Genomic DNA, 57,125 nt, shown 5'->3' with positions numbered 1-57,125 from the left:
CCGGCACGGTTAGCCCGATCGTCGACAATACCGAACCAAGAAAGATGTTGACGGCGCGCTGAAGATTGTTGGCGACGGACGCGCGCACGGCGCTGATTGCCTCGGGTGTCGCGACAAGGATGGCCATGACGACACCGCCAAATGCGGTTGGGGCATGCAGGGTTTCGATAATGTAATCGATCGGCCGCGCAAGCTGTTCGACCAGAAAGACGACGGGACCCATATAGGCGAAAAGCAGAATGGCATGAGGCCAGACCGGCCCGCGGGGAGGAGCATGTTCACTATGATGCTCGTGGCGATTGCTGTCGTCGGCGAAATAATCCTGATGGCGGCCGGCCTGAAGAAACAGAAAGGTGGCGTAAAGGCCGACCGAGATAATGCCCAGGATCAGTTGCCGCGGTGCCGATGGATGTTGTCCGTCCGGGCCTGCAAGAAATGTCGGCATCACCAGGCTCAGGGTCGCCAGCGGCACGATGACGCCGAGATAGGCGTTGGCGCCCTGCAGGTTATGCTGTTGTTCCGGTCGCCGCCACGCACCCAGCAGTAATGACAGGCCGACCATGCCGTTCAGGATGATCATGACGACCGCAAACAGCGTGTCGCGCGCAAGCGTGGGATTGTTCTCGCCATGGATCATGACGGCCGATATCGCCATCACCTCGATCGAGGTGATGGCGAGCGTCAGTATGAGCGTACCGTAAGGCTCCTTCAGCCGCTCCGCCAGATGATCCGCATGCCGCACGACCGACAGAGCGGAGCCTAGGACGACGGCAAATAGCCAGATGAAAACGACAGTGAACCAAAGCGGATCGGCAAGCCGGCCGAAGAGCTGCTCCTGGAAGGCAAGAAACGTCAGGCTGGTCACGACGCTGACGCCGAGGAACCATTCCTCGCGCACCAGGCTGGTTGCGCCGACGGCGCGCAATGCCGGACCCTCCGTCATCGAAACCATCCGCCTTCTGGCAAATGCCGCTGCAATGCGATCATCAACACCATTGTCTCCGCCCGCTGTTCCCCTGCCCGTCCCATGAGCAGGCGCAGACGAGGCTGCCTCAAGGCGAACCGAAGCTCAAGCCAGATCGTAGATCACTGATTAAAACTTGCAGGGTTCTGTCGTTCATCACCCACGGATCTAGACAAAGGAGCAGTCGCCGACGGTCGATCGCGCCGCGCCTTGCGTTATTCGCGGCCGGTCGCCGGGATTGCAGCACCGGTGACAACGGCTGCGGCCGGCGAAATCAGGAAGGCAATGAGGCGGGCGATCGATTGCGGCGATACCCAGCCGTCCGTCTTCGCATCGGGCATGGCCGCGTGGTTCTCGGGCGTGTCGATCGTCCCGGGCAGGATGCAGTTGGCGGTGATGCGATCGTCGCGGCATTCGGCAGCGATCGCCTCGGTCAGCCGGATGACGGCGGCTTTAGAGGCGGCGTAAGCGGCCTGCTTGGCGCCAGCCTTCAGGCCGGGCGCGGCGGCGACATGAACGATGCGGCCGTAGCCGGCGGCCTTCATGGTCGGGAGAACCGCGGCACTGATTGTCAGGGCAGTGCGGGCGTTTGCGGTCATCATCGTCTCCCACTGCGCGGGTGCCTCCGGCCCGACCAGCCCCATCTGGAAGCCACCGACGGTGTTGACCAATGCGCTGACGCCGCCAAAGCGCTTGACGGCCCGAGCGACGGCGGCGGCGCAGGTAGCATAATCGGTGAGATCCGTTCCGGCGATCGACAGAAACTCCGTGGAGGCAGGAAGATCGCCGGCCAAGGCTTCCAGCTCATGGCTCGAACGGTTCATGCAGACGAGTTTCGCGCCGGCGCCGGCAAGCTCGCGGACAACGGCGCTGCCGAGGTTGCCGCCGGCTCCGGTGACGATCACGGCTTTCTGGTCTTTCATGGCAATCGATCTCCTGACGGTGCCCGCGCTGGACGGTGCCGCGCATTGTTGATCCAGGCTGTGCGGCAGCGCAAGCCCGCCGCCCAGATGTTTGCAAAACGGCCAGCGAAGCTATCCGCAGGCCGTTCGTCTTTGATCGCCTGTCGGACCAGCTTTCAATGATATTTCGCCCGTTCGCGGTCGAGGATGACAGGCGCGTCGAGGCCGGCGATGGGACGGGTGACATCGGCCGGGATGTCGCCGGTGAGCTGCAGGTCGAGATAGCGGGCACAGCAGACCCGCAGGAAAGACGTGAAGTTGCCGAGATCGTGGCCGGCATCGATCGATTCATGATGCAGCCGGGTGATCAGCTGGACGACATTCATGCCGTCGCGGCGGGCGATTTCCTCCAGCTTCGCCCAGAAGAAGTTCTCCAGCCTGACGCTGGTGACCATGCCGTCGATGCGCAGCGATCGGGTGGCGCTTTCCCAGAGCCGAGCATCCGCCTTGATAAACAGTTCACACATATCGTCCTCCCCGGTGCCGCCCTTCTCAGGCGGCGTTGGTTTCGAGCAGTGCTGCGGCATCGAGCACGGCCATGAACTGGCGCAGCCACGACGGATGCGCCGGCCAAGCGGGCGCCGTGACCAGATTGCCGTCCGAGACTGCATCGCTGATAGCGATGTCGGCATAAATGCCGCCGGCAAGTTCGACCTCCGGCCGGCAGGCGGGATAGGCCGAGCAGGTGCGGCCCTTCAGCACGCCAGCGGCGGCGAGCAGTTGCGCGCCATGGCAGATGGCGGCGACGGGTTTTCCTGCGTCGAAGAAGTGCCGGACGAATTTGAGGACATCGGCATTGAGGCGAAGATATTCTGGCGCGCGGCCGCCGGGGATGACGAGGGCATCGTAATCTTCGGCCCGCACACTGTCGAAAGTGGCGTTCAGCGCAAAATTATGGCCGCGCTTTTCGGAATAGGTCTGGTCGCCTTCGAAATCGTGGATGGCGGTGGCGACGGTCTCGCCAGCGTTCTTGCCGGGGCAGACGGCATGGACCGTATAGCCGCAGGCGAGCAGTGTCTGGAACGGCACCATCGTTTCGTAATCTTCGGTGAAATCACCTGTTATCATCAGGATCTTTGAGGCTGGCATCGTTTCCTCCCTTTGAAACCAACTGGCGGAGCTTAGCAAAGAGCTGTGGAGAGCAGGTACTATGGGAATACTACAGGCGAAATTCCCACCGGTCGAACGACAGCCTCAGACCGCCCTGACCTTCACATCAGGCACTGCGCAGGCCTCGCCGCCGCCGAAGAGGCGGGAGCGGGTGAGGAAGCGCTTCTCGCGGCCATTGTCGAGCGAGAACATGCCGCCGCGGCCGGGCACGACGTCGATGATCAGCTGCGTATGCTTCCACGCCTCGAACTGGCCGGCGCTGATATAAACAGGTACGCCGCCGATCTCGCCGAGCTTGACGTCACTGTCGCCGATCATGAATTCGTTGGCCGGATAACACATCGGCGAGGAGCCGTCGCAGCAGCCGCCGGACTGGTGGAAGAGGATATCGGGATGATCGCGCTTGATTTCTGCGATCAGATCGAGAGCTGCGTCGGTTGCGAGAACACGCGGTTCGCCGTTGACGGTGGTTTCCATCACTCTTCCTCCAAAGTTTCGGGAGGAGAATTCCCCTCCCCAACCCCTCCCCACAAGGGGGAGGGACTTATAATGCCGCTCCGACAGCTCACCACGCCGAAGTTTCGGCAAGAAGATATGTCTTTTTAGAACGAGGCAGTTCAACGGGTTAAGCCCCTCCCCCTTGTGGGGAGGGGTTGGGGAGGGGGTTGAGACCCTCCCACCATGCCGAAGCATCTCAGAAGAAGCCGAGTGCCTTCGGGCTGTAGCTCACCAGCATGTTCTTGGTCTGCTGGTAGTGGTCGAGCATCATCTTATGGGTTTCACGGCCGATGCCCGACTGCTTGTAGCCGCCGAAGGCGGCATGGGCCGGGTAGGCGTGGTAGCAGTTGGTCCAGACGCGGCCGGCCTGGATCTCGCGGCCGAAACGGTAGCAGCGATTGGCATCGCGGCTCCAGACGCCGGCGCCGAGGCCGTAGAGCGTGTCGTTAGCGATTTCGAGCGCTTCCTTCTCGTTCTTGAAGGTCGTCACCGAAACCACCGGCCCGAAGATTTCCTCCTGGAACACGCGCATCTTGTTGTGACCCTTGAAGATCGTCGGCTTGACATAGTAGCCGTTCGCCAGCTCGCCGCCGAGATCGTTGCGCGAGCCGCCGGTCAGCACTTCCGCGCCTTCCTGCTTGCCGATGTCGAGATAGGCGAGGATCTTTTCCAGCTGCTCGGTCGAGGCCTGGGCGCCGATCATCGTTGCGCTATCGAGCGGGTTGCCCTGCTTGATCGCCTCAACGCGTTTGACGGCCTTTTCCATGAAACGGTCGTAGATCGATTCCTGGACGAGGGCGCGGCTCGGGCAGGTGCAGACTTCGCCCTGGTTCAAGGCAAACATCGCAAAGCCTTCGAGCGCCTTGTCGAGGAAGTCGTCGTCTTCCGCCATCACGTCGGCGAAGAAGATGTTCGGCGATTTGCCGCCGAGCTCCAGCGTCACCGGAATGAGGTTCTGGCTGGCATATTGCATGATAAGCCGGCCTGTCGTCGTCTCGCCGGTGAAGGCGATCTTAGCGACGCGCGGGCTGGTCGCCAGCGGCTTGCCGGCTTCGAGGCCGAAACCGTTGACGATGTTGAGGACCCCTGCCGGCAGGAGATCGCCGACGAGTTCAGCCCAGACCAGGATCGAGGCCGGGGTCTGCTCGGCGGGTTTCAGTACGACGCAATTGCCGGCGGCAAGTGCGGGCGCCAGCTTCCAGGTGGCCATCAGGATCGGGAAGTTCCACGGAATGATCTGGCCGACGACGCCGAGCGGCTCATGGAAGTGATAGGCGACAGTGTCGTGGTCAATCTCGCCGATCGAACCTTCCTGGGCGCGAATGCAGGAGGCGAAATAACGGAAATGGTCGATCGCCAGCGGAATGTCGGCCGCCATGGTTTCACGGATCGGCTTGCCATTGTCCCAGGTCTCAGCCTGGGCGAGCAATTCAAGCTTGTCTTCCATGCGCTGGGCGATCTTCATGAGGATATTGGAGCGCTCGGCAACCGAGGTGCGACCCCATTTTTCCTTTGCCGCATGAGCGGCGTCGAGTGCGAGGTTAATGTCCTTTTCATTGGAGCGGGGAATGTCGCAGAGCTTGCCGCCGGTGACGGGCGTGAGGTTTTCGAAGTATTTTCCCTCGACCGGCTCGCGCCATTCGCCGCCGATATAGTTGCCGTATTTCAGCTTGAACGGCGACTCGACGATTTTCTGATGAAGCATGTCATCCTCCCTTGATGATCCAGGTTCCCAAGCGAACCAGTGGGAGGAAAATGAGCATGTTTTGGCGGAGGGACTAGGGCGGGTCTTCCATACCGCAGTGCACAGTGTCGCAGACCTGCGACAGCATCGGGTCACGATTCCTCCAGGAGCGGGACCTTTACACCGATCAGTGGAGATCGAGCTTTTTCATCTTCCTGTGCAGCGTGGCACGGCTGATGCCGAGTGCGATCGCTGCCTGCGAGACATTGCCGCCGGCGCGCGACAACGCCCGCAAGAGTGCCGCCTTCTCCGCCTCGACGATCTCATCCTGCTGGGAGACGCCAGCCTCGTGCAGGGCATCGGCCGCCGGAATGCCGGCGGCGATGCGCTTGTCGTCCAGCTGCAACGCGATGCGGGCGGCGCGCGTTGCGCCGAGCACCAGATCGTGCCTGTCGACGGCGAGCAGGGCGGCAGCGGAATTGGCTCCGGCCGGGACCATCAGGAAACGCGCGCCGGCAAAGGCCGAGCGGAAAAGGTTGAGTTCGATGCGCATCGCCGCATCGCGCACGGTCTGCGTCAGGATCGCCAGCGTCATCTCGTTGACGTCTTCGCGGCATGCGGAGATGTCGAGGGCTGCTGCCACCTGCCCACGATGATCGCGGATCGGCGCGGTCGTGCAGCTGAGGCTGGTGTTCGAGCTGAAAAAATGCTGATCGCGGAAGATGGCGACGGCACGCTCGTCGGCAAGTGCGGTGCCGATGCCGTTGGTGCCGATGCTGGCCTCGGTCCAGACCGAGCCGGTCCAGAGGCCGAGTTCGCGGAATTCCTTGTCGTCTCCGGCAGCGCCCCGGCGTTCCAGCGCGATGCCGTTCTTGTCGGTCAGAAGCAGGCAGCAGCCGGCCCTGCCAACGGTGGTAAAGAGACGATCGAGCTCTTCCGTGGCGCTGGCAATCAGCTGTTCGGACTGCTCGCGCGCGCGGCGGAATTCCTGGTCGGTCAGGCGCAGTGGAGCCCGCTGGTCCTCGGGGGCGAGCTGGTGCATGGTCATGCACCGCCGCCATGAGGCGACGACAGGGGAACTCGCCGCCGCAGAATCGCGCTGGGCAGATGTGTAGACGTGCTCGGCGTGCGCTGAGTGTTCGTGCATCGGCTCCTCCCATCGAATTTCAGCACATTCTGATAGAAAAATGGCTGGTTTGCAATCGGCCGGCGCTGGCGGGCGTCAGCGTGCGGCGCTTCCTGACGAAAGTGACGGAAATCACATTTCGGTGTTTGGGTGGCCATGGTGTAACAAAAGACCCTCTTTCTCGTAGTTCTTTGCAGAAGCAAGGTTTGCCAGACGAGGAGATCCGACCATGCTGAACAGACGATTGTTGCTGACGGGCGCCGCTTTTGGGGCGCTCGCGGTTCACTTGGACTTAGCCGGCAAGGCGATCGCCGCCGAGACGTTTGCGGTGACCCACACCGACGAGGAATGGCGCAAGCTGCTGACGCCGGATCAATATGTCATCCTGCGCCAGGCGGGGACGGAACAGCCCTTCACCAGTGCCTTGCTGCATGAGGAGCGAAAGGGCAATTTCGTCTGCGCTGGCTGCGATCAGGACCTCTTTTCCTCGACCACCAAATTCGACAGCGGCACCGGCTGGCCGAGCTTCTGGGCGCCGCTCGAAAAAGCCGTCGGCACCACGAACGACACGACTTACGGCATGGTGCGCAACGCCGTGCACTGCAGCCGCTGCGGTGGGCATCTCGGCCATGTCTTCGATGATGGCCCGAAGCCAACCGGGCTTCGCTACTGCATGAATGGGCTCGCCATGACATTCCGTCCGGCCTCGGCCTGACTGAGGGATGATCTCACGCGGTGCTGATGACTGCCTGCGTTTAGAACAGGATGATTTTAGGCCGGGTCGGCCTAAAATCTGAATCCTGTTCTAAATTAAGAGTTGGAGCATGATGTCGTCCGAAAACCGATCACACTTTTCGGCATCATGCTCTGCGCTGCAACCAGGCTTCGATGCCGCGGGCTGCCGTCCGGCCGGTCGCCAGGCAGGCGGTGAGGAGATAGCCGCCGGTCGGCGCTTCCCAGTCGAGCATCTCACCGGCGACGAAGGTGCCGGGCAGTGCCTTCAACATGTAGCTGTCGTTGATGCTGCTCCAGCGGATGCCGCCGGCCGAGGAGATCGCTTCGGCGATCGGGCGGGTTTCGATCACCGGCACCGGCAGGGCCTTGATCATGCCGGCGAGACGCTCCGGAACGGTTCGGTCGCGCTCGGGAGCGAGTTCGCGCAGCAGCGCCGCCTTGACGCCGTCGAGGCCGGCGCCCTTGCGCAGGCGGTTCGAAAAACTTGATTTGGCGTCCTGCCGTGCAAGGTCGCGGCTCAGCCTGTCGATGGTGCGGCCGGGTGCGAGGTCGAGCGTCAGGGCGGCGCTGCCGTGGATCAGCAGCCGATCGCGGAGGCTGGCGGTGTGGGCATAGATCAGGCTGCCCTCGATGCCGCTCTCGGTGATGACGAATTCGCCGGGAAACGTGCCGGCCTCGGATGTTGCGGTGACCGATTTTACCGGCTCGCCGGCGAAACGCTCGCTGAAGTTCCCGCTCCATCCGACGACGAAGCCGCAATTGGCGGGTTGAAAACTGTGAATTTCCACACCCCTGCCGACCAGCCAAGGCACCCAGGCAGCATCGGAGCCGAGGCGCGGCCAGCTTGCGCCGCCGAGCGCGAGCAGGGCCGCGTCGCAATGGACGATGCTGCGCCCTTCGGGCGTTTCGAAAACATAGCCGTCTTCGGCAAAACCGGTCCAGCGGTGGCGGGTGCGCAGCGTGGCGCCCTGTGCCTCCAGCCGCCTGAGCCAGGCGCGCAGCAAAGGCGAGGCCTTCATCACCTTCGGAAAAACCCGGCCGGACGAGCCGATGAAGGTTTCCGTCCCGAGCTCGCTTGCCCAATTCCTGATATCATCAGGGGTAAACGCATCAAGAGCGGGGCGCAGGCGGGCGGAAGCCGCGGCGAAGCGCGTGGTGAAACGGGCATAATCCTCGGAATGGGTAATGTTGAGACCGGACTTGCCGGCCAGCAGGAATTTGCGGGCAAAGGTCGGCATGGCGTCGTAGACCGTCACCGCATGACCGGAACGGGAAAGCAGTTCGGCAGCCGCGAGACCCGCCGGGCCGCCGCCGATGATCGCAATCCGCTTCTGGTTCATTGATGTCTTCGCCCGATTGTATCTGCGTTCAGTTTTGGCGCGGGCGCGGATCGCCTGCAAGGGCAGAGATCAGTGGTGCGGATGCGTGCACTGGCCGTGATCGGCGAGCACTTCGATGACGCGGCATTGGTCGACGCGGCCGTGGCCGCAGCCTTCCACCATGGTTTCCAGCTCGGCCTTCAGCGCCATCAGGCTGCGGATGCGCTGCTCGACCTCAATGAGGCGGGCCTTGGCGATGGCGTCGGCCGAGGCGCAGGACTGGTGCGGATCGTCCTGCAGGGTGAGCAGCGTGCGGATCGCGTCGATCTCGAAACCGAGTTCGCGGGCGTGGCGGATGAAAGCGAGACGGCTGATATCGGCGGGCTCGAAGGAGCGCTGGTTGCCCTCGCTGCGGCTCGGGGCGGCGAGCAGGCCAATGCTTTCATAATAGCGCACCGTCGGCACCTTGACGCCGCTTTGGCGCGCGGCTTCGCCAATGGTGATCTTTTTCATGATTTTCCTCTTGCACCTCTAGTCGCTATAGGATGTAGGAGAGATGCTTCTGTTTGACAAGGAAGCGGATGATGGCTGAGAGCGAGACACGATACCGGGTTGGCGGCATGGATTGCGCCGCCTGCGCAACCAAGATCGATACGGCGGTCAGACGCGTGGCGGGTGTCGCCGATGTTTCCGTCTCGGTGATGGCGGGCACGATGACCGTTCGGCACGATGGCAGCAGCGATCTCAAGATGATCGAGAAGAAGGTGACGGGGCTCGGCTATTCCGTCGCGCCGCTTGCCGGAAACGCTGCGCCTGCGCATACTCAGGGCTCACAGCATTGTCACGATCATGGACATGGCTGCGGCGATCACGCGGGCCATGACGACGATCATGCGGTACATGATCATGAAGGTCATAGCCATGACCATCCCCACGATCATGGCGAGAAGGAAATCGAGGGGTTGCACGGGCACGATCATGCGCCGATGGCCGGTCCCTGGTGGCAGAGCAGGAAGGGCCGGCTGACCATCCTTTCGGGTGGAGCACTCGTTGCCGCCTACACCGTCGGCCATCTCGTGCCGGCGATCGCGTCCTACGCCTTCATCGTCGCCATGCTGATCGGGCTGGTGCCGATCGCGCGGCGCGCCATCATGGCCGCCTTCTCAGGCACACCGTTTTCGATCGAGATGCTGATGACGATCGCCGCCGTCGGCGCCGTTATCATCAATGCCGGCGAAGAGGCGGCGACCGTTGTGTTCCTGTTCCTCGTTGGCGAGCTGCTGGAAGGGGTGGCAGCGGGCAAGGCGCGCGAAAGCATCCAGTCGCTGACGGCGCTGGTGCCGAAGACCTCGCTGCTCGAAGACAATGGGCAGACACGGGAGGTGCCGGCGGAAAGCCTTTCGGTCGGGGCCATCATCATGGTTCGTCCTGGCGATCGGATCTCGGCGGACGGCATCATCCTCTCAGGCGAGAGCGCGATCGACGAGGCGCCGGTGACGGGCGAGAGCACGCCAGTGCGTAAGGGCGTCGATGCCGTCGTTTTTGCCGGCACGGTGAATGGCGATGCGGTGCTTAGGGTTCGCGTTACGGCGGCCGCGGCCGACAATACCATCGCCCGCGTCGTCAAGCTGGTGGAGGAGGCGCAGGAATCGAAGGCGCCGACCGAGCGCTTCATCGATCGGTTCTCGCGCTATTACACGCCCGGCGTGGTCGTGGTCGCAGCGCTGGTTGCGGTCGTTCCGCCGCTGCTGTTCGCAGGGCCATGGGGCGAATGGGTCTATAAGGGCCTTGCGATCCTTTTGATCGGCTGCCCCTGCGCGCTCGTCATCTCAACGCCGGCGGCGATCGCTGCCTCGCTTTCATCCGGTGCGCAGCGCGGGCTGCTGATGAAGGGCGGCGCGGTGCTGGAGACGCTCGGCAAGGTGACGATGGTCGCCTTCGACAAAACAGGCACGCTGACGGAAGGCAAGCCTCAGGTGACTGACATCATTTCCTTTGGTCTGACCGAGGCGCAGGTGCTGTCGCGCGCGGCGGTGCTGGAACAGGGTTCCAGCCATCCGCTGGCGCTGGCGATCCTCAACCGCGCCAAGGCGGACGGCGTTCCCGTGCCGCCGGCCTTCGAGCTGGAAGCGCTGCCGGGCAAGGGCGTCAGCGGCAAAGTCGGTGGTGAGACGCTGGACCTCTTGTCGCCGCCCGCCGCCCGCGAGCGCGGGACGCTCAGTGCTGAACAGGATGCACGCATCTCGGCGTTGAACGACGAGGGCAAGAGCGTGTCGGTGCTGCTCGTCAACGGTGTTGTGGCCGGCCTTATCGCCATGCGCGACGAGCCGCGTCAGGATGCCGAGGCCGGGCTCGCTGCCCTCAAATCAGCAGGCGTCAAGGCTATCATGCTGACCGGCGACAACAAGCGGACGGCAGCAGCCGTTGCCGGCATGCTCGGCATCGACTGGCGCGGCGAGATGATGCCGGAGGACAAGCAGCGGGTCGTCGGCGAATTGAAGCGCCAAGGCTTCATCGTCGCCAAGATCGGCGACGGCATCAACGATGCTCCGGCGCTGGCCGCTGCCGATATCGGTATCGCTATGGGCGGCGGCACCGATGTGGCGCTGGAGACGGCGGATGCCGCCGTGCTGCACGGACGCGTTGGCGACGTGGCGCGGATGATCGAACTTTCCAAACGCACGATGCGCAACATCCTGCAGAATATCACCATCGCACTCGGGCTAAAGGCGGTGTTTCTGGTGACGACGATCGCCGGCATTACCGGGCTCTGGCCAGCGATCCTCGCCGATACCGGCGCCACCGTGCTGGTGACGATCAACGCGCTCAGGCTGCTTCGAATAAAAATATGAATGTCGTTTCGGGGAGCCGGCTTCTGCCGGCTCTTTTCTGACGGGTTCTCCACAGCGCTTTTCCGTTAACGCTTCGTTATCCACATCATACACAGTCACGGCGATTCGCTGCCGCCATTGCTGCGCTGCCACAACAACTTGTTGACGTCATCAGCGATTCGCGTACCATATCTAGTGTTCGAGGTTCCGTCGATTCGTGAGGATCGGCGGCTAAGACGGGAATACGGTGCGTTTCGCCATCATGGCGCGGCAATGCCGGAGCTGCCCCCGCAACTGTAAGCGGCGAGCAACTGTCCGATTTCAGGTCACTGGAGCATGATGCTCCGGGAAGGCTGGGGCAGGGTGCTTTGACCCGTGAGCCAGGAGACCTGCCTCGAACGAAACGTCCACGGGCGGGGTGTCCGGAAGGTCGCGTTGCATGGCTGCGGGGAATCTCCGCATCGCGTTTCGCAGGCCCGAGCCTCCGCCCCCGAAACCTTCGCATTGAGCCACTTCGGGGTGAAGTCATGTCAGTATCTCAGTTCAGGCCGCCACCCGCTAGAGGTAGAGGGCGGGTCACGCCCAGCGGCTGAACGAGCCGCATCGCTGCAAAATACAGAGTGTTTTCGACGGATATCGCGAGATTTCCGATCGATGTCCTGCGTCCCAATCGCGTCGTCACGAGGAATATCATGACCATCACCGTCTACAGCAAGCCTGCCTGCGTCCAATGCACTGCCACCTACCGCGCCCTCGACCGGTTGGGGGTCGATTATGACATCGTCGATATTTCGCAGAATGCCGAAGCGCTCGATCGGGTCCGCAGCCTCGGCTACATGCAGGCGCCCGTCGTCATCGCCGGCGAGCAGCATTGGGCCGGCTTCCGTCCCGACATGATCAGCGCACTTTCCTGAGGAAAGGCGATGGCTCTGATCGTCTATTATTCCAGCCGGTCCGAGAACACCCATCGGTTCGTCGCCAAGCTCGGACTGCGCGCGGCGCGCATTCCGCCAAATGGCGCAGACTCGTTCCATATCCGCGAACCCTTCGTGCTGATCGTGCCGACCTATAGCGGCGACGGCGGCAAGGGCGCCGTTCCCAAGCAGGTGATCCGTTTCCTCAACGATACGGAAAACCGAGGACACATCCGCGGCGTGATTGCCGCGGGCAACAGCAATTTCGGCGAAACATACGGGCTCGCCGGCGACGTGATCTCAAAGAAGTGCCAGGTGCCTTACCTCTACAGGTTCGAACTGCTGGGCACAGAAGCGGATGTCGCCAACGTCAAACACGGAATGGAACGGTTTTGGACACGGGAACACCTCTGACGCGGGATGCGGGCGCAAAACCGCATAACACTTTTGCTCATCCCGCCGGCGAACGCCCTTTGAAAGCGGCGGAAACGCTCGACTATCACGCGCTGAATGCGATGCTGAACCTCTATGACGATGCGGGCAGGATCCAGCTCGACAAGGATCGTTTGGCGGCCAAGCAGTATTTCCTGCAGCATGTGAACCAGAACACGGTGTTCTTTCACAATCTCCGGGAAAAGCTCGATTACCTCGTGACCGAGGGCTATTACGAGCAGGAGGTTCTCGACCAGTATTCCTTCAATTTCGTGCGCGACCTGTTCGACCAGGCCTATGCCAAGAAATTCCGTTTCCCGACCTTCCTCGGCGCCTTCAAATATTACACCAGCTATACGCTGAAGACCTTCGACGGAAAGCGTTATCTCGAGCGCTATGAGGACCGCATCTGCATGGTGGCGCTGGCGCTCGCGCGCGGCGACGAGGCCCTTGCCCGCGACATGGTCGACGAGATCATTTCCGGCCGTTTCCAGCCGGCGACGCCGACCTTCCTCAATGCCGGCAAGAAGCAGCGCGGCGAACTGGTTTCCTGCTTCCTGCTGCGTGTCGAGGACAATATGGAATCGATCGGCCGGTCGATCAATTCGGCGCTGCAATTGTCGAAGCGCGGCGGCGGTGTGGCACTGTCGCTGACGAATATCCGCGAGGCGGGCGCGCCGATCAAGCATATCGAGAACCAGTCCTCGGGCATCATACCTGTCATGAAGCTGCTCGAAGACAGTTTTTCCTATGCCAACCAGCTCGGCGCACGGCAGGGCGCGGGGGCCGTCTATCTCAATGCCCATCACCCCGACATCATGCGCTTTCTCGACACCAAGCGCGAAAATGCCGACGAGAAGATCCGCATCAAGACGCTGTCGCTCGGCGTCGTCGTGCCCGATATCACCTTCGAACTCGCGAGGAACAACGAGGACATGTACCTGTTCTCGCCCTATGACGTGGAGCGCGTCTATGGCGTGCCCTTCACCGAGATTTCGGTGACGGAAAAGTACCGCGAGATGGCTGACGACGCCCGCATCTCCAAGAAGAAGATCAAGGCACGCGAATTCTTCCAGGTGCTTGCCGAAATCCAGTTCGAGAGCGGCTATCCCTACATCATGTTCGAGGACACGGTGAACCGGGCAAACCCGATCGCCGGACGTGTTTCGATGAGCAATCTATGCTCGGAAATCCTGCAGGTGAGTGAGGCGAGCGAATATAACGACGACCTCTCCTACAAACATCTCGGCAAGGACATCTCCTGTAATCTCGGCTCGCTGAACATCGCGGCAGCGATGGATTCGGTCGATTTCGGCAAGACGATCGAGACCTCGATCCGGGCGTTGAGTGCTGTTTCCGACATGAGCCACATCTCCTCAGTCCCTTCGATCGAGAAGGGCAATGACGAGAGCCATGCGATCGGCCTCGGCCAGATGAATCTGCACGGCTACCTCGCCCGCGAACGCATCTTCTATGGCTCCGAGGAAGGCGTCGATTTCACCAACATCTATTTCTACACGGTGACCTACCACGCGATCCGCGCCTCGAATCTTTTGGCGGTCGAACGCGGCGCGAGCTTCAAGGGCTTCGAGAACTCGAAATATGCCTCCGGCGACTATTTCGACAAATATACCGACCGGCTCTGGGAGCCTGCGACGGAGAGGGTCAAGGCGCTGTTCGAGACGTCAGGCATTCACATTCCGACGCAGGAAGATTGGGTGGCGTTGAAGAAGGCGGTGATGGCCTCCGGCCTCTATAACCAGAACCTGCAAGCAGTGCCGCCGACAGGCTCGATCTCTTATATCAATCACTCGACCTCCTCGATCCATCCGATCGTCTCGAAGATCGAGATCCGCAAGGAAGGCAAGATCGGCCGCGTCTATTATCCGGCGCCGTTCATGACCAACGACAATCTCGACTATTATCAGGATGCCTACGAGATCGGACCGGGGAAGATCATCGACACCTATGCGGCGGCGACCCAGCATGTCGACCAGGGCCTGTCACTGACCTTGTTCTTCCGCGACACGGCAACGACGCGCGATATCAACAAGGCGCAGATCCACGCCTGGAAGAAGGGCATCAAGACGATCTACTACATCCGCCTTCGCCAGATGGCGCTGTCCGGCACCGAGGTGCAGGGCTGCGTATCCTGTACCTTGTGATTTGAATGCTGCTGGCGCTGCAAGGAACGGGAGGGTTCGCAGTTCCCTTCGCCATGCAGATTCTGGCGCCCGAAAAGGACCACCCGATGAACATGCAAATCAAACCCGCTTCCCGCGTGCGCGCCGTCAACTGGAACCGCATCGAGGACGATAAGGATCTCGAAGTCTGGAACCGGCTCACCGGCAATTTCTGGCTGCCGGAAAAGGTGCCGCTTTCCAACGACATTCCCTCCTGGGCAACGCTGACGGCGGCCGAGCAGCAGTTGACCATCCGCGTCTTCACCGGGTTGACGCTGCTCGATACGATCCAGAACGGTGTCGGTTCCATCCGGCTGATGGAGGATGCGGTAACGCCGCATGAGGAGGCGGTGCTTTCCAACGTCTCCTTCATGGAGGCGGTGCATGCGCGCTCCTATTCCTCGATCTTCTCGACCCTGTGCTCGACGCCCGATGTCGACGATGCCTATCGCTGGTCGGAAGAGAACGAGTTCCTGCAGCGGAAATCGGCGTTGATCATGGAGCAGTATCGCTCCGGCGATCCTCTGAAGAAGAAGGTCGCGAGCGTCTTCCTCGAAAGCTTCCTCTTTTATTCGGGCTTCTACCTGCCGATGTACTGGTCGAGCCGCGCCAAGCTCACCAACACGGCCGACATGATCCGGCTGATTATCCGCGACGAGGCGGTGCACGGCTATTATATCGGCTACAAGTTCCAGCGCGGGTTGGAGCGGCTCGGCGACGAGCGGAAGCAGGAGATCAAGGATTTCGCCTTCGAACTGCTGCTCGAACTCTACGACAACGAGGCGAAATATACCGAAGCGCTGTATGACGGCGTCGGGCTGACCGAGGACGTCAAGAAATTCCTGCACTACAATGCCAATAAGGCGCTGATGAACCTTGGCTACGAGGCGCTGTTCCCGGCTGAAGCCTGCAAGGTCAATCCGGCGATCCTGTCGGCGCTTTCGCCGAATGCCGACGAGAACCACGACTTCTTCTCCGGCTCCGGCTCCTCCTATGTCATCGGCAAGGCGGTGGCGACCGAGGACGAGGACTGGGATTTCTGAGTCTTGATCGCAGTCTGCCTCTTATCATTTGCTCCCTCATCGCCCACATTCAGCGGAAATAAATTCGGTCCTCGCCAATGATGTGGCGTAGCGGGAGTTTTTGATGCAATCCATTTCGAACAAGGCCGGGACTGTCGTCGAGGCGGGCGAAGGCGTCTGGCCGATCCGCAGAAGACGGATTCTCGACTGGCTGGTGAACGAGACGCGCGGCGAGCGGTTCATCGACAATATCCTGGTGGACATGTGCGAGAAGCTGCTGGCGGCAGGAGTGCCGGTGGCGCGGGCGACGTTGCATTTCAGGACGAACCATCCGCAATGGATCGGCGCCCGCATCCTCTGGAAGGAAGGCCTGGCGGAGGCGAAGATCAACACTTTCGCCTATGGTGTCGAAAACACGCCGGAGTTCCTGAAGAGTCCCGTCAACGCGATCCATCAGGGTTCGGAGGAGGTGCGTAGACAGCTGGAGGGCACAGCCGACGGCGACGAGGATTCATTCTATCAGGAACTGCGCGATGACGGCCTCACGGAGTATATCGCCTGGCCGCTCGAGCATACTTTCGGCAAACGGCATGTCGCGACATTTTCGACCAGCCGGCCGGGCGGTTTTACGAGCGAGCATGTCGATTTCCTGCGCGACCTGCTGCCGGCATTGACCCTCGTCAGCGAAATCCGGCTGAAGAACATCATGGCGCGCACGCTGCTGCAGACCTATGTCGGACCGCATGCGAGCGAACAGATCCTGTCGGGCGTCACGACGCGCGGCAGCGGCGCGACCGTCGGGGCGGCAATCATGATCTGCGACTTGCGCGACTTTACGGCGATCTCCGATCTCTGGCCGCGTGACGATGTCATCCATCTGCTCAACGATTATTTCGACGCCATGTCAGATCCGATCGAGCGGCATGGCGGAGAGATCCTGAAGTTCATGGGTGACGGATTGCTGGCGATCTTCCCGTTAGCCAAGGAAACCGCCTGCCTCGATCTGCTGCAGGCGATCCGCGAAGGGCAGGCGTTGATGGCGCAATTGAACGAGCAGTATGCGGGCAACGGACGCGAACCGTTGCGCTACGGCGTCGGCGTGCATGTCGGCGACGTCATGTACGGCAATATCGGCTCGCGCCGGCGGCTGGATTTCACCGTCATTGGCCCGGCGGTCAATGTCGCCTCGCGACTGGAAACCCTGACCAAGGAGGTCAAGCGTCCGGTGCTCTTGTCGCGGGCCTTTGTCGAAATGGCGGGCTGCGCGAAGGACATGGATAGTCTCGGCACCTTCCCGCTGCGCGGGCTTGGAGAGCCCGTCGATGTTTTCGCCTTTCCGGAGCGCGTCGCTGCATAATTTTCAACGCAGGCAGGCTCATACGCCTCGCTTGTTTCCCCAGAGCAGCACGTGCAATTGCGGTAGTACGCGGACTTCAAACCATTGGTCGGCCGTCACCCTTTCGACAAGCCAGTGCATCCGATCCATCACGCCGTCGATATCAATGCGCGCGTCATCGTTATCGGGCGGCGGCGGCGTATGATTGCCTGGCTGAAGGAACAACGGAATTTGGGGATAGCGCTGACCCGCCTGTTCGGCGAATTCGTAGTCGGCATCGTCGAAGACGACAATCTTCAATGCGACCTCCGGTCCGCCGGCGGCCAGTTGAAGGCAGTTATCCACCTGATCCCAATCCGTCAGCATTCCGCTTGATGGCGGTTTGGGGCTCACGACCAGGACGTCGAGATCGCGAAACCAGGCCTGGGCTACGCTTCCCTGTGTTTCCAGGGCAAAACGATATCCTTGCGAATGGCCAAGCTCGATAAGCGGCCTTAGGGGCTGTATCGCCGGATTGCCTCCGGAAAGGGAAACCGTCAGTGGTTTTCCACCGGAGAGCTTCATGATCTCGTGCCAGATCGCCTCCGTGGACATGGGAATCCATTGATCCCGGAAGGCGCTATCGACGGCGTGAAGGCTGTCGCACCAGGAACACCGGTAGTCACAGCCGCCTGTCCTCACGAACACCGTCGGCAGCCCGATCAAGGCGCCTTCACCCTGTATGGTCGGGCCAAAGATCTCGCTGACGCGAATGGTCCCGGCGCTCACGGCCTGTACTCCGCCCAGGTTTTCGGCGTCTCGCTTACGCGAACGGACGATGTTTCCGGGAAGTGCTGCTTGCACCAGTCGTAGAAGTGCCTCGCCAGGAACTCGGAGGTGACTTTTGAATGGCCGAAGACGTCGTTCAGGTGACGATGGTCGAAAGTTTCGTCGATGTAGCGCTTGAGCGGCGAGAGGTCGTGATAGTCACGGACGAAGCCATCATCATTCAGGCTTTCCGCAGCCAGCTCGACGACGACGACGTAGTTGTGACCGTGGAGCCGAGCACATTGATGGTCGGCAGGCAGGTGATCCAATTGATGGGAGGCGGAGAGATGAAACTCCTTGGTGATGCGGTACATCAATGCACCTCCGTGGCCGAGTATCGCGACACGGCCGCTCTCCAGAAATCCTGGTCTTCGTATTCCGTGGGATCGGGGACGCCGGCAAGATGGAAAGCTTCACGGCGTTCCACGCAGGTTCCGCAGCGCCCGCAGTGGAGCTCGCCGCCCTTGTAGCAGGACCAGGTCTCCGAGAACGGCGTGCCGTGTTTTTCGCCGTCAACCACGATCGCCGCTTTGGAAGCGTCGACATAGGGTGCAAGCAGTTTCACGTTGGCATAACCGTCCAGCGCTTCGTTTTGCATATGCTGGAAGGCATCGATGAAGCCCGGCCGGCAGTCCGGATAAATGAAGTGGTCGCCGCCATGCACAGCGACGGCAACGGCATCTGCTTTTTGCGCGGCCGCCAAACCGAACGCGATTGCCAGCATGATCGCATTGCGGTTGGGCACGACGGTGGCTTTCATGGTCTCCTCGGCGTAGTGGCCATCCGGAACCTCGACATTGTCGGTCAGGGCCGATCCGCTGAGATGACCGCCGATGCTGGCGATGTCGATAATATGATAGGGAACGGCGAGGCGTGAGGCACATCTGGCGGCGAAGTCGAGTTCCTTGCGATGCCGTTGGCCGTAGTCGAAGGATACGAGACCGATAAGCTGTTGTTCCGCTGCTACCTTGTGGGCAAGCGTAACGGAGTCCAGTCCGCCGGAGCAGACAACGATGGTTTTCATATTTTGGATCCCTTGTTTTGACCGGGTGGGCTGCGACCGGATTGCGCGGTGCTTCTAGGACAAATCACGCGCCATAGAAACAGTTTTGAAGCGTCAGCGTCATTAAGGGATGAGATGACGTTGATTTCACGCCGGTTTTCGTAGCTTCGAGGTTTGATGTCAACCCGAGGTCGTCTAACCGATCGGAAAGTTGATCTGCGGCGGCAGCAGGAGTTGCAGATCCTCGGCATCCGGATTGTTGATGCGCTGCAGCAGCATGCGTCCCAAATCCTCGCCGGCCGCCGTCAGGTCCTCGTGGATCGTGTCGACCTTCGGCTGCAGCTGGGTGAGAAGGCGGGACGTCTCCTTGGCGACGATATCGTAATCGACCGCCAGTATGCGGCCGGCATCGCTCATGCCGCTGATGACGGCGAGCGCCGAAACTTCGCCGGGACAGATGAAGCCATCCGGAGCATCTGGCGCGGCGGCGCGGCTGCGGATGAAGTCACGCAGCACGTCTGCCGGTGTATCGAGATCGACCGCCTCGGGAACCTCATAGGCGATGCCTGCCTCCCGCACCGCCGTCATGAAGCCGTGCAGGATATGCTGGCAGAAGGTCAGCCGCTTCGGCGGCAGGATCACCGCCACCTTTCTGCGGCCTTTGGCGATCAGCCGGCGCGCCGCCTCATAGGCAAAGGTGAAATTGTCGTAGTCGACATAGGGGTGCGGCGTCGAAAATTCAGTGCGGCCATGACAGATGAAGGGAAAGCCGGTTTCGAGCAGCAGGCGGACGCGCGCATCGAGCGGTTCGGTGCGCGTGAAGATCAGCCCGTCGGCGAGGTGGTTGCGGATGATATATTCGGCGGCCTCGATATCGGTCGTCGACAGGAAGTTCGGGGCGACGACCAGATGGTATGAGGTCTCCTTCAGCGCCTTGGCGATGCCGTACATGATCGAGGTGCTGAAACCGACCACTTCCTCGTGCGAATCGAGCAGTATGGCGATGACGTTGGTGCGGCCTGTCTTCAGGCGCTGCGCAGCCCGGTCAGGGAGATAGCCGATTTCGCGGGCGATGCGATGCACGCGTTGGCGGGTCTCGAGTGAAATCTGCGGCGCATCCGAAAGCGCCCGTGACACTGTCGTCACCGCAAGGCCGGCGATCGTGGCGATCGTTCGCAAGGTCGGCTTGCCGCGCTTATGCGTGATATCGAGATTTTCGCCGCGTTGCGGCCGGGACGGTTCGGTCACCCTTGGCTTTCCATGCTGGAATTGCCGATACCATAACACGATGAATCGGGCGCGCAATCGACGAATGGAAACGTTTTAAATTTTAGCGTTTTGTTAGCCATAGATTTAATATGAATTGTATTCAGTAGCTTAGTGAAATAACCATATTTTTCTCGGGAGTCGAGAAAGGGCTTGACGACCAAAGATTTATAACGTTTTAAATTAGCAACCGCGCGGAGGAGCGCGGCCGTATGCTGACCGCTGCAATGGCGGGAAGCATCGGGCGGCAGGGAGGTCCCGCCGCCGATTTGCAAACGGGAGGAAATTCATGAACAAGTTTTTGAGCTCGGCAGCTGTTGCTGTCGTGATGATGGCTGGCCTCAGTGCTGCCCACGGCGCTGACGTGAAGGAAGTGCAGATGCTGCACTGGTGGACGTCTGGTGGCGAGGCGGCGGCGCTGAACGTCTTGAAGCAGGATCTTTCGAAGGAAGGTTTTGCCTGGAAGGATGTGCCGGTTGCCGGCGGTGGCGGCGATGCGGCGATGACGGCGCTGAAGGCGATGGTTGCGGCCGGCACCTATCCGACAGCCTCGCAGATGCTGGGCTATACCGTGCTCGATTATGCTCAGGCCGGGGTCATGGGCGATCTGACCGAGACGGCGAAGAAGGAAGGCTGGGACAAGTCGGTTCCGGCAGCGCTGCAGAAGTTCTCGGTCTATGACGGCAAGTGGGTTGCTGCCCCCGTCAACGTCCACTCGGTCAACTGGCTGTGGATCAATAAGGCTGTGATGGACAAGATCGGCGGCACTCAGCCGAAGACCTTCGACGAGCTGATCGCGCTGCTCGACAAGGCCAAGGCCGCCGGCGTCATCCCGCTGGCGCTCGGTGGTCAGAACTGGCAGGAGGCGACGATGTTCGATTCCATCGTGCTGTCGACCGGCGGGCCGGAGTTCTACAAGAAGGCCTTCAACGACCTCGACGATGAATCGCTGAAGTCCGACACGATGAAGAAGTCGTTCGATAATCTGGCCACGATCATCAAATATGTCGACCCGAACTTCTCGGGCCGCGACTGGAATCTCGCGACCGCCATGGTCATCAAGGGTGATGCGCTGGTGCAGGTGATGGGCGACTGGGCCAAGGGCGAATTCGTCGCCGCCAAGAAGACGCCTGATACCGACTTCCTGTGCTACCGCTTCCCCGGCACCGACGGCAGCGTGGTCTACAACTCCGACATGTTCGGTATGTTCAACGTCCCTGATGACCGCAAGGCGGCCCAGGTGGCATTGGCCACTGCAACGCTGTCGAAGAGCTTCCAGTCGGCCTTCAACGTCGTCAAGGGTTCGGTGCCGGCTCGTACCGACGTTCCCGATACCGACTTCGACGCCTGCGGCAAGAAGGGTATTGCTGACCTGAAGGCAGCGAACGAAGGCGGCACGCTGTTCGGCTCGCTGGCGCAAGGGTACGGCGCTCCGCCGGCCATCGCCAATGCCTATAAGGATGTCGTCTCGAAGTTCGTCCACGGCCAGATCAAGACCTCCGACGAAGCCGTCAAGCAGCTCGTCCAGGCGATCGACGACGCTCGCTGAGACCACGTGTGATGACAATGCTTCCCCGCCCTGCTGGCGGGGAAGCTTCAGGCTCCGCGCCGATCATGCAGGCATGATCATGCGCGGACAATCATGCCCGATCCAGAGCCGATCATGCAGGGCCGATTGCAGGCAGGAGATGACATTCCATGAGCACCGTTGCGACCACCGATCCGGTTCTAACGCCGAGGCAATCGACGGGGATCTCGTTGAGGGGCCGGCTGCAGGATGCGCTGCCGAAGATCGTGCTGGCGCCGAGCTTCGTCATCACCATCATCTTCGTCTACGGCTTCATCGTCTGGACGGCCTATCTGTCGTTTACCAATTCCAAGACCTTTCCCTCCTATGCGCTGACCGGAGCACGCGCCTATCAGCGGCTGTGGCGCTGGACCTTCGAGAGCGATCCGCCGTCTTCCTGGTATACCTCGATCACCAACATGGCGATCTTCGGCTTCCTCTATGTCGGCATCTGCCTGGCGCTCGGCCTCTTCCTCGCCATCCTGCTCGACCAGAAGATCCGCGGTGAGAGCGTGTTGCGGCCAATCTTCCTCTATCCGATGGCGCTCTCCTTCATTGTGACAGGCGTTGCCTGGAAATGGTTCCTCGATCCCGGCCTCGGGCTGGAACAGACGCTGCACCACTTCGGCTGGACGAGCTTCCACTTCGACTGGATCAAGAACAAGGACTTCGTCATCTACACCGTCGTCATCGCCGGCGTCTGGCAGGCGTCCGGCTTCGTCATGGCGATGTTCCTGGCGGGCCTGCGCGGCATCGACGGCGAGATCATGAAGGCCGCCCAGATCGATGGCGCGTCTGCCTTCCAGCTCTATCGGCGCATCGTCATTCCGCTGCTGCGGCCGATCTTTCTCTCCGCCTTCATCGTGCTCGCCCATATGGCGATCAAGTCCTATGACCTGGTGGTGGCGCTGACCTCCGGCGGCCCCGGCGGCTCGGCCTGGCTGCCGTCCAACTTCATGTATGAATACACCTTCAAGCGCAACGAGATGGCCGTCGGCTCGGCCAGCGCCATCATCATGCTGATGACGATCTCGGCGATCATCGTTCCCTATCTCTATTCCGAACTGAAGGAGAAGGCGCGATGAGCAGCGTGACCTCTCCGACAGCAATCTCGCAGAACAGCACCAACACCCGCTGGATCGGCCGCACCGTCATCTACGGCCTGCTGCTGATCTTCGCCGTCCTCTACCTGATGCCGCTCTTCGTCATGCTGACGACCTCGCTCAAGACCATGGACGAGATCCAGAACGGCAACATGCTGGCGCTGCCGCAATCGCCGACCTTCGACCCCTGGATCAAGGCCTGGGGCGAGACCTGCGTCGGGCTGACCTGCGCCGGCATCAAGGGCTACTTCTGGAACTCGATCAAGATGGTGGTGCCGGCGGTGGCGATCTCCACCATCATGGGGGCGCTGAACGGCTATGTCCTGACCAAATGGCGCTTTCCCGGCCACACGCTGGTGTTCGGGCTGATGCTGTTTGCCTGCTTCATTCCGTTCCAGTCGGTGCTGCTGCCGATGGCAACGATCCTCGGCAGCCTCGGCCGCTTCGGCATGACGCTGCAGAACGCCACGGGTTTGAGCTTCGGCTTCGGCAATCCGACGGTCAATCTGGTCTTCGTGCATGTCGTCTATGGCTTGGGCTTTACGACGCTGTTCTTCCGCAATTTCTACGAGGCCTTTCCGACCGAGCTCGTCCGCGCCGCCCAGGTCGATGGCGCCAGCTTCTTCCAGATCTTCCGCCGCATCATGCTGCCGAACTCGCTGCCGATCATCGTCGTCACGGTGATCTACCAGTTCACCAATATCTGGAACGACTTCCTGTTTGCCTCGGCTTACGCCGGCACCGGTGACACCATGCCGATGACGGTGGCGCTGAACAATGTCGTCAACACCTCGACGGGCGTCGTCGAATACAATGTCAACATGGCGGCTGCGATGATCGCCGCCGTGCCGACGCTCATCGTCTATATCCTCGCCGGCCGCTACTTCGTGCGCGGTCTGATGGCGGGCGCTGTCAAAGGGTAATCCATGGCCTTCCTCGAAATCTCCGGTCTCAAAAAGCGCTTCGGCGCCGTCGACATTCTCAAGGGGATCGACCTCGAACTCGAAAAGGGCGGCTTTCTCGTGCTGGTCGGCCCGTCCGGCTGCGGCAAGTCCACCCTGCTCAACACCATTGCCGGGCTGGAGACGATCACCTCCGGCGATATCAAGATCGACGGGCGCGACATCAGCGGCCTGCATCCCTCCAAGCGCGACATCGCCATGGTGTTCCAGTCCTATGCGCTCTATCCGAACATGACGGTGGCGGGCAACATCGCCTTCGGCATGGAGATCCGCGGCGTGCCGAAGGAGGAGCGCGCCAAGGCGATTGCCCAGGTCTCCGACATGCTGCAGATCGGCCATCTGCTCGACCGCAAGCCGAGCCAGCTCTCCGGCGGCCAGCGCCAGCGTGTCGCCATGGGGAGAGCGCTGGTGCGCAATCCGCAGGTCTTCCTGTTCGACGAACCGCTCTCCAATCTCGATGCCAAGCTGCGCGTCGACATGCGCACCGAGATCAAGCGGCTGCATCAGCGCATGGGCACCACCTTCGTCTATGTCACCCACGACCAGATCGAGGCGATGACGCTGGCGACCAAGATCGCCGTGCTGAAGGACGGCGTGCTGCAGCAGTTCGGCACGCCGGCCGAGATCTATAACAGCCCTTCCAACATCTTCGTCGCCGACTTCATGGGATCGCCGGCGATGAACCTGCTCAACGCCACCGTCGAGAACGGCGCCGGCGGCCTCGAAGTCTCGCTGGAGCGGCCGAATGCCGCCCCGCTCCGACTGCCTGTTATCTCAGGCAATGACGGACTGACCGCCTATACCGGCAGACAGGTGATCTTCGGCATCCGCCCGGAGGCCTTGACCGATCCCGATGGCGCCGACCGCAAGGCGCGCTCGCTGACCGAGGGCGATTGCCTGATCGAGGTGGTCGAACCGGCCGGCTCCGACACCTTCGCCGTCACCAAGCTCGGCGGCAAATCCGTCGTCGCCCGCCTGCGCGCCGATACCGGCATCGCGCCAGGACAAAACACCCGCCTAGCATTCAATCTCGACAAGGCCGTCTTCTTCGATCCGGAAACACAGGCGCGGATCGCATGACGACCGTCAGGCAGCCGTTACGCCGAGCGTCACCGGCGCAAAACGCGTGGAAACCGCTTCGACGGTGATCTCGCCGGTGAACCCGGTCGCCTCCAGCCAGAAACCGGCGGTGCCGCCCTGCAGCGGGACATTGGTCGGGCCGACGATCCTAGCCGGGCCGTGAACCTTCAGCGAAATGCTGTCGTTCAAGAAAGGCAGGCGCTGGCCGCGCTGGTCGAGGGCGCGGATGATGACCCGCGTGCTGTCGCGTTCACGGGCCTTCAGCGTCGAGCTGTCGGCAACGACTTCCAGGGTCGTCGGCAACGGATCGGCCACCAGCGTCAGGCTGGCCACCGGCTCGCCGCCGATATAGCCGGTGAAGGTGCCGTCGATCCATTCGAGACCCCAGGTGCCGAGCTCATCGGCGGTAAAGTGCCGATGGTCGAGCACGACGGGCGGGTGCGGCAGATGCGGGTAGTTCTCGCGATCCGGACCGATGCGCTTGGAAAGCCCGCCATATTGCAGTTCCACCTCGTCGCAATTGGTCAGGATGATCAGCGGCAGCACGCCGCCGATATTGCGTTCGCCGCGCGCCCAGAAGGTCACCGGCTTCATGACGATCTCCTCGGAAGGGTCGCACTGGCTGATATAGGCATAGGCCGCGAATTTCGGCTCGCGGAACATGTCCATGACGCCGTGATAGCAGATGCGGTCGCCGGAGCCGAAATCCTTGTGGGTGTTGTAATCGAACATGCACCAGCCGATGGCGCCGGAGATATCAGGATCGCCATGGGCGGCATTCAGCACTTCCAGGTGCCGGCGCACATGCTCGGCCTGGCGCTGCTCCTGGTCATAGATCTTCGTCGGGTGCATGTGGCCGTTGAACTCGGTGATCAGGTACGGCACCTTGTGCGATAGTCCGGTATTTTCCTGCTGGGCGCGCAGGGCGGTGCGCGGTCGGTTGGCGCCCGGCAGCTCTTCATTGCCGAGGATGAAGTCGTTCATCGTGTAGACGTCTTCGAGCAGCTCGCTCTCGGTGAGATAACGCACGCCGCCGGTCTGGCGGGTACTGTCGAGTTCACGGGCGAGGCGATTGGTCTTGGCGTAGAAATCGTGATTATCCTGCGATTCGTTGATGCGCACGCCCCAGATGATGATCGAGGGGTGGTTCCAGTCGCGCTCAATCATGCGGCGGACGTTCTCGATCGATTCCTGCTGCCAGTCGGCATCGCCGATATGCTGCCAGCCGGGGATCTCCTCGAAAACCAGCAGGCCGATTGCGTCGCATCGATCGAGGAACCATTTCGACTGCGGATAATGCGAAGTGCGGACAATATTGCACTTCAGCACCGTCTTCATGATGTCGGCGTCACGCTCCTGGGCAGAGCGGCCGGCGGCATAACCGACATAAGGGAAGGCCTGGTGGCGGTTGAGGCCGCGCAGCTTCAATGGCTTGCCGTTGAGGAGGAAACCTTCCGGCGTGAATTCGGCGGTGCGGAAGCCGAACCGGGTGGAAATACGGTCGGAGCCGTGTTCGGTCCTGAGCTCGACGGTGACGTCATAGAGCGTGGGATCGGTGATGTCCCAGAGGGCGATGCCGGTGAGGCCGCCAAAGGAGAGCGTGGTGCGGCTGCCGATCGTTTCGGTCGCGGCAGTGGCGACCACCGTGCCGTCGGCCTGTTTCAGCGTGGCAGTGACGGTCGCCGAGAAGCTGCGGCCCTCGGGATTGGCGATGTCGACGCGGATGGTCGCCGATTTCTCCGGGCGAAGAACGTCAGTGGTTTCGATCTTGAGATTGCGGATCGAGACCGGGTCGGTGACCTTCAGCCAGACATCGCGGTAGATGCCGGCATAGGTCAGATAATCGATGCGGCCGCCGAAAGGCGGAATGTCAGGGTTCTCGCTGCCGTCGATCTTGACGGTGACGAGGTTCTCGCCCTTGACGAGCTTGCCGGTGAGGCGGGCCTCGAAGGGCGTGTATCCGTCCTTATGGGCAATGATTTCTTCGCCGTTCAGATAGACGACGCTGTCGGCCATGGCGGCATCGAAGACGAGCGAAACCTCGCGGCCCTCGAATTCCGGCAGCCAGCGCAGCACCTTCTGATAGGTGAAGGCGCGCTGATAGCTGGTCTCGTCGAAATAGCTGAAGGGCAGTTCGACGGCGGTATGCGGCAGGCTGACCGACTTGGCGGCATCGAAAGCTTCGAGCAAACGCTGGCCGAAGCCCTCATGGAAACTCCAGCCTTCGTTGAAGGAAACGACGGAACGCATTTCAGGCTCTCCAGGTTACGACATCAGGGACATTGCGGCGCCTCTCGGCGCGTGAAAATCTGGTCATCGGTATTCCTCCTGGACGCAATGGATGAGCGAGCCGCTAAAATACGTCACAGCGAATTCGATTCATGCGACGCGCTTTAGCTTTTTTCATGCATGTCGTCACCCCGCAACCGCTGTGCACTTCCAGGCAACATGCTTCAGGCGGTCGAGCCCCAGCGGGCGGTGCAGGTGAGCGTGATGCTGTGCGGGCCTTCGATCTCGGCGTCATGCCGTTCGATCAATTCGACGACGGCATCGATGAAGGCGACGTGGTTCAGGCTCAGTGTGGTCAGGTCGTTGCAATCCCAGGCAGCCATGGCGATGCCGTCCTGGCCGACGATGGCGATATCATCAGGGGTGTTCTTGCCGAGCACCCGGCGGGCCGCATCACGTGCGCCGATCGCCATGACGTCGTTGCCGCAGATGATGGCGTCGACCTTATCCCGGTGCAGCAGGAGCACGGCTTCCTTGAAGCCGGAATCATAGGAGTAGTCACCGAAGGCCTGTGCCTCGAAAGCAAGTCCGCGCTTGGCTAGCGCATCGACGAACCATTTTCGCCGGAGCTTGTCGATCCAGCTTGAATTGGTGCCGGAAAGGTAGGCAAAACGCTTCTTGCCGTCGCGGACGATCTTATCGATGATCTCGTCGGCCGCCTCAGCGCCGTCGATGCGGATGCTGGAGACGTTTTCGTTGTCGAGCGGCTCGAAGGAGACGATGATCGGCTTCGTCGTGTGGAAGATGTCGACCGCATCTTGCATCGACACCATGTCGGAGAAGACGACGACGTGATCGACCTGATAGGTGGATGCAAGGCGCATCAGTTGCAGCCGGTCGGAATGATCGGCGCAGCAGAGGATGATCGGCAGCAATTGTCTGGCCTGCAGGCGGTGGACGAGAAGCTGTTGCTCCTCAGCCTCGCAAGGGTTGCCGATCGCATTGACGACGAGGGCGACGAGCCGCGAGCGCTGGTTGTTCAGCGAGCGGGCGATCGCGTTCGGCTGGTAGCCATGTTCACGGGCGACGGCGAGGATGCGGTCGCGCGTGGCGCTGCCGATGCGCGAATCCGGCGAGAAGGCGCGGGAAATGGTGGCGGAAGAGACGCCGGCGAGTTTCGCCAGTTCCTTCGAAGTGATCCGCCGTCTGTTCATTCCGCTCATCTTCAGCGCCTATTGGGCGACGATCCTGACGGAAGCGCCGTCGGCCGCTGCCGATTCCTTGATTGCATCCCATAGCCTAGCGAATCTGAGGCCCATTTCAACGGAGCCGGAGTTTTCCATCTTTCCCTCGCGAATGGCGAGGAAATTCTTCATCGGGTTGCCGAGAATCTCGGCTTCCTCGCGCGGCTCGGCGGTCCGCCCGATACTGATCTCGCGCCAGCCACCCCAGGCGTCGATGCGCACGATCGCCTTCGAATAGAAGAAGGTGATGTAGGAAGCGCAGCCCGGAGGTCCTTCGCCGGCGGCCGTCAATGTCGCCAGCGCGCCGTTCTTCAGCCGGGCGGAGACGGCCGTGGTGATATCGACCTGTCTGCCGTGGTTGTTCATATAGGCGGACACACTGTCGAAGTCCGAATTGGCGAGCAGGCAGACGGTGTTCATCATATGGGCGCCGGTATCGAACATGAAGCCGCCGCCGGAGATGTCAGGCTGCTGCTTCCAATGGCCGTCGTAATTGGACGACCAGCTTTCCCAGATCATGCCCGATATGGCGATCAACTCGCCGAATTCGCCGGTGAGGGCCCGCCGGCGCGTGTCGAGCACCAGCGGCGACAGGCCGCCCTGGAAGGCGGTGACGATGGTGACGCCGCTATTTTTCTGTGCGGCGATCAGCCTCTCGGCCTCAGCAACCGTCGTCACCATCGGCTTTTCCAGGAAGAGATCGAGGCCAGCCTCGGCGACGGCAGTTGCCTGCTCGGCATGGAAGGCATGCGGGGTTGAGACGTAGACGATGTCGAGTTCGTCCCGACATTCCGCGAGCATCTGGCGATAACCCTCGAAGCTCCTCGGTTCTGGTGCGCCGGCGGCGAGGCAGACGTCGATCAGGCGCTGGCGCGACGCCGCCGTGGTGTCGGCGAGAGCAGCGAATTCGATCTCCGGCATCTTGACCCAGCTCTCGGCATATTCCGCCGCCTTCAAGCCAGCGCCGATGACGCCGAGGCGCAATTTCTCAGACATGAAATTCCTCCCTGAATACATTGTGCACACGATTACACAAACGGTATGGCGATGGCAATATCTAAATAAATAAGTAATATCAGTATATTAAAGCTAACTATCGAATCTTTTCAAAAACCGTCTTGTCAGCATTCGGAATGCGTGTACATTTTCACGACCGGTGCTGGAGGGCGCCGTGTCTCTACAAAAGGGAGGACTTCCGTTGAAGAAAATGGTTCTTGGCGGCCTATGCGCCATTCTGCTGAGCGCGGTTTCGACGCTGGCACAGGCAGAAACAATCCGAATTGCAAATCATGGTCAGGCCGGCATCGACGCGATGAAGTCGACGGTCGAGCGGATCGAAAAGAAATATGGCGTCACCGTCGAGGTCATCGAATATCCGGCGCCCGACAAGGACTACCTGACGAAACTCCTGACCGAGCTCGGCGCCGGCAACGCGCCCGACCTGTTCTCCATCCCGACGACGGCTGCGGTCGCCGACATGGTGGAAGCCGGTTACCTCGCGCCTGTTACCAAGGAGTTCAAGGCCTGGGACGGCTACGCCAACCTCTATGACGTCGCCAAGGAGCTTGCCGTCAGCCCGGATGGTGAAACCTATGTGATGCCGTTCATGCTCGGCATTCAGGAAATCTATTACCGCAAGGACGTTCTCGAAAAAGCCGGCATCTCCACCGAACAGCCGAAGACCTGGCAGGAACTTCTCGACCGCGCGGCCGAGATCAAGCAGAAGACCGGCGCCTACGGCCTACTCTTTCCGGCCGGCGTTTCCTGGGGAAGCGGTGCCTTCGACGAAGGTTTCCAGCATCTGCTCGTCGGTTCCAAGACGCCGCAGCTGGTCGATGCCGACGGCAAGCTCGATCTGAATGGCGAAGGCATCAAGGATGTCTTCAACGTCTACAAGGAACTGATCGACAAGGATCTGATGCCGACGCAGCCGCTGCTCGGACCCGAGCCCTGGGTCGTGCCGAAGTACCAGATGTTCCCGGAAGGCAAGCTCGCCGCGACTACCTGCGGCTCCTGGTGCTATATTTTCGACTGGGGTCGCGAAAGCAAGAACCCGATCCCTGACGTGACGAAGGTGGTCGGCACCTGGACGGTTCCCGGCCAGAGCAGCGGCCAGTATGTGCTTGCCAATCTCGCTGCGCCGTGGGCCGTCAATTCCAAGTCGGCCAATACCGAACTGGCAATCAAGGCGCTGATGGAGATCGGCTCGATCGAGACGCAGGTTTCCTACGCCGCCCGCATCGGCAACATCCCGGCCAGCAAGGATGCGGCTGACAATGCCGAGTTCCAGAAGCTGACGGAACTGGTTCCGATCCATGCTGCGGCCGGGAACGGCGTGTTCCTGAAGCAGGCCTCTGGTTTCGGTACGGTCTCGGAAGGGGTCGCGCGGGCCACCGAAGCGCTGCTGCGCAAGGAAACCGATGCCGCCGGCGCCCAGAAGATCCTTGTCGACTACGTCAAGGAAACGCTCGGCGACGACATGGTCAAGTAAGCTCCGGCACCCTCTCTTCCGCCACGACGGGGACGCGGCGCCAACGCCCGCGTCTTCCCGCTTTCATTCGATAAGCCGGTTCCATCGATAAGGTTTGTGAGCTTCCATGGCCCGAAACTCTCATGAAAAGCGCGCCGAGCGGCAATGGCTGCTGATCCTGCTGCCCTCGCTGGTGCTGCTTCTGGCCTTCGTCATCTATCCGGCCCTCTATTCGATCTATCTGAGCTTCACCAATGAGGCGCTGACCGGGGCTGCGGCCCTTCGGCCCCGTTTCGTCGGTTTCAGGAACTATACGCGGCTCTTCAACGACGCGAAGTTCTGGAATTCGCTGTTCGTCACCTTCGTCTTCGTCATCGGTTCGGCGGTGATCGGCCAGTTCGTGCTCGGCCTGATCTCGGCAATTGCGCTGCGCCGGCCGATCCGCTTTCGGCGGGTGTTCTCGTCGATCATCCTGTTGCCGAACGCGGCCCCTGAAGTCGTCGCCGGTTTCATGTGGATCTCGATGCTGGCGGGCGGCGACAATGCCACACTCAGCCGCATCGTCAGCTTCTTCGGCATCACGCCGGCCGACTGGCTGCAGGTCTTCCCGCTGTCGATGATCATTGTCGTCAACACCTGGCGCGGCATCGCAACGGCGATGATCCTATTAACGGCCGGCCTCAGCACCATTCCAGCGGAGATCTACGAGGCGGCCCGCATGGACGGCGCGACACCGTCGCAGATGTTCCGACGCATCACCCTGCCGCTGATGATGCCGACGATCCTGCTCTATATGCTGATCTCGGCCGTCTCCACCATCGCCGTCTTCGGCCTCGTCTATGCGCTGACGCGCGGCGGGCCGGGCGGGGCGACCGAGGTCGTCAGCATCTATATCTACAACCAGTCCTTCACGGCGTTCCAGCTGGGCTATGGTGCTGCGGTCGCCGTCGTCGCGCTCGTCATCTCACTGATATTAGGTATCGCCTATGTCCGGGCCATGAAGGTGGAGGTCTGACATGGCCGTCGTTTCCCCGAGCGAAACTGCAAACAAAGGTCGGTCCGACCTCATCGCCTATGCGACGCTGTCGCTGATCTCGATCTTCTGCGCGGTACCTTTCTTCTGGGTGCTGCTTGCCTCTCTCGACGGCAATGCGCAGCTCTTCCTGCATTGGCCGGAGCAGTGGACCTTCGCCAACTATATCAGAGTCTTCACGAAGGAAGACGGGGCGAAGTGGCTGTTCAATTCGCTCTTCGTGGTCGCTAGCGCGACGCTGCTCGTCATGGTGCTTTCGGGGCTCGGCGGTTATGCGCTGTCGCGCACCCGGGCCTGGTGGAAGCTGCCTTTCCTCTACGCAATCCTGCTCATCCGGGTGCTGCCGCCGACGGCGCTGGTCGTGCCGCTCTATAAATTCCTGCTGACGTTGAACAATGCGGAAGCGGCGGTGCTCAGGCCGTTCTTCGGCAGCTATACGCGTGACATCATGCGCTGGACTGGCTTCATCGACGGGTATCTTGGGCTGATCCTGGTGCTTGCGACAATGCAATTGCCGCTGGCGCTCTGGATCATGAAGACCTTCTTCGATGGGCTGCCGAGGGACTACGAGGAGGCGGCGCTGATGGATGGGGCGACACTCACCCAGCGCATCCGCCGGGTGCTGATCCCGCTGGCGCTGCCGGGGCTGGCTGCGGCCGGGCTTTTCGCCTTCATGTCGGCCTGGGGCGATTTCCTGCTGCCGCTGATCCTCCTGTCGTCGCCGGAGCTGCAGACGCTGCCGCTCGGTCTCTTCCGCGCCTTCCTGCGCATCAACGAGATCGATTACGGCCTGCTGACCGCGCTGGCATTCATCTATCTGCTGCCCGCCGTCGTCGCCTTCGGTTTTGCGCGGCGCTTCCTCGTCCAGACATTTTCGGGCGGTGTGAAGGGCTGAGATCAAGAAAGAGAAACAGATGATCAATCTCAGAAACGTTCGCAAGTTCTACGGTGCGCTCGAGGTCATCAAGGGCGTCGACGTTACCGTGGAAGACGGCGAATTCGCGGTCTTCGTCGGCCCGTCCGGCTGCGGCAAGTCCACGCTGCTGCGGATGATCGCCGGCCTCGAAGGCATCGACGAGGGCGACCTCATCCTTAACGGCACACGCATCAACGACGTGCCGCCCGATAAGCGCGGCATTGCCATGGTGTTCCAGTCCTATGCGCTCTATCCGCATATGAGCGTTGCCGAAAACATTGGCTTCTCGCTCAGCCTGAAGAAGGTGCCGGAGGCGGAAATCCGCCGGCAGGTGGAAGGTGTCGCCGAAATCCTGCAGCTCACCGACTACCTCGACCGCCGCCCGGCCGCCCTTTCCGGCGGCCAGCGCCAGCGCGTGGCGATCGGCCGCGCCATCATCAAGAAACCGGCGCTGATCCTGTTCGACGAACCGCTGTCGAACCTCGATTCGGCGCTGCGCGTGCAGATGCGCGCCGAGCTGCAACGCCTGCACCGCGAGCTGAAGGCGACGGTCGTCTACGTCACCCACGACCAGGTGGAGGCGATGACGATGGCGGACCGCATCGTCGTGCTGAACAAGGGCGTCGTCGCTCAACAGGGCGCGCCGATGGATCTCTACCATCAGCCGGACAACGAATTTGTCGCAACCTTCATCGGCTCGCCAAAGATGAACGTGCTGCCGATGACGGCGACGCGCCGGGATGCCGGCAAGGTGCATCTGGAAAGCCCGCTCGGCCTTTCCATCGACCTTTCAGACGGCAATGGCGCCGTGCAGCAGGGCGAGGCGAAGCTCGGCATTCGGCCGGAACATCTGAAGCTCGCACCCCAAGGGCAGGGTGATTTTTCGGCCGAGGTCGTCATCGTCGAGCGTTTGGGCGTGGAGACCTATCTGACAGTCGGTTCGCAGCAGCAGCCGATCGTCGTACGCGCCGAAGGCGATATCGCGGTGCGGCCGGGCGATCGTGTGTCGCTGACTGCCGAGCGCGCCGGTTGCCATCTGTTTGATTCCGCCGGCCGGGTAATCCGTTCGGCAACCGCTTGAAACACATCGAGGAATGACATGACAATCAAGGTCACGATCTGGAACGAAGGGCGCCACGAGCAGGTCCACAAGGAAGTTCAGGATATCTATCCTGATCGTATCGACGGAGCGATCGCTGCCGGTATCGCCCACCCCGATTTCGAGGTCCGCCGCGGTACGCTAGACGATCCGGATGAAGGGCTGCCGGATTCCGTGCTCAATGATACCGACGTGCTGCTCTGGTGGGGGCATATGGCGCATGAGGAGGTCAGCGACGGGCTGATCGACCGCGTGCAGCAGCGCGTGCTGAAGGGCATGGGCCTGCTGGTCCTGCATTCCGGCCATCATTCCAAGCTCTTCCGCCGGCTGATGGGCACCAATGCCAACCTTTCCTGGCGCGAGACGCCTGATGGCGACCTGGAGCGCGTCTGGGTGGTCAATCCCTCGCATCCTATCGCCGAGGGGCTGCCGCCCTATTTCGAGGTCAATGCCTCGGAAATGTATGGCGAGCCCTTCGATATTCCGCAGCCGGACGAGCTGGTGTTCATCTCCTGGTATTCCGGCGGCGAGGTGTTCCGCAGCGGCTGCACCTTCCAGCGCGGGCGTGGGCGCATCTTCTTCTTCAGCCCCGGCCACGAGACCTACCCGATCTATCACGACAAGACCGTGCATAAGGTGATCTCGAACGGCATCCGCTGGGCGCGGCAGAAACACACCGATGGCCGCATTCTGGAAAACTGGCACCGCGCCGAGCCGCTGCACGGGCGTCCCGACAAAGCGAAGGCCTGATCTATGGATATTGTGCGCCGGTCGTCTTGATATAGATCGAATAGACCGAACGTGTCGCGGTGATGAAGAGCCGGTTTTTCTTGGGGCCGCCGAAGGTGAGGTTGGACACCGTCTGCGGCACCCTGATCTTGCCGAGCAGGGTTCCGTCGGGCGAAAAGCAGTGCACGCCGTCGGAGGCACTCGTCCAGAGATTGCCGGCGACATCGAAACGAAAACCGTCGGGATGGCCGACATCGAGGCTGCAGAAATAGCGGCTGTCGGCAAGCGCCCTGCCGTCGATGACGTCGAAAACGCGGATATGGCGCGGCACTTCATGTTTTGCGGAGCCGGAATCGGCAATATAAAGCTTCGTCTCATCGGGCGAGAACGCAAGGCCGTTCGGCTGGATGAAATCCTCGACGACGGCGTCGATCGCGCCGCTTGCCGGGTCGATCCGGTAGACATTGCGCGTCGACTGCTCGGGTTCGGCCTTGTGGCCCTCGTAATCCGACAGGATGCCGTAGGTCGGATCGGTGAACCAGACCCCGCCGTCGGAGTGCACGACGACGTCGTTCGGCGAGTTCAGCCGTTTGCCCTGATAGCTGTCGGCGAGAACGGTGATGGTGCCGTCCGTCTCGGTGCGGGTGACACGGCGGCCGCCATGTTCGCAGGAGACCAGCCGGCCCTGCCGGTCGCGGGTATTGCCATTGACGTAGTTGGAGGGTGAGCGGAAGACGGAGACCGTCCCATCCGGTGTCCAGCGCATCATGCGTTCATTCGGGATATCGCTCCAGAGAAGGCAGTTCAGGTCGGAAAACCAGACCGGGCCTTCCGTCCAGCGGCAGCCGGAATAAAGCTCCTCGAGGCCGGCGCTGCCGATGACCATTGCACCGAAGCGTTCGTCGCGGATCTCATAAATCGGATTGTCGCCCATGCCAGTTTCCTCCCTGAATGCTGCCGTTCTTTTCCTAGCGGCAAAAAGCTGGAGGTGCCAGAGCCCGGCGATGGAAATGCCGGGCTCCGGTTTCGTATAGCCTTTCCTGATCAGCTTGAAGCATTCTGTTGGCTCAAACGGAGTCGAATGATCGACCGGCCGGCGCGCGTCGTAGCCAAGCTCTACGGCCAAGCCGGCCGGTCGATCAGCCGGCCCGTTTCAGCCAACCCGAAGGGCCGGGCATCTTTCCGCCAGGATCAGAGGCGATCGGCTCGGACGTACCAAGAGGTATGCCCTTCGCCAATCGCCTCTGCCCTGACGAAAACCTGCTCCGGCAGAATGCTGCAATCTGACCAGGAAAGGCTCTAGAGGGCGGCGACCGGATGCGGCGAGCCGTCGTAAGCGCCCCAGATCGACTGGTCGAAGCAGATGACCGAGCCGGTCATCAGGCCGGATTCGGAAGACGACAGGTAAGCGCAGGCGCGCGCCACCTCGTGCGGATCGACGAGACGGCCGAAGGGCTGGCTTGCCGCCGCCTTCTCCAGCCAGTCGGCCGGTGCGCCGTGATATTCGCGCTGAATGCGGTCCTCGCCTTCAGAGGCCATCCAACCGATGTTCAGACCATTGACGCGGATGCGGTTGCGCAGGAGCGCATAGGCGGTGTTCTTCGTCAGCGTTTCCAGCGCGCCCTTGGAGGCGCAATAGGCGGCGATGAAGGGCTGGCCGGCTTTGGCCGACATCGAGCCGATGTTGACGATCGTACCCTCGATCTTTTCGCGGCGCATGACCTTCACCGCTTCCTGCATCAGGAAAAACGGCGCGCGAACATTGACGGCGAACATTGCGTCGAAGAGTTCCGGGCTTGTGTCGAGGATGGTGCCGCGATCGGTGATGGCGGCGGCATTGACCAGCGCATCGACACGACCGAAGGTCTCGTCGCAGGCGCGCACGACATTCTGTGCATCCTCGACCTTGCCGAGGTCGGACTTGACGTAGACGATCCTGGCGCCGGTCGCAGCCGAAATCTCCGCCGCCTTCGCCTTGCCCTTGGCTTCGTTGCGGCCGCAGATGACGATGCCTTTTGCACCGCGTTCGGCGAAGAGGCGGGCGATCGTCGCGCCCAATCCTTGCGTGCCGCCGGTGACGATGGCGATCTTGCCGTCAAGGCGGCCGTGGTCTGTGCTCATGTGGTTCCTCCATTGCGATGATGTGCGAATGGCCTCCCGCGGGTGCGGGAGGCTTTTATGTCAGTGCGGATGCAACAGGCTCGAGCTCCAAATCAGCTCAGCTTCTTCTGCGCCTGCTCGGCAAGTGCTGCCGTAAAGAGTTCATCGCTCCAGCCTTCCTTCAGCGCCTCATGCATCAGTTGCGCTTGTGTTTTCGGCGCCAGTCCGCCAAGCGGCGGGTCGCGGTCGAGGTTGGTCGGGAAGGAGTAGCCCTCGGCGCAGGCGGCGACGGCGTTGGCGATTTCGTCAGGCGAGAGCCTGCCCAGCAAGGCCTTCAAAGCGGGAAACAGCCTGGCGCTCATCTTCTCGCGGTTGACGGTTTCCATCGCCCGGCCGAAGGCGGAGGAGACCTGCAGGAGGTTGGCGACGCGCTTGATGTCGGCCGAGCGGTTGGTGCCGGCGGCATGGAAAAGGGCGGGATTGAAGAAGACGAGGTCGCCTTTTTCGAGCGGCAGCTGGACATGGTTGGTCTCGAAATAATCCAGGAACTCCTGCCGCTTCAGCGCGAGGTAACCCGGCACATAGGTCTGGCTGTGCGGCAGGAAGAGTGTCGGGCCGCTTTCGAGAGGCATGTCGCAATGGGCGACCGCACCCTGCAATGTCAGCACCGGCGAGAGCCGGTGCACATGCGCCGGGAATTGTTCGATCACCTTCGAGGACTGAAAGCCGAGATGATAGTCGCGATGCGCCGACTGCGCCGAACCGCCCGGATTGACGCGGTTGACCTGCGCCGTCATCTGGTAGCTTGGGCCGAGCCAGGCTTCGCTGGCCAGCGCGATGATGGCGTTGCCGTAATATTCGGCGAAATTTGCCGGATCGGCGAGGCAATGTTTTTCCAGCGAGTTCCAGATACGGTCGTTGGCACCAGGCTTGGCGAAGTGATCGCCGCCGCCGGTCGAAGTGCGGTGCTGTTCCTCGATGATCGCATCGAAGATCGTGCTGGCGCGGTCGATGATGCCGGTGTCTTCGTAAGCGCGCTTGAACACGACGACACCAGGACCTTCGCCGAAGGCATCGCAGATTTCCGCCAGCACGGCGCGTCGGCCTTCTGGCGTTGCGGCCGTCGTCATCACCTTGCGGCTATCATAGATCAGCACGTTTTTTTCGACCGCAGACGCCGAGGGGTAATCGGCAAGTGCCGTCGTCTTTTCCGCAAGGGCGCGAAACTCATCGAGATCGCATGCGTCTTCGCTCAGCCAGACGCGGTCGGCGCGCAGTTTCTGCTGGTTGTCGGTTTTCATGGTGGGCTCCTCCGTCTTTCCAATGGAGGCACTATACGCCGCGATGCCAGGTGATATAGATCAGAACTCCATCAAAAAACCATCAGACCGATCGCATGGCACACCTCTTTCTCGTCAAGGATATTGCCTTCCAGGCAGGGCTCAGCACTGCGACCGTCGACCGGGTGCTGAACGGCAGGCCGGGCGTGCGCCGGCAGACCGAGATGCGGGTGAAGGCGGCGATCGCGGAGCTGGAGAAGCAGCAGGCCGGGGCGATGGGCAGCGGGCGGGTGCTGGCGATCGATATCGTCATGGAGACACCGCAGCGTTTCAGCGATGCGGTGCGCGCCGCCTTCGAGGCGGAGATGGCGACCTTTCTGCCGGGCGTCTTCCGCTGTCGCTTCCATTTTGCCGAGGTGATGAAGCCGGCCGAGCTGGCGCAGCTTCTCGATCGCATCCGGCTGCGTGGCACGCACGGCATCGTACTCAAGGCGCCTGACGTCACCGAGGTGGCTGCCGCCGTCGCGCGGGCGGATGCGACCGGCATTCCGGTCGTGACGCTGGTGACCGACCTGCCGAATTCGGCCCGCATCGCCTATGCCGGCGCCGACAACCGGGCAGCGGGAGAGACCGCCGCCTATCTGATCGGCGAATTTCTCGGGGCTGGCGGCGGCAAGGTGCTGGTGACCCTGTCGAGCGGACGCTTCCGTGGCGAGGAGGAGCGCGAAATCGGCTTTCGCCGCGTCATCCGCGCCCGTTATCCCGACATCGGCATTACCGAAATCAGCGAGGGGCACGGCACCGATGCTGCGACGGGAACGCTTGCCGCGGCAGCGCTTGCCGCCGATCCCACCATCAACGCCGTCTATTCGATCGGCGGCGGCAACCGGGCGGTGCTTGCGGCCTTCGACGCGGCCAAACGCCCCGTCCGCGTTTTCGTCGCCCATGATCTCGACGCGGATAATCGCGCCCTGCTTGCGGCGCGTCGGATCGGCTTCGTGCTGCATCATGATCTCAGAACCGATGCGCGTTCGGCCTTCCGGGCGATCATGAGCCGCGCGACTGCCTTGCCGCGCGCGGTTACGCCCTCGCTTTCATCAGTCGAAATCGTCACGCCCTACAATATGCCCGCGGCCGATTGAGCCAATTGGCTTTCCTTCGATGCCGAATTCGGGCTACAGCTTTGACACGAGTGAAGGTGAGTGGGCATGGATTACAGCGACGTCAGCACGATTGCAGCCTGGATCACGGAGCAGGGACTGAAAGGCGTTTCGGAAGCCGAACTCATGACCGGTTTCTGCTCGGCTTGCCGGGACGCCGGCCTACCGCTCGACCGCGGTCTGGCGCTGATGGATACGCTGCATCCGGTGCATGAGGGCCGAGCCTTCCGCTGGGACAGCATCGAGGAAATCCAGACCGAGTTCGAATATGGTCCGACAATCTCGGGGGAGGCGGCGTCGAACTGGCAGCGTTCGGCCTTCTATCATCTTTGGTCTCGCAACGAGCGGGAGATACGCCGGCGTCTTGGCTTCGGCGATCCGATCGATTTCTCCATGCTCGATACGATCGCTGAAGCCGGTCACACGGATTTCGTGGCGATGATGCATCGTTTTTCCGAGGCCGGCACGATCGGCGAGATGGATTGCTTCTTCTCGCATTTCGCGACGAAACATCCTGAGGGCTTTTCCGATCACGACCTCGCCATCCTGCGCAAGCTGGTGCCGGTGTTGGGGCTGGCGATCAAATGTATCGCGCTCGGGCGTATCGCCCGCACAATCGCCGAGGTCTATCTCGGCGAGGACGCCGCGCGCCAGGTGATGGAAGGCAAGATCAGCCGCGGCAAATCGGAACGGATTTCCGCTGCACTCTGGTTTTCCGACCTGCTGAACTACACCAAGATCTCCGACAGCGTGCCGCCGGAGGAGATCATCCCGCTGCTCAACGACTATAGCGAGGCGGTGATCACGGCGGTCCACGAGTCCGGCGGCAACGTGCTGAAGCTGATCGGCGACGGTGTGCTCGCCATCTTTAAGGGCGAGGTGCCGGCGGAGACATGTCGTGCGGCGCTGAGTGCCGAATCGTTGCTGCGGGAAAAGCTGACCACGCTGAATGCCGCGCGTGCGGCCGACGGCCGGGCGACGACCGACGTCTATATCGGCCTGCATATCGGCGATGTCTTCTACGGCAATATCGGGAGCCAGGACCGGTTGGACTTCACCGTCATCGGACCTGCCGTCAACGAGGTCAGCCGGATCGCCTCGATGTGTCGTTCCGTCGATCTCAACCTGTTGATCTCCTCCGATTTCGCCGCGGTGATACCGGAGCAGCAGCGTACCGCACTCGCCTGCGTCGGACGCTATGCGTTGCGCGGCGTGCAGCGCGCGCAGGAACTCTACACCCTCGACAGTGCCCGGCTGAACGGCTGAGTTCCTGACTGCAAGGGCTATCGCAACAGGCCCTGGCCGCCGTCGATCCAGATCGGCGTACCGGTGATGTGTCGGGCGCGCTCGGAGGCGAGGAAAAGGATTGTTTCGGCGACATCTTCGCTCTTGCCTGTCTTGCCGCCGGCAATCGGAATATCCCCCTCAGGCCAGATGACCGGAACCTCCGTCTCCTCGCGGTGGCGGCTGTCGGTATTGGCGCCGATATTGGTCTCGATCTCGCCGGGGCAGACGGCATTGACGCGGATGCCGTGTCGGCCGAGTTCGAGGGCGAGCTGCTGGACCATGGCGACCTGGCCGGCCTTGGTTGCGGTGTAGGCGGTGGCACCGGGCGTGGTGAAGGTGCGGGTGCCGTTGATCGAGGAGACGACGATGATCGAACCGCCATGGCGCTTCAGATGCGGAACCGTCAGATGCAGGGTGAGATAGGTGCCGCGCAGATTGACGGCGATGGTCTTGTCCCATTCATCCGGCTTCAGATCGTCGATCGGCGCCCAGACACCGTTGATCCCAGCATTGGCGACAACGATGTCGAGGCCGCCGAAGGTGTCGGTCAGTTGCGCGACGGCGCCCCGCATTTGAGCTTCGTCGCTGGTATCTGCCGTCAGCGCGATCGACTCTCCGCTGGCGGCCTTGATCTCGGCGCAGGTCTTTTCGACCTCGTCGGCGGTGCGGCTCAATGCTGCGACCCTTGCCCCCTCGGCAGCGAGCCGCAAAGCGGCCGCTTTGCCGATGCCGGAACCGGCGCCTGTTACCAATGCGATCTTTCCCTTCAGCTCCATGGGCGGGCTCTCCTTGCCGTTTTGCCGGTAGGCCAATGTTCGGCACGGCTCTTGGTTCCGAAGGAGAGCAGGTCGCTAGAGCGCGGTGCTAGAGCCTCCTGAGGAGGGTGTGGCTCAGCGCCCATCTCTCCGGCCCGTGGACGGCGGCAAAGAGCAGACCGGCGAGGAAGGTAAAGTGATCGATGAAGAAGCCGAACTCGGCCTGGTTCTGTTGCCAATGGGACGGACCGTGGAAGGCGAAAGCGAGGAAGATCACATAGATGGCTGCGAGCAGGCTGGCCTCGGTGAAGAAGGCTCCTGATATGAAAGCGAGCGCCAGCGCGATCTCGAAGAAGGCGGCGATCCAGGTAAGGAATGTCGCCATCGGAAAGCCTGCCGCGGTTATATAGCCTGCTGTTGCGCCGATATCGGCGAACTTGAAGCCGGCGGCCATGAAGAAGACGAAGCTGAAGATGATGCGGGCGACGATGATTGTGATTGCTCTGGCCATCCTGAAATCTCCTCTTTTAGTTTCCAGTATGACGGATGAGATCCCCGAGATCCGACACGGTGAATGAAAAAGGGCCGCTTGCGCGACCCTATCACTTTGAATTGCGCACAATCCTTTCCGAAAATCGGTTCCGATTTTCGGGGTTATGCGCTCTCACCACTCGGCGAAGCTGCCGTCGGCATGTCGCCAGATCGGGTTGCGCCAACGATGGCCCTCCTTGGCGCGTTCGATGACATAGGCCTCGTCGACCTCGATGCCGAGCCCTGGACCCTGCGGGATCGAGACGAAACCATCGGCATACTGGAACACCTCCTTGTTGGAGATGTAGTCGAGGATGTCGTTGCCCTTGTTGTAATGGATGCCGAGGCTCTGTTCCTGGATGAAGGCATTGTAGCTGACGGCATCGACCTGCAGGCAGGCGGCAAGCGCGATCGGACCCAGCGGGCAATGCGGCGCCAGCGCCACGTCATAGGCTTCGGCCATGGCCGCGATCTTGCGGCATTCGGTGATGCCGCCGGCATGGGAGAGATCCGGCTGGATGATGTCGACATAGCCGTCCGAAAGGACCTGCTTGAAGTCCCAGCGCGAAAAGAGCCGTTCACCGAGCGCAATCGGCGTAGAGGTGTGGTTGACGATATCGCGCAGCGCTTCCTTGTTTTCGGAAAGCACCGGCTCTTCGATGAACATCAGCTTGTAGGGATCGAGCTCCTTGGCGAGAACCTTCGCCATCGGCTTGTGCACGCGGCCGTGGAAATCGACGCCGATGCCAATATGTGGGCCGATCGCCTCGCGGATGATGGCGATGGTCTCGACCGCCTTTTCCACCTTCTCATTGGTGTCAACGATCTGCATTTCCTCGCAGCCATTGAGCTTGATCGCCTTGAAGCCGCGGGCAACCACTTCCTTGGCATTGTTGGCGACATCCGAGGGACGATCGCCGCCGATCCAGGAATAGACCTTGATGCGATCACGGAGCTGGCCGCCGAGCAGAGAATGGATCGGCTGGCCGAGCGCTTTGCCCTTGATATCCCACAGCGCCTGGTCGATGCCCGAGATCGCGCTCATGTGGACGGCGCCGCCGCGATAGAAGCCGCCACGATACATCACGGTCCAGTGGTCTTCGATCAGGAAAGGATCCTTGCCGATCAGGTAGTCTTCCAGCTCATGGACGGCGGCCTGAACGGTGAGCGCACGGCCTTCGACGACCGGTTCGCCCCAGCCGACGATGCCTTCATCGGTCTCGACCTTCAAAAACAGCCAGCGCGGGGGAACGATATAGGTGGTGAGTTTGGTGATCTTCATCGCTGCTCTTTCAGTCTCTTCCCGGGTTTGCGATCGGCGGCGCGTCCGCAGATTTGTCGTGATAGTTCATTTCGTTCTGCCGATCGCTTTTTCGGCGGCGGCAAGATCGCGCACCGCAAGATCAAGCATGCGGTTGGCGCATTCGCGGGCGCCCGCCTTGTCGCGCATGCGCAGGGCCTCGACCAGCTGGCCGTGAACGAGCACCGCATCCTCGCGATTCTCGACGCCGATATTGGAGGCATGCAGCGCATATTTCAGCGCCGCGTGAATGGCGCTCGACAGGCGGCGGAAGACCTGGTTGTGGCTGGCGGTGAGCAGCACCGTGTGGAACATGACGTCGGCATCGGTGAAGCTTTCCGGGTCGCGGGCGCTGTCGCGCATCTGCCGCCAGGCGTTGTCGAGATCGGCGATCTCCTGGGCGCTGGCGCGCTCGGCGGCATATTCGGCGGCTGCCGGCTCGATGGTGCGGCGGGCTTCGAGAATGCAGCCGAGCAGGTCGAAATCCTTGATATAGGGACCCATCCATTCAAGCACGTCGGCGTCGAGGATATTCCAGTCGTCCTTGTCGCAGACGGTGGTTCCGATGCGCGGCTTGCCACGGACGAGGCCTTTGGACTCCAGCACTTTCAGCGATTCGCGAATGACGGTGCGGCTGACGCCGTAGAGTTCGCAGAGATCGTTTTCGCGCGGCAGCGGCGAGCCCGCGGGATAGCGGTCCGCACAGATATCCTGAGCGATCGCCGCCGTGACGTTGCGGCGTACGCGCGGGCGGCGCTCGATGCGGCGGCTTTCGGCCCCGCTCTGTCGCTCGATTGTTTCCAACTCACCTCTCCGCTCTGTCTCGCGTGCGAAGCAATCGAACCTGATTATCCGAATTCGATCCGCTTTGCGACGCTTCCTCCCGGCATCTCGTCAATAATCCTATTATTCCAATCATCATACATTGGCAATTGACTGGTATGATGATTTATCATAATTCAATGGACGTTGCCTGGGAGGCAGCTGCTCGGTTTTTGAGAGTTTAGGGAGAGAGACATGCGCTTGTTCAAAGCAGCCATTCTGGCTGGCACTTTCGCCATTCTGGCGGCCGGATCGGCATTTTCCGCGGACGTCAAGATAGGGTTCATCGTCAAGCAGCCCGAGGAGCCTTGGTTCCAGGACGAATGGAAATTCGCCGACCAGGCCGCCAAGGAAAAAGGCTTCACCGTCGTCAAGATCGGCGCCGAAGACGGCGAGAAGGTCCAGTCGGCGATCGATAATCTCGGTGCCCAGGGTGCGCAGGGCTTCATCATCTGCACGCCCGATGTCAAGCTCGGCCCCGGCATTGTCGCCAAGGCCGAAGCCAACCAGCTGAAGCTGATGACGGTCGACGACCGCCTCGTCAGCGCCGACGGCAAGCCGCTGGAAGACGTGCCGCATATGGGCATTTCAGCCACCAAGATCGGCGAGACCGTCGGCCAGGCGATCGTCGACGAAATCAAGAAGCGCGGCTGGGACATGAAGAATGTCGGCGCCGTGCGGGTCTCCTATGACCAGCTGCCGACCGCCGTCGACCGCGTCGAAGGCGCGATGTCGGTGCTGAAGGCCGCCGGCTTCCCGGCCGAAAACATCTATGATGCGCCACAGGCGAAGACGGATACGGAAGCGGCGCTCAACGCGGCAACCACCGTTTTCAACAAACATGCCGACGTGAAATACTGGGTCGCCTTCGGCCTCAACGACGAAGCCGTCCTCGGCGCCGTCCGTGCTTCCGAATCGGTCGGCATTCCGGCGGCCAACGTCATCGGTGTCGGCATCGGCGGTGCGGAATCGGCGATCAACGAGTTCAAGAAGCCGGCGGCGACGGGCTTCTTCGGCACCGTCATCATCTCGCCGAAGCGTCACGGCTATGAGACGGCGCTCAACATGTATGACTGGATCGCCAACGACAAGGAGCCGGCAAAGCTGACGTTGACCTCCGGTTCCCTGGCACTGCGCGGCGATTTTGAAAAGGTCCGCAAGGATCTTGGCATCGAGTGATCGTCCTTCCAAGATGATATCGTCCGGCGGCCGCCTAGCGTGCCGCCGGGTCCTTCTCGGTGGAGCAATGATGGCTTTCCTCGAATTCAGCAATATCTCCAAGGGTTATCCCGGCGTGCAGGCGCTGGCGAATGTGTCCTTCACTGTCGAGAAGGGTGCCGTCCACGGCTTGATGGGTGAAAACGGCGCCGGTAAATCGACGCTGATCCGGGTACTGTCCGGCGATCAGGCCGCCGATGCCGGCAACATCCTCATCGACGGCGAGGAGCAGAGATACGGGTCCGTCCGCGACGCCTTCCATGCCGGCGTCATCGTCATCCATCAGGAACTGCAACTCGTTCCGGAGTTGACCGTCGCCGAAAATCTCTGGCTCGGACGCTTTCCGGCCAAGGGCGGCGTCATCCATACGAAAGTGCTGATCGAGACGGTGCGGTCGAAGCTCGAGGAGATCGGCATCGATGTCGATCCGTCGGCCAAGGTCGCCTCGCTTTCGATCGGTGCGCGGCAGATGGTCGAGATCGCCAAGGCCGTCATGCTCGATGCACGGGTGATCGCGCTCGACGAGCCGACCTCCTCGCTTTCCTCGCGCGAAAGCGAAATCCTGTTTTCGCTCATCGACAGGCTGAAGGCGCAGGGAACGGTCATTCTCTACGTCTCGCATCGTCTCGATGAGATCTTTCGTCTTTGCGACAGCCTGACGGTGCTGCGCGACGGCAAGCTTGCCGCCCACCATCCTCAGATCGCCGAAACCACGCGCGAGCAGATCATCTCGGAAATGGTCGGACGCGAGATCAGCAATGTCTGGGGATGGCGCGAACGTCCGTTCGGCGGCATTCGGCTGGAGGTCAACGGCCTGTCGGGGCCGAGGCTGCGCCATCCGATCAGCTTTTCCGTCCGCGAGGGCGAAATCCTCGGTTTCTTCGGCCTGATCGGCGCTGGCCGCAGCGAGATGGCGCGGCTGCTTTACGGCGCCGATGCCAGGCATCAGGGCCAGGTGACCATCGACGGCGTTGCCGTTTCGCCGAACAATCCGAAAGCGGCGATCAATGCCGGCATGGTGCTTTGCCCCGAGGACCGCAAGTTCGATGGCATCGTCCAGGGCCGATCGATCGAAGAAAATATCGCGATCTCGTCACGCCGGCACTTTTCGCCCTTCGGCATTCTGAGCCCGAGACAAGAGGCGGCGCTGGCAGATCGGTTCATCGCCAAGCTTCGGGTGCGAACACCGTCGCGCAAGCAGGACATCATCAATCTATCGGGCGGCAACCAGCAGAAGGTCATTCTCGGCCGCTGGCTGTCCGAGCAGGGGATCAAGGTGCTGGTCATCGACGAGCCGACGCGCGGCATCGATGTCGGGGCGAAATCGGAAATCTACGAAATTCTCTATGAGCTTGCGGCCGGCGGCATGGCGATCGTGGTGATCTCCAGCGAGTTGCCCGAAGTCATGGGCATCTCCGATCGCATCATGGTGATGTGCCAGGGCAGGGTGGCGGCCAACGTCGCCCGTCCGGATTTCGACGAGCGCAGCATCCTGACGGCAGCGCTTCCCGACAAGAATGCCGCAGGCACCCTTTAGAATTGGGAATACGGACGATGAATTCGTTGAAAAAAATTCTCCTCGGCGAACAAGGGCTGGTGGTGATCTTTGCTGCCGCCTTCGTGATCGTCTCGCTCTTCGTTCCGAACTTCCTGACCGAGCGAAACATGCTGGGGCTGCTGCAGTCGGTCGTCACGATCGGCATCGTTGCCTGCACGATGATGTTCTGCCTGGCGTCGCGCGATTTCGACCTTTCGGTTGGATCGATCGTCGCCTTCTCCGGCATGATCGCGGTGATGGTCTCGAATGCGACGGGCTCCATTCCCGTCGGGCTGCTCGCCGCCCTGCTTTGCGGCGCCGTCGTCGGTTTCGTCAATGGTATCGTCATTGCGCGGTTTCGCATCAATGCGCTGATCACCACGCTTGCGACCATGCAGATCGTGCGCGGGCTGGCGCTGATCGCTTCCGATGGCCGCGCCGTCGGCATCAATGATCCCGCTTTCTACCAGCTTGCCCTGTCGCGATTTCTCACCGTGCCGACGCCGATCTGGATCATGCTGATCCTTTTCATCCTCTTCGGTTTCGTGCTCAACCGCACCGTCTTCGGCAAGAACACCCTGGCGATCGGCGGCAATCCCGAGGCCTCGCGGCTTGCCGGTGTCAATGTCGTCAACATGCGGGTCTGGATCTTTGCGCTGCAGGGGCTTGTCTGCGGCATAGCCGGAATTCTGCTTGCCTCCCGCATCACCTCCGGCCAGCCGAATGCGGCGACAGGGCTTGAGCTTTCGGTGATTTCGGCCTGCGTTCTTGGCGGCGTTTCGCTGGCCGGCGGCCGGGCGGCGATGAGCGGCGTCATTGTCGGCGTGCTGATTATGGGCATCGCCGAAAACGTCATGAACCTCTTGAATATCCAGGCGTTCTATCAGTATGTGGTACGCGGGCTGATCCTGCTGATCGCAGTGTTGCTCGACAATTTGAGGTCTTCGGCTGCGGGACGGCGCGGATGAACCAGGGACAAACCGGCGATGACATCGAACTGAGGCACGGCGATCTCGCCGTCCGGGTCAGCCGTCGGGGTGCTGCCGTCACCGCCGCGACCTATCGAGGCATGCCCTTTCTCGTGGCGGCCGGCGGCCCTGAAGGAATGATGGCGAATTTCGCGATGGTGCCGTTCGGCAACCGCGTGGAAGGCAATATCATGTCCTTTGCCGGACGCGACTATGCCTTCCAGCCGAATACTTCCGATCCGCTCTATCGGCACGGCGACGGCTGGCTCAGCCTCTGGCAGCTTGAAGACTCCAGCCCGGAGCATGCGCAGTTCTGCTTTTCCCGGAGCGCCGACGGGGTTTCACCCTATGCCTATCTTACCCGGCAGGAGATCCGTCTCGCCGGCAATGCTCTGGTGCTGAGGCTTTCCGTGGAAAACCGAGGCGAAACCGCTCTTCCCTTCGGGCTCGGTCAACATCCCTTCTTCGCGCGCACGCCAAAGACGCGACTGACGATTGCGGCCGATCGCTATTGGAGCGAGCGGCCGGACCATCTTCCGGAGATGCCTGGCTCTGTGCCGGACTATTTCGATTTCAGATCCGAAAAGCTTTTGCCGCAGAGATGGATGAACAATGCCTTCGAGGGTTGGAATGGGCGGGCTGCAATGGCCTGGCCGGAACTTGGAATCCAGGCGGCGCTGGAAGCCGACGGTGCGCTCGATCGCTTCATGCTGTATATGCCGGTCAACCGGAGCGACTTCTTCTGCCTCGAACCGATGAGCCATCTGCCGAACGGCCACCATCTGCCTGATTTCGGTGGGCTCGCGCCGCTTGCGCCGGGGGAGGCGCTTGCCGGCACGGTGACGATCCTGATGTCGGCGCTGCCGGTTCGGTCGGAGGAGGGATAGATGGGCGGCCGTCTGCAAGGCAAGAACATCCTGATAACAGGTGCTGCGCAGGGTATCGGGCTTGCGATGGCGAAGGCTTTCATGCGGGAGGATGCCGCCGTCTTCCTCGTTGATCGCGATGCGGCGCTGCTGGCGCGGGCGGCGAAAGAGCTCCAGAGCAGTGGTGGCCGGCTTGGTTATCTGCCGGCCGATATTACCGATGCCGGGACGATCACGACATTGGTCGCTCAGGCGAATGAAGAAATCGGACAGCTGAACGCGCTCGTCAACAATGCCGGGGTGAATGTCTTTGCCGAACCGCTCGAGACGACGGACGAGGAATGGAACCGCTGCTTCGACATCAATTTGAAGGGCGCATGGAACTGCTGCAAGGCGGTGCTGCCGGGCCTGATCGAACAGGGCGGCGGCGTTATCCTCAACATCGCCTCGACGCACGCTTTCACCATCATCCCGCACACATTTCCCTATCCGCTGGCAAAACACGCCCTGCTCGGAATGACGAAATCCTTGGGGCTCGAATATGCCGCCCGCAATATCCGCGTGAACGCGCTGGCGCCGGGCTATGTCTCGACGCAGAAGGTGATCGATTATTGGAACGGCTTTCCCGATCCGGAGGCGGCAAAGGCCGAAACGATGAAACTGCATCCCGGCGGTCGCATCGCGACGCCGGAGGAGATTGCCATGGCGGCCGTGTTCATGATCTCCGACGAGTGCCCGTTCATCAATGCCACCTGCCTGACGATCGACGGCGGCCTCAGCGTGCTGCAGCATCCTGCCTGAAGGGCTTCGATCCCGCTATTTTTACAAGCCTGTCGTCTTCTCGGGATATAGCATTATATTGCCCATCGGGAAGGCTATCTGATCTCCCGCAGGCACGGAGCGGCCCCCGCCGCTTTCTGGAAACAGTTGGAGCATGATGTTGTCCGAAAACCGCGCACGCTTTTCGACATCATGCTCTGAAAGCACAATCGAAAACAGGAGGACGGCATGCAGATCAATCGCACGGCTTCGGCTCATTGGACCGGTGGCCTCAAGGACGGAAAAGGCCTGATCTCGACGCAGAGCGGCGCCCTGAAGGATTACCCCTACGGCTTTGCGAGCCGCTTCGAAGGTGTTGCCGGCACCAACCCGGAAGAACTGATCGGTGCCGCCCATGCCGGCTGCTTCACCATGGCGCTGTCGTTGATCCTCGGTGAAGCCGGCTTTACCGCCGAGCATATGGAAACCTCTGCCGAGGTAACGCTCGAAAGCGTCGAGGGCGGCTTTGCCATCACCGCCATCCATCTCTCGCTCTCCGGCCGTATTCCCGGTGCCGATGAGGCGACCTTCACCGAACTCGCTAACAAGGCAAAGGCCGGCTGCCCGGTTTCAAAGGCGCTTGCGTCGGTTCCGATCACACTCGACGTCAAGATCGTTTGACACGTCACTCCTTTGACGAAGTGCCGCGCGCTTCTCGCCGCGGCACTCTCCATTTGTGGCCTGCCTGCTCGGGTCCGCCTATTCCGACGTCACCGGCTATCAGCATGACGCGTGCAGGCCCCTTCTCCCCGTGCATCGATCTTCTCGAGTTGTCGCTTCCGCCGGACCGCGCTCGCCCCGCGACACATTTTGCTGCGCCGCGGCATTGACAAGTAATGCCTGATATTTTACGACTGACGAAATTCGAAAATCGTCAGTCGTAATTCAGGTCTCGAAACTTATGAACGACATTGCGGAAAATACACTCGACATCACGCGGCAGGAGAATGTCACGCGCATTCTGGATGCCGCCGAGCGACTGTTCCGGCACTATGGCTACAGCAAGACGACGGTGGCCGACATTGCCCGTGATCTCGGCATGTCGCCGGCCAATATTTATCGTTTCTTCGCCTCCAAGGTGGAAATCCACCAAGCGCTCTGCGGCCGCATGCTCGCCACCGCTTACCAGATGGCTTACGACATCCGCCATCAGCCGATCAGCGCCAGCGAACGGCTGCGCCGCTATGTCGAGACCCAGCATCAGTTGACGCTGGATGTGATGCTCGACGAGATGAAGGTGCACGAGATGATCATTGTCGCGATCGATCGCGACTGGCACGTCATCGAAAAACACATCGATCGCATTCATGATCTCATTGCCGAAATCATTGCTGAAGGCATTGCAGCCGGCGAGTTCGCCGAGCAGGACCCGGTCGTTGCCTCGCGCTGCTTCGGCGCGGCGACGAACACGCTCTGCCATCCGCAGATGGTGGCGCAATGTCTTGCCAAAACCAACCGCGCGAGCGTCGGCGAACTGATCGACTACGTGATCAGGGCGCTGAAGAAATAATGGACGGCAGCCGCCGTCGGAACCCCCGAAACGATCCAGGAGTGCGGAAGATGTTTTCGCTCAAGACCCTCAGCCATCGCATGCCGTCCGTCGCCAGTCTCGTGCTCTTCGGCGCCATCGGCATCGGCGTTTCCGCCTGCTCGGAAGAGAAGGCTGAGGTCAAGCAAGTCATTCGGCCGGTGAAGGTCGTCGAGATCGCCAAGGCCGGCGACACCCGCAAGCTCGACTATTCGGGCTCGGTCAAGGCGCGCACGGAGATGAACCTAGGATTTCGCGTCGCCGGCAAGATCACCGAACGCCTCGTCGATATCGGCGACAAAGTGAAGCCGGGCGACGTGCTCGCTCGGATGGACTCCACCGATTACCAGCTGGCGGTCAAGACGGCGGAAGCCAATCTCGCAGCCGCTGAAAAAGGCGTCGAAACCGCCGATCTCGTGAACAAGCGCAATCAGCAGCTGTTCGACAAGAATGTTTCGCCGAAATCCCAGCTCGAGCAAGCGTCGCTCAGCTACGATCAGGCCGTTTCAAGCCGCGATGCCGCCGTCTCGGCGCTCGATCAGGCGAAGAACCAGGTGAGTTATGCGGAGCTGAAGGCCGACCACAACGGGATTGTCACGACGATCAATGCCGATGTCGGCCAGGTCGTTGCGTCGGGCACTCCCGTCGTCGCCGTTGCCGTCGACGGCGAAAAGGAAGTGCAGATTGCGGTTCCGGAAAACGACATTGCCGAATTCAAGCCGGGCAAGACAGTCAAAGCCAGCTTCTGGGCTGACGACAGGCTGGTGCTCGACGGCAAGGTGCGCGAGGTTTCCGGCAGCGCCGACCAGCAGTCGCGTACCTTTGCGGTTCGGGTGAGCCTGCCGAACGATCCGCAGGTGTTGCTCGGCATGACGGCGACGATAGAGGCCGATGTTAGCAACGGCAACAGCTATGTCTCGATCCCGCTCAGCGCCCTGGCTGAAAAGGACGGCAAGCAGATGGTCTGGACCGTCGACCGCGACACGGCGACCGTGCACGGCCGTGACATCAAGGTTGCCGACTTCACCGGCGACGGCGTGCATGTGACCGAGGGTCTCGATACCGGCGATCTCGTCGTTTCGGCCGGCGCGCAGTTCATGAGCGAAAACCTGAAGGTGAAGGTGCCGGACCAGCAATCGGCCCTGGCCGCCACGGACCAGACCGTCCGCTGATCGCGCCATAGGATAGGGACAAAGACCATGGACGCCACCACCGAGAAGCGGCCCTTCAATCTGTCGCGCTGGGCAATCGGACATCCGAGCATCGCCCGTTTCCTCTTCGGGCTAATCATCATCACCGGCGTGCTCGGCCTGATGCGCATGGGCCAGCGCGAGGACCCCGAATTCACCTTCCGCGTCATGGTCGTTCAGGCGATCTGGCCAGGTGCTTCCATCCAGGAAATGGAAGACCAGGTCGTCAACAAGATCGAGCGCAAGCTGCAGGAAACGCCGCATATCGACTGGGTCAAGTCCTATACGCGGGCGGGCAGTGCGATCATCACCCTGCAGGTCAAGGGCGACACGAATTCGCAAGAAGTGGCGGATGCCTTCTACCAGGTGCGCAAGAAGGTCGGCGACATCTCCAACGAGCTGCCGCAGGGCCTGCTCGGCCCCTATTTCAACGACGAGTTCGGCGACACCTTCATCACGCTGCATTCGATCAGCGGCGACGGCTATTCCTATCCGGAACTGAAGAAATTCGCGATCCAGGCGCGCGACATGCTGTTGACGACGCCGGGCGTCGAAAAGGCCGTCATCATCGGCGACCAGCCTGAGAAGATCTATATCGACGTCTCGTCCAAGGCGCTCTCCGAGCGCGGCCTGACGATCCTCGATCTGCAGAACGCCATCAAGGGCCAAAACAATGTCGATCCGGCAGGCTCGGTCGATACCGGCCTGCGCTCGGTGCGCATATCGGTCGAAGGCGACGTGAAGAAGGCGGCCGATATCCGCGAGCTGCGCCTTCGCGCCGGCGGCCAGGTAACGCGCCTCGGCGATATCGCCACCGTCAGTTCCGGGCTCGAAGATCCCTACCAGCGCAAGTACCGTTTCAACGGCCACGACAGCGTTCAGGTCGGCGTCGTGATGGCCAAGGGCTTCAATGTGACCGATGTCGGCAAGGGCGTGGAGGCGACCTATCAGCGCTTCGAGGAGGCGCTGCCCTATGGCGTCGCCGTCGATCAGATCGCCAACCAGCCCGACGTGGTGACGGATGCGGTCAGCGAATTCATGCATGCGCTCGGCGAAGCTCTCATCATCGTGCTCGTCGTCTCGTTCGTGTCGATCGGCTGGCGATCGGGCCTCGTCATCGCCATCGCCATTCCGCTGGTGCTGGCTGCCACCTTTGCGCTGATGTACGAACTCGGCATCGATCTGCAGCGCATCTCACTCGGCGCGCTGATCATCGCGCTCGGCCTGCTTGTCGACGATGCGATGATCGTCGTCGAGATGATGGAGCGAAAGCTGGAGGAGGGGCTCGTCAAGATCGACGCGGCAAGCTTCGCTTATTCCTCGACTGCCTTCCCGATGTTGACGGGCACGCTGATAACCACGGCCGGCTTCATTCCGGTCGGCTTCGCCGCCTCGACGGCCGGCGAATATGTGCGCTCGCTGTTCTACGTCGTCGGCATCGCGCTTGTCACCTCGTGGTTCGTCGCGGTCTACTTCACGCCGTGGCTCGGCTATATGATCCTCAAGCAGCGCCATCACGCCGGCGAGCATCACGACGCCTTCGACACCGGCTTCTATCGCCGGCTGCGCGGCACGGTCGGCTGGGCGGTGCGCCACCGCGTCATCGTGCTGCTGCTGACGCTCGGCACCTTCGTCACCAGCCTCTGGGCCTTCCAGTTCATTCCGCAGAATTTCTTCCCGCAATCCTCGCGGCCGGAAATCCTCGTCGATCTCTGGCTGCCCGAGGGCACCAGCATCAAGGAAGTCGAGGTGCAGGCAAAGGCACTCGAAACCAAGATGATGGATGATCCCGACAAGCGGTTTATCGCCACCTATATCGGCGAAGGCGCGCCGCGCTTCTTCCTGCCGCTCGACCAGCAGCTGCGCAATCCGAACTTCGCCCAGCTGCTCGTCATGGCCAATGACGAACCGGCGCGCGAGCGGCTGATCGTCAAGCTGCGGACGATCCTTGCGGAAGACTTCCCCGATATTCGCGGCAAGGTCGACCGCCTCTTCCTTGGTCCGCCGACCGGCTGGCCGGTGCAGATGCGCGTGATGGGGCCCGACCGTCAGGAAGTCAGGGAGATCGCCGATCAGGTAAAGGCGCGCTTCCAGGCCAATCCGGAGCTCGGCGCCATCCATGACGATTGGCTGGAAGAGGTGCCGGCGATGAAGCTGGTGATCGACCAGGATCGCGCCCGGGCACTCGGCGTCACCTCGCAGCGTGTCCGCCAGATGTTGCAGACCGCCATGTCAGGGACTGCGCTCGACGATTTCCGCGATGGCGAGGAGACGGTTTCGATCGTCGCCCGCGAGCCGGATGCCAGCCGCTCGCTGCTGTCGGCGGTCAACTCGGTCTATGTGCCGACGGATTTCGGCGGCTTCGTACCGGTCTCGCAGGTCGCCAAGGTCGTGCCCGTCATGGAGCAGGGCATCGAATGGCGGCGCAACAGGCTGCCGACAATCACCGTGCGCGCCACGCTGCCTGACGATGTGCAGCCGAACGACGTGGTGATGAAGATGTATGCCGACATGAAGGATCTGCGCGACAGCCTGCCGGCCGGCTACAAGGTCGAAATCCAGGGCGGCGCCGAGGATGCGGCGGAAAGCCAGATGTCGATCGCCGCCAAGGCGCCGATCATGCTCGCCGTCATCATCGTACTGCTGATGGTGCAACTGCAGCATTTCGGCAAGGCGATGCTGGTGCTCGCAACCGGACCGCTCGGGATCATCGGTGCGGCGGCCGCATTGCTGATCAGCGGCGCGCCTTTCGGCTTCGTGGCGATCCTCGGCGTTATCGCGCTGCTCGGCATCATCATGCGCAATTCGATCATCCTGGTCGATCAGATCGACCAGGATATCAAGGCCGGCATGCACCGGCAGGAGGCGATTGTCGGCGCGGCCGTGCGACGTTTCCGGCCGATAATGCTGACGGCGCTGACCGCCGTTCTGGCTCTCATCCCGATCTCGCGCGGTGTTTTCTGGGGTCCGCTCGCCTACGCGATGATGGGCGGCATCCTGGTTGCGACCGTGCTCACCATTCTGGTTCTGCCCGCCGGTTACGCTCTTTTCTTCGGCCGGGAGCCGAAGGCTAAGGACGAGCCGGGCGAGCATGCCGACGCCATCCAGGAAGAGGCGGATGACAGACATCCGCCGGCGTTGGCAGCAGAGTGAGGACGGCGCGGCGAAAGCCGCGCCGTTTTCCTTGGCTACAGGTCCTCGTGCGCCGATTCCATTGCCGCCTCGAAAAAGCTAAGCTGCCAAAGCATGCCGGGATACCAACCGCGATCCCGGCCACTCAGCGACGAGGCAGAGCACGACCATGGCCGATTACCATCTGGAAGCAAGCTGGAGCCCGATCGAGGGCAGTTTCGGGCGCCTCACCTTCATGCTTTTCAATCTTTCGACCGAGCCGCTGTCCGGCTTCTCGCTCGCCTATACGTCAGAGACGCGGGTTGCCGACAAACATGTCTGCGACGGCGGCAGCCTCAAGCGGCGGGTCGCGCATTTCCATGAATTCCTGCCGCCCGAAGACCTGAGCGTGCCGCCCGGTGGGCGCTGGCGCTTCACTGTCGAGGGACTGACCAGGGAGCCGAAACATGTCACGGCCGGCGTCAAGTCGGCCTATCTGACACTTGGCGACGGACGCCACTTTCCTGTTGGTTTCGGCGATCTCATGCTCGAAGGCCGGGATGGTGGCGTGGCGCCGCCGCTTCTGCCGCCGGGCCGGGCCGAGGAACCTTATTCGCTACTGCCCTGGCCGCTGGCGCTCGGGTTGAAGGCGGGAGAGCTGCCGGTCGTGCTTTATCCGGCCGAGCGGACGCGCCCTGATGCGGTCAAGGCGCTCTCGCTGATTCTGGAGCTCTACCAGCGGCTCTACCCGGCCGACAATATGCCGTTTTCCCTCGGTGCCGTCGAAGGCGGGCGGGGCATTCGTTTCGTCACCGAATCGTCGATCGCCGCCTTCGCTTACGAATTGCGTTTTACCGCGCATGAGATCGTGCTTTCGAGTGCGGATGCCGCCGGGCGGCATTACGGGCTGATCAGCCTGGCGCAACTGCTGCACGGCGCCCGCGCCGATCCCGAGCGCTTCAAATTCCCCAATTTCGGCGCGATCGCCGACCAGCCGCGTTATGACTGGCGCGGCTGCCATCTCGATGTGTCCAGGCAGTTCTATCCGGTGGCAGACGTCGTGCGGCTGATCGATATTCTCGCCTGGAACAAGCTCAACATCTTCCACTGGCATCTGACCGATGACGAAGCGTGGCGGCTGGAGATCAAGGCCTATCCCGCGCTGACGGAGATCGGCGCCCGGCGCGGGCCGGATGAAGTGCTCGTGCCGCAGCTCGGCGACGGGGCGCAAACGCGCTCCGGTCATTACACGCAGGAGGATGCCAAGCGGATCGTTGCGCATGCAGCCTCGCTGCATATCGAGGTACTGCCGGAAATCGATATTCCGGGCCACAGCATGGCGACGCTGTTCTCGCTGCCCGAGCTCGTCGACGGCCAGGAGGCGCCGGATAGTTACCGCTCGGTGCAGGGTTATCCGAACAACGCCCTCAATCCGGCGGTGGAATTCACCTATGAATTTCTCGGTAAGGTGTTCGACGAGATGGTGACGCTGTTTCCCGGCGAATATCTCCATATCGGCGGCGACGAAGTGGCGCACGGCTCCTGGCTTTCCTCGCCGCTCTGCAAGACGCTGATGGAGAGGGAGAAACTTGCCGGCACTGCCGAGCTGCAATCCTATTTCCTGAAACGTATCAAAGCCATGCTGTCGGATCGCGGCAAGAAACTCGTCGGCTGGAACGAGGTTTCGCATGGCGGCGGCGTCGACCGCGACGGCACGCTGCTGATGGCCTGGGAAAAGCCCGCCGTCGGCATCGAGCTGGCACAGGAGGGCTACGACGTGGTGATGACGCCGGGCCAGGCCTATTATCTCGACATGGCGCAAGCGGAAGCCTGGGGCGAGCCCGGCGCGAGCTGGGCGGGCTTCAGCCTGCCGGAACACACCTACGCTTACGAGGCCGAGGGCGAGCTGCCGGCGGCGCTGCAGGAGAAGATGCGCGGCATCCAGGCCTGCATCTGGACTGAAAATTTCCTCTCGCGTGCCTATTTCAACCGGCTGGTTTTCCCGCGTCTCCCAGCGGTCGCCGAGGCT

General features: G+C 61.6%; 51 protein-coding genes and 1 riboswitch (2 of these 52 running past the window's edge). Of the genes, 28 read left to right on the top strand and 23 right to left on the bottom strand.

Annotated features, from left to right (window positions below):
• From AC25BC_RS19255 to AC25BC_RS19225, 7 genes are all read right to left on the bottom strand, one after another.
• On the bottom strand, positions 1-943 hold the 5' portion of the coding sequence (locus AC25BC_RS19255) for a calcium:cation antiporter (RefSeq protein WP_128440361.1). It extends 191 nt beyond the left edge of the window; only the first 943 of its 1,134 coding nucleotides appear in the window; the start codon lies at positions 941-943; the stop codon falls past the left edge of the window.
• 236 nt (positions 944-1,179) lie between these two features.
• Positions 1,180-1,887 (bottom strand): SDR family NAD(P)-dependent oxidoreductase, encoded by a 708-nt coding sequence (locus AC25BC_RS19250; RefSeq protein WP_128440362.1) that lies wholly within the window; start codon positions 1,885-1,887, stop codon positions 1,180-1,182.
• Between the two features lie 155 nt (positions 1,888-2,042).
• Positions 2,043-2,393, bottom strand: a complete 351-nt coding sequence (locus AC25BC_RS19245) for a ribbon-helix-helix domain-containing protein (protein WP_012759119.1) — start codon at positions 2,391-2,393, stop codon at positions 2,043-2,045.
• Between the two features lie 25 nt (positions 2,394-2,418).
• Positions 2,419-3,015, bottom strand: a complete 597-nt coding sequence (locus AC25BC_RS19240; RefSeq protein WP_113548574.1) for a DJ-1/PfpI family protein — start codon at positions 3,013-3,015, stop codon at positions 2,419-2,421.
• A gap of 105 nt (positions 3,016-3,120) precedes the next feature.
• Positions 3,121-3,513, bottom strand: coding sequence for a DUF779 domain-containing protein (locus AC25BC_RS19235; protein ID WP_012759117.1), 393 nt, complete (start codon positions 3,511-3,513; stop codon positions 3,121-3,123).
• A gap of 217 nt (positions 3,514-3,730) precedes the next feature.
• Positions 3,731-5,239, bottom strand: a complete 1,509-nt coding sequence (gene adh / locus AC25BC_RS19230; RefSeq protein ID WP_128440363.1) for an aldehyde dehydrogenase — start codon at positions 5,237-5,239, stop codon at positions 3,731-3,733.
• 166 nt (positions 5,240-5,405) lie between these two features.
• Positions 5,406-6,365, bottom strand: coding sequence for a helix-turn-helix domain-containing protein (locus AC25BC_RS19225; protein ID WP_128440364.1), 960 nt, complete (start codon positions 6,363-6,365; stop codon positions 5,406-5,408).
• Between the two features lie 208 nt (positions 6,366-6,573).
• Here AC25BC_RS19225 and msrB point away from each other — a divergent pair, with 208 nt between their 5' ends.
• On the top strand, positions 6,574-7,059 hold the full coding sequence (gene msrB, locus AC25BC_RS19220) for a peptide-methionine (R)-S-oxide reductase MsrB (RefSeq protein ID WP_012759114.1): 486 nt from the start codon (positions 6,574-6,576) through the stop codon (positions 7,057-7,059).
• Between the two features lie 145 nt (positions 7,060-7,204).
• Here the strand turns inward: msrB and AC25BC_RS19215 are convergent, their stop codons facing one another.
• Complete coding sequence (locus AC25BC_RS19215) at positions 7,205-8,419, bottom strand: TIGR03862 family flavoprotein (protein WP_128440365.1); 1,215 nt, start codon at positions 8,417-8,419, stop codon at positions 7,205-7,207.
• Between the two features lie 69 nt (positions 8,420-8,488).
• Positions 8,489-8,911, bottom strand: a complete 423-nt coding sequence (locus AC25BC_RS19210; RefSeq protein ID WP_012759112.1) for a MerR family transcriptional regulator — start codon at positions 8,909-8,911, stop codon at positions 8,489-8,491.
• Positions 8,912-8,982: 71 nt separating this feature from the next.
• On the opposite strand from AC25BC_RS19210, the gene AC25BC_RS19205 reads away from it, so the two are divergent.
• The 6 genes from AC25BC_RS19205 (at position 8,983) to AC25BC_RS19180 (ending at position 17,137) form a co-directional block, all read left to right on the top strand.
• Positions 8,983-11,250 (top strand): heavy metal translocating P-type ATPase, encoded by a 2,268-nt coding sequence (locus AC25BC_RS19205; protein WP_128440366.1) that lies wholly within the window; start codon positions 8,983-8,985, stop codon positions 11,248-11,250.
• 164 nt (positions 11,251-11,414) lie between these two features.
• Positions 11,415-11,640, top strand: a riboswitch (cobalamin riboswitch).
• 281 nt (positions 11,641-11,921) lie between these two features.
• The gene (gene nrdH / locus AC25BC_RS19200; protein WP_012759110.1) at positions 11,922-12,143 is read left to right on the top strand and encodes a glutaredoxin-like protein NrdH; all 222 of its coding nucleotides are present in this window, start codon (positions 11,922-11,924) and stop codon (positions 12,141-12,143) included.
• 9 nt (positions 12,144-12,152) lie between these two features.
• Entirely contained in the window at positions 12,153-12,557 is a 405-nt protein-coding gene (nrdI, locus tag AC25BC_RS19195; protein WP_128440367.1) for a class Ib ribonucleoside-diphosphate reductase assembly flavoprotein NrdI, read from the top strand.
• Entirely contained in the window at positions 12,536-14,740 is a 2,205-nt protein-coding gene (nrdE, locus tag AC25BC_RS19190) for a class 1b ribonucleoside-diphosphate reductase subunit alpha (RefSeq protein ID WP_128440368.1), read from the top strand. The genes nrdI and nrdE overlap by 22 nt, the downstream gene beginning before the upstream one ends.
• A gap of 86 nt (positions 14,741-14,826) precedes the next feature.
• The gene (gene nrdF, locus AC25BC_RS19185; RefSeq protein WP_128440369.1) at positions 14,827-15,801 is read left to right on the top strand and encodes a class 1b ribonucleoside-diphosphate reductase subunit beta; all 975 of its coding nucleotides are present in this window, start codon (positions 14,827-14,829) and stop codon (positions 15,799-15,801) included.
• Positions 15,802-15,904: 103 nt separating this feature from the next.
• Complete coding sequence (locus AC25BC_RS19180; RefSeq protein ID WP_128440370.1) at positions 15,905-17,137, top strand: adenylate/guanylate cyclase domain-containing protein; 1,233 nt, start codon at positions 15,905-15,907, stop codon at positions 17,135-17,137.
• Positions 17,138-17,155: 18 nt separating this feature from the next.
• Here AC25BC_RS19180 and queE read toward each other — a convergent pair whose 3' ends face one another.
• The 4 genes from queE to AC25BC_RS19160 all read right to left on the bottom strand — a co-directional run bounded on the left by queE (position 17,156) and on the right by AC25BC_RS19160 (position 20,174).
• On the bottom strand, positions 17,156-17,884 hold the full coding sequence (gene queE / locus AC25BC_RS19175; RefSeq protein WP_024323815.1) for a 7-carboxy-7-deazaguanine synthase QueE: 729 nt from the start codon (positions 17,882-17,884) through the stop codon (positions 17,156-17,158).
• On the bottom strand, positions 17,881-18,237 hold the full coding sequence (gene queD / locus AC25BC_RS19170) for a 6-carboxytetrahydropterin synthase QueD (RefSeq protein ID WP_012759104.1): 357 nt from the start codon (positions 18,235-18,237) through the stop codon (positions 17,881-17,883). Before queD ends, queE begins: the two co-directional genes overlap by 4 nt.
• The gene (gene queC, locus AC25BC_RS19165) at positions 18,237-18,947 is read right to left on the bottom strand and encodes a 7-cyano-7-deazaguanine synthase QueC (RefSeq protein ID WP_012759103.1); all 711 of its coding nucleotides are present in this window, start codon (positions 18,945-18,947) and stop codon (positions 18,237-18,239) included. Before queC ends, queD begins: the two co-directional genes overlap by 1 nt.
• A gap of 174 nt (positions 18,948-19,121) precedes the next feature.
• Positions 19,122-20,174 (bottom strand): LacI family transcriptional regulator, encoded by a 1,053-nt coding sequence (locus AC25BC_RS19160; protein ID WP_012759102.1) that lies wholly within the window; start codon positions 20,172-20,174, stop codon positions 19,122-19,124.
• Positions 20,175-20,481: 307 nt separating this feature from the next.
• On the opposite strand from AC25BC_RS19160, the gene AC25BC_RS19155 reads away from it, so the two are divergent.
• The 4 genes from AC25BC_RS19155 (at position 20,482) to AC25BC_RS19140 (ending at position 24,904) form a co-directional block, all read left to right on the top strand.
• Entirely contained in the window at positions 20,482-21,741 is a 1,260-nt protein-coding gene (locus AC25BC_RS19155) for an ABC transporter substrate-binding protein (protein WP_222059902.1), read from the top strand.
• Between the two features lie 149 nt (positions 21,742-21,890).
• Positions 21,891-22,844: a carbohydrate ABC transporter permease gene (locus AC25BC_RS19150; protein ID WP_064650833.1), complete on the top strand. Its 954-nt coding sequence runs from the start codon at positions 21,891-21,893 to the stop codon at positions 22,842-22,844.
• Positions 22,841-23,785 carry a carbohydrate ABC transporter permease gene (locus AC25BC_RS19145; RefSeq protein ID WP_222052557.1) on the top strand — a complete coding sequence of 315 codons (945 nt, stop codon included), beginning with the start codon at positions 22,841-22,843 and terminating at the stop codon, positions 23,783-23,785. Before AC25BC_RS19150 ends, AC25BC_RS19145 begins: the two co-directional genes overlap by 4 nt.
• Positions 23,786-23,788: 3 nt before the next feature.
• On the top strand, positions 23,789-24,904 hold the full coding sequence (locus tag AC25BC_RS19140; protein ID WP_130666859.1) for an ABC transporter ATP-binding protein: 1,116 nt from the start codon (positions 23,789-23,791) through the stop codon (positions 24,902-24,904).
• Positions 24,905-24,910: 6 nt separating this feature from the next.
• Here AC25BC_RS19140 and AC25BC_RS19135 read toward each other — a convergent pair whose 3' ends face one another.
• The 3 genes from AC25BC_RS19135 to AC25BC_RS19125 form a co-directional block, all read right to left on the bottom strand.
• Entirely contained in the window at positions 24,911-27,154 is a 2,244-nt protein-coding gene (locus tag AC25BC_RS19135; protein ID WP_128438563.1) for a glycoside hydrolase family 2 protein, read from the bottom strand.
• Between the two features lie 203 nt (positions 27,155-27,357).
• Positions 27,358-28,356: a LacI family DNA-binding transcriptional regulator gene (locus tag AC25BC_RS19130; RefSeq protein WP_017995262.1), complete on the bottom strand. Its 999-nt coding sequence runs from the start codon at positions 28,354-28,356 to the stop codon at positions 27,358-27,360.
• Between the two features lie 9 nt (positions 28,357-28,365).
• Positions 28,366-29,373 (bottom strand): Gfo/Idh/MocA family protein, encoded by a 1,008-nt coding sequence (locus AC25BC_RS19125; RefSeq protein WP_128438562.1) that lies wholly within the window; start codon positions 29,371-29,373, stop codon positions 28,366-28,368.
• Positions 29,374-29,575: 202 nt separating this feature from the next.
• On the opposite strand from AC25BC_RS19125, the gene AC25BC_RS19120 reads away from it, so the two are divergent.
• The 5 genes from AC25BC_RS19120 to AC25BC_RS19100 all read left to right on the top strand — a co-directional run bounded on the left by AC25BC_RS19120 (position 29,576) and on the right by AC25BC_RS19100 (position 34,645).
• Positions 29,576-30,868, top strand: a complete 1,293-nt coding sequence (locus AC25BC_RS19120) for an ABC transporter substrate-binding protein (RefSeq protein ID WP_012759096.1) — start codon at positions 29,576-29,578, stop codon at positions 30,866-30,868.
• Between the two features lie 106 nt (positions 30,869-30,974).
• Entirely contained in the window at positions 30,975-31,862 is an 888-nt protein-coding gene (locus AC25BC_RS19115) for a carbohydrate ABC transporter permease (protein WP_012759095.1), read from the top strand.
• A gap of 1 nt (position 31,863) precedes the next feature.
• Positions 31,864-32,775, top strand: a complete 912-nt coding sequence (locus AC25BC_RS19110; protein WP_128438561.1) for a carbohydrate ABC transporter permease — start codon at positions 31,864-31,866, stop codon at positions 32,773-32,775.
• A gap of 19 nt (positions 32,776-32,794) precedes the next feature.
• Positions 32,795-33,877 (top strand): ABC transporter ATP-binding protein, encoded by a 1,083-nt coding sequence (locus tag AC25BC_RS19105; RefSeq protein WP_128438560.1) that lies wholly within the window; start codon positions 32,795-32,797, stop codon positions 33,875-33,877.
• A gap of 18 nt (positions 33,878-33,895) precedes the next feature.
• Complete coding sequence (locus AC25BC_RS19100) at positions 33,896-34,645, top strand: ThuA domain-containing protein (protein WP_012759092.1); 750 nt, start codon at positions 33,896-33,898, stop codon at positions 34,643-34,645.
• Position 34,646: 1 nt separating this feature from the next.
• Here the strand turns inward: AC25BC_RS19100 and AC25BC_RS19095 are convergent, their stop codons facing one another.
• From AC25BC_RS19095 to AC25BC_RS19085, 3 genes are all read right to left on the bottom strand, one after another.
• Positions 34,647-35,558: an SMP-30/gluconolactonase/LRE family protein gene (locus AC25BC_RS19095; RefSeq protein ID WP_128438559.1), complete on the bottom strand. Its 912-nt coding sequence runs from the start codon at positions 35,556-35,558 to the stop codon at positions 34,647-34,649.
• Positions 35,559-35,923: 365 nt separating this feature from the next.
• Positions 35,924-36,745, bottom strand: coding sequence for an SDR family oxidoreductase (locus tag AC25BC_RS19090; RefSeq protein WP_128438558.1), 822 nt, complete (start codon positions 36,743-36,745; stop codon positions 35,924-35,926).
• 92 nt (positions 36,746-36,837) lie between these two features.
• Positions 36,838-38,025 (bottom strand): phytanoyl-CoA dioxygenase family protein, encoded by a 1,188-nt coding sequence (locus AC25BC_RS19085; protein WP_012759089.1) that lies wholly within the window; start codon positions 38,023-38,025, stop codon positions 36,838-36,840.
• Positions 38,026-38,120: 95 nt separating this feature from the next.
• Here AC25BC_RS19085 and AC25BC_RS19080 point away from each other — a divergent pair, with 95 nt between their 5' ends.
• Entirely contained in the window at positions 38,121-39,146 is a 1,026-nt protein-coding gene (locus tag AC25BC_RS19080; protein WP_012759088.1) for a LacI family DNA-binding transcriptional regulator, read from the top strand.
• A 66-nt stretch (positions 39,147-39,212) separates the two neighbouring features.
• Complete coding sequence (locus tag AC25BC_RS19075; protein ID WP_012759087.1) at positions 39,213-40,430, top strand: adenylate/guanylate cyclase domain-containing protein; 1,218 nt, start codon at positions 39,213-39,215, stop codon at positions 40,428-40,430.
• 17 nt (positions 40,431-40,447) lie between these two features.
• Here AC25BC_RS19075 and AC25BC_RS19070 read toward each other — a convergent pair whose 3' ends face one another.
• The 4 genes from AC25BC_RS19070 to AC25BC_RS19055 all read right to left on the bottom strand — a co-directional run bounded on the left by AC25BC_RS19070 (position 40,448) and on the right by AC25BC_RS19055 (position 43,841).
• Positions 40,448-41,227, bottom strand: a complete 780-nt coding sequence (locus tag AC25BC_RS19070; RefSeq protein WP_128438557.1) for an SDR family oxidoreductase — start codon at positions 41,225-41,227, stop codon at positions 40,448-40,450.
• 88 nt (positions 41,228-41,315) lie between these two features.
• Complete coding sequence (locus AC25BC_RS19065) at positions 41,316-41,717, bottom strand: DoxX family protein (protein WP_128438556.1); 402 nt, start codon at positions 41,715-41,717, stop codon at positions 41,316-41,318.
• 153 nt (positions 41,718-41,870) lie between these two features.
• A complete protein-coding gene (dgoD, locus tag AC25BC_RS19060) occupies positions 41,871-43,019 on the bottom strand; it encodes a galactonate dehydratase (RefSeq protein ID WP_003543154.1) in 1,149 nt (382 codons plus the stop codon).
• A 66-nt stretch (positions 43,020-43,085) separates the two neighbouring features.
• Positions 43,086-43,841, bottom strand: coding sequence for a FadR/GntR family transcriptional regulator (locus AC25BC_RS19055; RefSeq protein ID WP_003543153.1), 756 nt, complete (start codon positions 43,839-43,841; stop codon positions 43,086-43,088).
• A 213-nt stretch (positions 43,842-44,054) separates the two neighbouring features.
• Between AC25BC_RS19055 and AC25BC_RS19050 the strand changes: the two genes are divergently transcribed.
• From AC25BC_RS19050 to AC25BC_RS19005, 10 genes are all read left to right on the top strand, one after another.
• Positions 44,055-45,038: an arabinose ABC transporter substrate-binding protein gene (locus AC25BC_RS19050; protein WP_012759084.1), complete on the top strand. Its 984-nt coding sequence runs from the start codon at positions 44,055-44,057 to the stop codon at positions 45,036-45,038.
• Positions 45,039-45,108: 70 nt separating this feature from the next.
• Positions 45,109-46,614, top strand: a complete 1,506-nt coding sequence (araG, locus tag AC25BC_RS19045) for an L-arabinose ABC transporter ATP-binding protein AraG (protein WP_012759083.1) — start codon at positions 45,109-45,111, stop codon at positions 46,612-46,614.
• A gap of 17 nt (positions 46,615-46,631) precedes the next feature.
• Positions 46,632-47,582 (top strand): L-arabinose ABC transporter permease AraH, encoded by a 951-nt coding sequence (gene araH, locus AC25BC_RS19040; protein ID WP_011653625.1) that lies wholly within the window; start codon positions 46,632-46,634, stop codon positions 47,580-47,582.
• Entirely contained in the window at positions 47,579-48,469 is an 891-nt protein-coding gene (locus tag AC25BC_RS19035; protein ID WP_128438555.1) for an aldose 1-epimerase, read from the top strand. Before araH ends, AC25BC_RS19035 begins: the two co-directional genes overlap by 4 nt.
• The gene (locus AC25BC_RS19030; RefSeq protein WP_012759080.1) at positions 48,470-49,249 is read left to right on the top strand and encodes an SDR family oxidoreductase; all 780 of its coding nucleotides are present in this window, start codon (positions 48,470-48,472) and stop codon (positions 49,247-49,249) included.
• A gap of 207 nt (positions 49,250-49,456) precedes the next feature.
• Positions 49,457-49,888, top strand: coding sequence for an OsmC family protein (locus AC25BC_RS19025; protein WP_128438554.1), 432 nt, complete (start codon positions 49,457-49,459; stop codon positions 49,886-49,888).
• A gap of 280 nt (positions 49,889-50,168) precedes the next feature.
• A complete protein-coding gene (locus AC25BC_RS19020) occupies positions 50,169-50,777 on the top strand; it encodes a TetR/AcrR family transcriptional regulator (RefSeq protein WP_128438553.1) in 609 nt (202 codons plus the stop codon).
• Positions 50,778-50,827: 50 nt separating this feature from the next.
• The gene (locus AC25BC_RS19015; RefSeq protein ID WP_017995249.1) at positions 50,828-51,967 is read left to right on the top strand and encodes an efflux RND transporter periplasmic adaptor subunit; all 1,140 of its coding nucleotides are present in this window, start codon (positions 50,828-50,830) and stop codon (positions 51,965-51,967) included.
• 27 nt (positions 51,968-51,994) lie between these two features.
• Positions 51,995-55,138 (top strand): efflux RND transporter permease subunit, encoded by a 3,144-nt coding sequence (locus AC25BC_RS19010; RefSeq protein WP_128438552.1) that lies wholly within the window; start codon positions 51,995-51,997, stop codon positions 55,136-55,138.
• Between the two features lie 148 nt (positions 55,139-55,286).
• Positions 55,287-57,125, top strand: partial view of a beta-N-acetylhexosaminidase gene (locus AC25BC_RS19005; protein ID WP_128438551.1) — the 5' portion only. The gene runs 72 nt beyond the window's last position; 1,839 of the gene's 1,911 nt are visible here — the first part of the coding sequence; it begins with the start codon at positions 55,287-55,289; its stop codon lies off the right edge, out of view.

Source organism: Rhizobium sp. WSM409, assembly GCF_057653825.1.
Note: the sequence above shows the minus strand (reverse complement) of the source record. Positions and strands in the feature narration are given on the sequence as shown.

What these genes read in the sequence shown, in the direction of transcription:
- nrdH (WP_012759110.1), top strand. Translation starts at nt 11,922, where the DNA reads ATGACCATCACCGTCTACAGCAAGCCTGCCTGCGTCCAATGCACTGCC.
- AC25BC_RS19150 (WP_064650833.1), top strand. Translation starts at nt 21,891, where the DNA reads ATGAGCACCGTTGCGACCACCGATCCGGTTCTAACGCCGAGGCAATCG.
- adh (WP_128440363.1), bottom strand. Translation starts at nt 5,239, where the DNA reads ATGCTTCATCAGAAAATCGTCGAGTCGCCGTTCAAGCTGAAATACGGC.
- AC25BC_RS19130 (WP_017995262.1), bottom strand. Translation starts at nt 28,356, where the DNA reads ATGAGCGGAATGAACAGACGGCGGATCACTTCGAAGGAACTGGCGAAA.
- AC25BC_RS19225 (WP_128440364.1), bottom strand. Translation starts at nt 6,365, where the DNA reads ATGCACGAACACTCAGCGCACGCCGAGCACGTCTACACATCTGCCCAG.
- AC25BC_RS19030 (WP_012759080.1), top strand. Translation starts at nt 48,470, where the DNA reads ATGGGCGGCCGTCTGCAAGGCAAGAACATCCTGATAACAGGTGCTGCG.
- AC25BC_RS19210 (WP_012759112.1), bottom strand. Translation starts at nt 8,911, where the DNA reads ATGAAAAAGATCACCATTGGCGAAGCCGCGCGCCAAAGCGGCGTCAAG.
- AC25BC_RS19105 (WP_128438560.1), top strand. Translation starts at nt 32,795, where the DNA reads ATGATCAATCTCAGAAACGTTCGCAAGTTCTACGGTGCGCTCGAGGTC.
- AC25BC_RS19145 (WP_222052557.1), top strand. Translation starts at nt 22,841, where the DNA reads ATGAGCAGCGTGACCTCTCCGACAGCAATCTCGCAGAACAGCACCAAC.
- AC25BC_RS19110 (WP_128438561.1), top strand. Translation starts at nt 31,864, where the DNA reads ATGGCCGTCGTTTCCCCGAGCGAAACTGCAAACAAAGGTCGGTCCGAC.
- AC25BC_RS19025 (WP_128438554.1), top strand. Translation starts at nt 49,457, where the DNA reads ATGCAGATCAATCGCACGGCTTCGGCTCATTGGACCGGTGGCCTCAAG.
- dgoD (WP_003543154.1), bottom strand. Translation starts at nt 43,019, where the DNA reads ATGAAGATCACCAAACTCACCACCTATATCGTTCCCCCGCGCTGGCTG.
- AC25BC_RS19140 (WP_130666859.1), top strand. Translation starts at nt 23,789, where the DNA reads ATGGCCTTCCTCGAAATCTCCGGTCTCAAAAAGCGCTTCGGCGCCGTC.
- AC25BC_RS19095 (WP_128438559.1), bottom strand. Translation starts at nt 35,558, where the DNA reads ATGGGCGACAATCCGATTTATGAGATCCGCGACGAACGCTTCGGTGCA.
- araH (WP_011653625.1), top strand. Translation starts at nt 46,632, where the DNA reads ATGAATTCGTTGAAAAAAATTCTCCTCGGCGAACAAGGGCTGGTGGTG.
- AC25BC_RS19155 (WP_222059902.1), top strand. Translation starts at nt 20,482, where the DNA reads ATGAACAAGTTTTTGAGCTCGGCAGCTGTTGCTGTCGTGATGATGGCT.
- AC25BC_RS19015 (WP_017995249.1), top strand. Translation starts at nt 50,828, where the DNA reads ATGTTTTCGCTCAAGACCCTCAGCCATCGCATGCCGTCCGTCGCCAGT.
- AC25BC_RS19090 (WP_128438558.1), bottom strand. Translation starts at nt 36,745, where the DNA reads ATGAGCACAGACCACGGCCGCCTTGACGGCAAGATCGCCATCGTCACC.
- AC25BC_RS19180 (WP_128440370.1), top strand. Translation starts at nt 15,905, where the DNA reads ATGCAATCCATTTCGAACAAGGCCGGGACTGTCGTCGAGGCGGGCGAA.
- AC25BC_RS19235 (WP_012759117.1), bottom strand. Translation starts at nt 3,513, where the DNA reads ATGGAAACCACCGTCAACGGCGAACCGCGTGTTCTCGCAACCGACGCA.
- msrB (WP_012759114.1), top strand. Translation starts at nt 6,574, where the DNA reads ATGCTGAACAGACGATTGTTGCTGACGGGCGCCGCTTTTGGGGCGCTC.
- AC25BC_RS19135 (WP_128438563.1), bottom strand. Translation starts at nt 27,154, where the DNA reads ATGCGTTCCGTCGTTTCCTTCAACGAAGGCTGGAGTTTCCATGAGGGC.
- AC25BC_RS19240 (WP_113548574.1), bottom strand. Translation starts at nt 3,015, where the DNA reads ATGCCAGCCTCAAAGATCCTGATGATAACAGGTGATTTCACCGAAGAT.
- nrdI (WP_128440367.1), top strand. Translation starts at nt 12,153, where the DNA reads ATGGCTCTGATCGTCTATTATTCCAGCCGGTCCGAGAACACCCATCGG.
- AC25BC_RS19205 (WP_128440366.1), top strand. Translation starts at nt 8,983, where the DNA reads ATGGCTGAGAGCGAGACACGATACCGGGTTGGCGGCATGGATTGCGCC.
- queD (WP_012759104.1), bottom strand. Translation starts at nt 18,237, where the DNA reads ATGTACCGCATCACCAAGGAGTTTCATCTCTCCGCCTCCCATCAATTG.
- AC25BC_RS19245 (WP_012759119.1), bottom strand. Translation starts at nt 2,393, where the DNA reads ATGTGTGAACTGTTTATCAAGGCGGATGCTCGGCTCTGGGAAAGCGCC.
- AC25BC_RS19075 (WP_012759087.1), top strand. Translation starts at nt 39,213, where the DNA reads ATGGATTACAGCGACGTCAGCACGATTGCAGCCTGGATCACGGAGCAG.
- AC25BC_RS19080 (WP_012759088.1), top strand. Translation starts at nt 38,121, where the DNA reads ATGGCACACCTCTTTCTCGTCAAGGATATTGCCTTCCAGGCAGGGCTC.
- nrdF (WP_128440369.1), top strand. Translation starts at nt 14,827, where the DNA reads ATGAACATGCAAATCAAACCCGCTTCCCGCGTGCGCGCCGTCAACTGG.
- AC25BC_RS19250 (WP_128440362.1), bottom strand. Translation starts at nt 1,887, where the DNA reads ATGAAAGACCAGAAAGCCGTGATCGTCACCGGAGCCGGCGGCAACCTC.
- AC25BC_RS19100 (WP_012759092.1), top strand. Translation starts at nt 33,896, where the DNA reads ATGACAATCAAGGTCACGATCTGGAACGAAGGGCGCCACGAGCAGGTC.
- AC25BC_RS19010 (WP_128438552.1), top strand. Translation starts at nt 51,995, where the DNA reads ATGGACGCCACCACCGAGAAGCGGCCCTTCAATCTGTCGCGCTGGGCA.
- AC25BC_RS19050 (WP_012759084.1), top strand. Translation starts at nt 44,055, where the DNA reads ATGCGCTTGTTCAAAGCAGCCATTCTGGCTGGCACTTTCGCCATTCTG.
- AC25BC_RS19085 (WP_012759089.1), bottom strand. Translation starts at nt 38,025, where the DNA reads ATGAAAACCGACAACCAGCAGAAACTGCGCGCCGACCGCGTCTGGCTG.
- AC25BC_RS19125 (WP_128438562.1), bottom strand. Translation starts at nt 29,373, where the DNA reads ATGTCTGAGAAATTGCGCCTCGGCGTCATCGGCGCTGGCTTGAAGGCG.
- AC25BC_RS19115 (WP_012759095.1), top strand. Translation starts at nt 30,975, where the DNA reads ATGGCCCGAAACTCTCATGAAAAGCGCGCCGAGCGGCAATGGCTGCTG.
- AC25BC_RS19215 (WP_128440365.1), bottom strand. Translation starts at nt 8,419, where the DNA reads ATGAACCAGAAGCGGATTGCGATCATCGGCGGCGGCCCGGCGGGTCTC.
- queC (WP_012759103.1), bottom strand. Translation starts at nt 18,947, where the DNA reads ATGAAAACCATCGTTGTCTGCTCCGGCGGACTGGACTCCGTTACGCTT.
- araG (WP_012759083.1), top strand. Translation starts at nt 45,109, where the DNA reads ATGGCTTTCCTCGAATTCAGCAATATCTCCAAGGGTTATCCCGGCGTG.
- AC25BC_RS19035 (WP_128438555.1), top strand. Translation starts at nt 47,579, where the DNA reads ATGAACCAGGGACAAACCGGCGATGACATCGAACTGAGGCACGGCGAT.
- AC25BC_RS19065 (WP_128438556.1), bottom strand. Translation starts at nt 41,717, where the DNA reads ATGGCCAGAGCAATCACAATCATCGTCGCCCGCATCATCTTCAGCTTC.
- AC25BC_RS19070 (WP_128438557.1), bottom strand. Translation starts at nt 41,227, where the DNA reads ATGGAGCTGAAGGGAAAGATCGCATTGGTAACAGGCGCCGGTTCCGGC.
- AC25BC_RS19020 (WP_128438553.1), top strand. Translation starts at nt 50,169, where the DNA reads ATGAACGACATTGCGGAAAATACACTCGACATCACGCGGCAGGAGAAT.